General features: G+C 68.9%; 35 protein-coding genes and 1 pseudogene. 23 read left to right on the top strand and 13 right to left on the bottom strand.

Features of this window, described 5'->3' with window-relative positions:
- Window positions 1-1383: pseudogene (locus tag ABIS05_RS09490) on the bottom strand (hypothetical protein); the annotation flags it as partial.
- Window positions 1384-1606: 223 nt separating this feature from the next.
- On the opposite strand from ABIS05_RS09490, the gene ABIS05_RS09485 reads away from it, so the two are divergent.
- Together ABIS05_RS09485 and ABIS05_RS09480 are read left to right on the top strand one after the other, a co-directional pair.
- Window positions 1607-2221, top strand: a complete 615-nt coding sequence (locus ABIS05_RS09485; RefSeq protein WP_348009342.1) for an FMN-binding negative transcriptional regulator — start codon at window positions 1607-1609, stop codon at window positions 2219-2221.
- Between the two features lie 103 nt (window positions 2222-2324).
- A complete protein-coding gene (locus ABIS05_RS09480) occupies window positions 2325-5210 on the top strand; it encodes an insulinase family protein (RefSeq protein ID WP_348009341.1) in 2886 nt (961 codons plus the stop codon).
- Window positions 5211-5213: 3 nt separating this feature from the next.
- On the opposite strand, the gene ABIS05_RS09475 is transcribed toward ABIS05_RS09480, so the two are convergent.
- A complete protein-coding gene (locus ABIS05_RS09475; protein WP_348009340.1) occupies window positions 5214-6029 on the bottom strand; it encodes a DUF72 domain-containing protein in 816 nt (271 codons plus the stop codon).
- Window positions 6030-6095: 66 nt separating this feature from the next.
- Window positions 6096-7769 (bottom strand): electron transfer flavoprotein-ubiquinone oxidoreductase, encoded by a 1674-nt coding sequence (locus tag ABIS05_RS09470; RefSeq protein ID WP_348009339.1) that lies wholly within the window; start codon window positions 7767-7769, stop codon window positions 6096-6098.
- 127 nt (window positions 7770-7896) lie between these two features.
- Here ABIS05_RS09470 and ABIS05_RS09465 point away from each other — a divergent pair, with 127 nt between their 5' ends.
- The 6 genes from ABIS05_RS09465 to ABIS05_RS09440 all read left to right on the top strand — a co-directional run bounded on the left by ABIS05_RS09465 (window position 7897) and on the right by ABIS05_RS09440 (window position 13852).
- The gene (locus ABIS05_RS09465) at window positions 7897-8679 is read left to right on the top strand and encodes an SDR family oxidoreductase (RefSeq protein WP_348009338.1); all 783 of its coding nucleotides are present in this window, start codon (window positions 7897-7899) and stop codon (window positions 8677-8679) included.
- The gene (locus tag ABIS05_RS09460; RefSeq protein WP_348009337.1) at window positions 8676-9296 is read left to right on the top strand and encodes a YceH family protein; all 621 of its coding nucleotides are present in this window, start codon (window positions 8676-8678) and stop codon (window positions 9294-9296) included. The genes ABIS05_RS09465 and ABIS05_RS09460 overlap by 4 nt, the downstream gene beginning before the upstream one ends.
- 25 nt (window positions 9297-9321) lie before the next feature.
- Window positions 9322-12063, top strand: coding sequence for an NB-ARC domain-containing protein (locus ABIS05_RS09455; protein ID WP_348009336.1), 2742 nt, complete (start codon window positions 9322-9324; stop codon window positions 12061-12063).
- A gap of 173 nt (window positions 12064-12236) precedes the next feature.
- A complete protein-coding gene (locus ABIS05_RS09450; protein WP_348009335.1) occupies window positions 12237-12824 on the top strand; it encodes a pentapeptide repeat-containing protein in 588 nt (195 codons plus the stop codon).
- A gap of 29 nt (window positions 12825-12853) precedes the next feature.
- On the top strand, window positions 12854-13654 hold the full coding sequence (locus ABIS05_RS09445) for an ADYC domain-containing protein (RefSeq protein ID WP_348009334.1): 801 nt from the start codon (window positions 12854-12856) through the stop codon (window positions 13652-13654).
- A 6-nt stretch (window positions 13655-13660) separates the two neighbouring features.
- Complete coding sequence (locus ABIS05_RS09440) at window positions 13661-13852, top strand: hypothetical protein (protein WP_348009333.1); 192 nt, start codon at window positions 13661-13663, stop codon at window positions 13850-13852.
- A gap of 37 nt (window positions 13853-13889) precedes the next feature.
- Here the strand turns inward: ABIS05_RS09440 and fahA are convergent, their stop codons facing one another.
- From fahA to ABIS05_RS09395, 9 genes are all read right to left on the bottom strand, one after another.
- Window positions 13890-15191, bottom strand: a complete 1302-nt coding sequence (fahA, locus tag ABIS05_RS09435; protein ID WP_348009332.1) for a fumarylacetoacetase — start codon at window positions 15189-15191, stop codon at window positions 13890-13892.
- A 31-nt stretch (window positions 15192-15222) separates the two neighbouring features.
- Window positions 15223-16341 carry a porin gene (locus ABIS05_RS09430; protein ID WP_348009331.1) on the bottom strand — a complete coding sequence of 373 codons (1119 nt, stop codon included), beginning with the start codon at window positions 16339-16341 and terminating at the stop codon, window positions 15223-15225.
- A 126-nt stretch (window positions 16342-16467) separates the two neighbouring features.
- Window positions 16468-17277, bottom strand: coding sequence for a cyclase family protein (locus tag ABIS05_RS09425; RefSeq protein WP_348009330.1), 810 nt, complete (start codon window positions 17275-17277; stop codon window positions 16468-16470).
- A 30-nt stretch (window positions 17278-17307) separates the two neighbouring features.
- On the bottom strand, window positions 17308-18069 hold the full coding sequence (locus tag ABIS05_RS09420) for an ABC transporter permease (RefSeq protein WP_348009329.1): 762 nt from the start codon (window positions 18067-18069) through the stop codon (window positions 17308-17310).
- The gene (locus ABIS05_RS09415) at window positions 18066-18839 is read right to left on the bottom strand and encodes an ABC transporter permease subunit (RefSeq protein WP_348009328.1); all 774 of its coding nucleotides are present in this window, start codon (window positions 18837-18839) and stop codon (window positions 18066-18068) included. The genes ABIS05_RS09420 and ABIS05_RS09415 overlap by 4 nt, the downstream gene beginning before the upstream one ends.
- Window positions 18826-19650, bottom strand: coding sequence for an ABC transporter ATP-binding protein (locus tag ABIS05_RS09410; protein WP_348009327.1), 825 nt, complete (start codon window positions 19648-19650; stop codon window positions 18826-18828). The genes ABIS05_RS09415 and ABIS05_RS09410 overlap by 14 nt, the downstream gene beginning before the upstream one ends.
- Window positions 19651-19655: 5 nt before the next feature.
- Window positions 19656-20603 carry an ABC transporter substrate-binding protein gene (locus ABIS05_RS09405; protein ID WP_348009326.1) on the bottom strand — a complete coding sequence of 316 codons (948 nt, stop codon included), beginning with the start codon at window positions 20601-20603 and terminating at the stop codon, window positions 19656-19658.
- A gap of 165 nt (window positions 20604-20768) precedes the next feature.
- Window positions 20769-21602, bottom strand: a complete 834-nt coding sequence (locus ABIS05_RS09400; protein WP_348009325.1) for a TetR/AcrR family transcriptional regulator — start codon at window positions 21600-21602, stop codon at window positions 20769-20771.
- Between the two features lie 181 nt (window positions 21603-21783).
- Window positions 21784-24492 carry a TonB-dependent receptor gene (locus ABIS05_RS09395; protein WP_348009324.1) on the bottom strand — a complete coding sequence of 903 codons (2709 nt, stop codon included), beginning with the start codon at window positions 24490-24492 and terminating at the stop codon, window positions 21784-21786.
- A 175-nt stretch (window positions 24493-24667) separates the two neighbouring features.
- On the opposite strand from ABIS05_RS09395, the gene ABIS05_RS09390 reads away from it, so the two are divergent.
- From ABIS05_RS09390 to gtfA, 12 genes are all read left to right on the top strand, one after another.
- Window positions 24668-26128 carry a cyanophycinase gene (locus ABIS05_RS09390; protein ID WP_348009323.1) on the top strand — a complete coding sequence of 487 codons (1461 nt, stop codon included), beginning with the start codon at window positions 24668-24670 and terminating at the stop codon, window positions 26126-26128.
- A 145-nt stretch (window positions 26129-26273) separates the two neighbouring features.
- Window positions 26274-27479, top strand: a complete 1206-nt coding sequence (locus ABIS05_RS09385; protein WP_348009322.1) for a cyanophycinase — start codon at window positions 26274-26276, stop codon at window positions 27477-27479.
- Between the two features lie 33 nt (window positions 27480-27512).
- On the top strand, window positions 27513-27935 hold the full coding sequence (locus tag ABIS05_RS09380) for a hypothetical protein (RefSeq protein ID WP_348009321.1): 423 nt from the start codon (window positions 27513-27515) through the stop codon (window positions 27933-27935).
- A 32-nt stretch (window positions 27936-27967) separates the two neighbouring features.
- Window positions 27968-28480: a YbaK/EbsC family protein gene (locus ABIS05_RS09375; RefSeq protein ID WP_348009320.1), complete on the top strand. Its 513-nt coding sequence runs from the start codon at window positions 27968-27970 to the stop codon at window positions 28478-28480.
- Window positions 28477-28704, top strand: coding sequence for a DUF1289 domain-containing protein (locus ABIS05_RS09370; protein ID WP_348009319.1), 228 nt, complete (start codon window positions 28477-28479; stop codon window positions 28702-28704). Before ABIS05_RS09375 ends, ABIS05_RS09370 begins: the two co-directional genes overlap by 4 nt.
- A complete protein-coding gene (locus ABIS05_RS09365) occupies window positions 28701-29360 on the top strand; it encodes a DsbA family protein (RefSeq protein ID WP_348009318.1) in 660 nt (219 codons plus the stop codon). The genes ABIS05_RS09370 and ABIS05_RS09365 overlap by 4 nt, the downstream gene beginning before the upstream one ends.
- 187 nt (window positions 29361-29547) lie before the next feature.
- Window positions 29548-31227 (top strand): MFS transporter, encoded by a 1680-nt coding sequence (locus ABIS05_RS09360; protein ID WP_348009317.1) that lies wholly within the window; start codon window positions 29548-29550, stop codon window positions 31225-31227.
- A 127-nt stretch (window positions 31228-31354) separates the two neighbouring features.
- The gene (locus tag ABIS05_RS09355; RefSeq protein ID WP_348009316.1) at window positions 31355-32410 is read left to right on the top strand and encodes a LacI family DNA-binding transcriptional regulator; all 1056 of its coding nucleotides are present in this window, start codon (window positions 31355-31357) and stop codon (window positions 32408-32410) included.
- A gap of 251 nt (window positions 32411-32661) precedes the next feature.
- Complete coding sequence (locus ABIS05_RS09350; protein ID WP_348009315.1) at window positions 32662-34989, top strand: TonB-dependent receptor domain-containing protein; 2328 nt, start codon at window positions 32662-32664, stop codon at window positions 34987-34989.
- A complete protein-coding gene (locus tag ABIS05_RS09345) occupies window positions 34989-35870 on the top strand; it encodes a PfkB family carbohydrate kinase (RefSeq protein ID WP_348009314.1) in 882 nt (293 codons plus the stop codon). Before ABIS05_RS09350 ends, ABIS05_RS09345 begins: the two co-directional genes overlap by 1 nt.
- A 158-nt stretch (window positions 35871-36028) precedes the next feature.
- Window positions 36029-37324: an MFS transporter gene (locus ABIS05_RS09340; RefSeq protein WP_348009313.1), complete on the top strand. Its 1296-nt coding sequence runs from the start codon at window positions 36029-36031 to the stop codon at window positions 37322-37324.
- Entirely contained in the window at window positions 37321-38817 is a 1497-nt protein-coding gene (gtfA, locus tag ABIS05_RS09335; RefSeq protein WP_348009312.1) for a sucrose phosphorylase, read from the top strand. The genes ABIS05_RS09340 and gtfA overlap by 4 nt, the downstream gene beginning before the upstream one ends.
- An 87-nt stretch (window positions 38818-38904) precedes the next feature.
- On the opposite strand, the gene ABIS05_RS09330 is transcribed toward gtfA, so the two are convergent.
- Window positions 38905-40521, bottom strand: coding sequence for a HAMP domain-containing sensor histidine kinase (locus ABIS05_RS09330; RefSeq protein WP_348009311.1), 1617 nt, complete (start codon window positions 40519-40521; stop codon window positions 38905-38907).
- Between the two features lie 185 nt (window positions 40522-40706).
- Between ABIS05_RS09330 and ABIS05_RS09325 the strand changes: the two genes are divergently transcribed.
- The 3 genes from ABIS05_RS09325 to ABIS05_RS09315 all read left to right on the top strand — a co-directional run bounded on the left by ABIS05_RS09325 (window position 40707) and on the right by ABIS05_RS09315 (window position 45098).
- On the top strand, window positions 40707-41819 hold the full coding sequence (locus tag ABIS05_RS09325; RefSeq protein WP_348009310.1) for an ABC transporter substrate-binding protein: 1113 nt from the start codon (window positions 40707-40709) through the stop codon (window positions 41817-41819).
- Window positions 41820-41949: 130 nt separating this feature from the next.
- Window positions 41950-42738: an SDR family oxidoreductase gene (locus ABIS05_RS09320; RefSeq protein ID WP_348009309.1), complete on the top strand. Its 789-nt coding sequence runs from the start codon at window positions 41950-41952 to the stop codon at window positions 42736-42738.
- Window positions 42738-45098, top strand: coding sequence for a penicillin acylase family protein (locus tag ABIS05_RS09315; protein WP_348009308.1), 2361 nt, complete (start codon window positions 42738-42740; stop codon window positions 45096-45098). The genes ABIS05_RS09320 and ABIS05_RS09315 overlap by 1 nt, the downstream gene beginning before the upstream one ends.
- Window positions 45099-45414 lie beyond the last annotated feature (316 nt).

Here is a 45414-nt window from a genome sequence, read left to right as displayed (position 1 = left end):
GTCCCTCTGTGCGGCCAGCGCGCGCTGCAGGCGCACGTCCAGCGCCCACCAGCGGCAGTCGTTGGCGCGCTCGTAGAGGTTGCGGTCCATGATGTCGATGGCCAGCCGAGCCTGGAACAGCGCGCCGTCGAAGACGGCCGCGAGCGCGCTGCTCTGCAACTGATCGATGGCTTGCTCGAACACCTGGCGCAGTTGGCCGCCGGTGCGCTGCACCTCGTTGAGCAGCGTCGTGGCAAAGCCCCCTCCGCCCTGGGCGTGGCTGCGCAGCTTGCCGTTCCACAGCGTGCGCGACAGGTTGCGCTGGATGCGCCGGGCCTCCAGCGGAATGCCCTGCAGTTCGGCGTCGAAGAGCTGGCGCGTGTCGAGCGTGGCGCCCAGCCGGTGCAGCTCCTCGCTGGCACCGTGGTCCTCGGCGGCCTCGAAGGCCCATTCCAGTGGCGTCAGCACGCAGGCCTGCCAGCCGGGCGGGCCGACATAGCCCTCGTAGCCGCTGGCGCCGGCGCTGGCGCAGAGGAAGTCGCGGCCGGCGAAGAAGAGGCGTTCGCCCTTCAACGGCAGCTGCGCGCCGGGCGGGATCTGCCAGGCGTCGGAGCTCTGCAGCACGCGTTGCTGGGCATCCAGCAGGCAGATCACCGAGCGCTCGTCGTGGCCGGCCAGCAGCTGGCGGAACACGGCGGCCATCTCGTCTTCGAGCCGGAACGACAGGCACAGCAGGCCGATCACTTCCTTCGTGCCGGCCGGCGTGCGCAGCGCGCGAGCGTAGATCAGGCCCTGCCGGCCGCCCAGCAACGCGGTGGCGCCGTGGCGCTCGAAGTAGGGCGCGCCGGAGGCCAACGCCTCGGCGACCCAGGGCTCGCGGCATGCGTCCTGTGGGCCGCTCTCGTCGCGCCGCGCCAGCACCTCACCGTGGGGCGACAGCACGATGACGTCGTCGTAGACCGAGTACTTGGCGGTGTAGGCCGCGAAGCGGGCCTGGAGCGCGGCGCGGCTGGCGGCGTGATCGGGGTCCGACGGGTCCAGCGCCGCATGCGCGCACAGCGGGCCGTCCACGGCGAGGAAGCCCACGTCGGCGGTGCGCTCGAACAGGTTGCGCACGAGGATGTCGATGGCCACGCGGGCCTTGCCGTCCATGCGCTGCAGCGCGTGGCTGCGCAGGCGCCGGGCCAGGCTGTCCAGCAGCGTGGCGGTGAGGTTCTGGAAGGCGGTGCGGGTGTGCGCGATGTCGGTGGCCGTGCCGCTCATCTGGCCCAGCAGGGCCAGGCTGTCCCACACGCCCTGCAGGCGCAGCAGCGCCTCGCGGTGCTCGTCTACCAGCGGCATGCGGCGCAGATAGGGCAGCACCTCGGCGCTGAAAGGGAGACCCTTGTGCCAGACCTTGTTCATCGCGCGCAGCTCTTTCGAAATCGGTTGAGATGGAAGTCCAGGTCGCATGTGAGCGGGACGGTGCCAACCGTTGCACCGCGCGGCAGCATGCAGGAGAGTCGCAGGCTGGCGAGCACGCTAACGGCTCCACGCGCGCAAGTCGTCACATAAATGCGATCGGCCGCAGTGGCTCGTTTTTGGTGCGCGATGATGTTGCCATCTGTCGATCCACTCCTTGCTCGCCGTGTACCTGCCCCAGCACTTCGCTTCGCTCGACCTTGACCATGCGCTGCACCTCATCGCCGAGCAACCGCTGGCCCTGCTGGTGGGGCCCGATGCGGGCGGCGACAGCTTCGGCACGCATGTACCGCTCGTCGTGGTGCCGGGCGAGGGCCTGATGCTGGAAGGCCACATGGCCCGCGCCAACCCGCACTGGGGCTGGTTGTCGGCTCAGCAGCGCCTGCTCGCCGTGTTCAGCGGCCCAAGCGCCTATGTGAGCCCCAGCCACTACGAGTCGGTCAAGAACGTGCCGACCTGGAACTACGCGGCCCTGCATGCTTACGGCGAGATCGAACTGATCGACGGCGCTGCCGACAAGGACGGTCTGCTCAAGCGCCTGATCGCACGGTTCGACCCGGGCTACGCCGAGCAGTGGCGCGGCCTGCCGGAGGACTACCAGCACAAGCTGCTCGCCGCCATCGTCGGCTTTCGCATCCGCGTGACGCGCTGGGAACTGAAGCTGAAGATGAGCCAGAACCGCTCGGCGGTGGAGCGTGGCCGCATCCGCGAGGCGCTGGCGGCGTCGGAGCGCGGCGAGGAGCGGACGGCGGCGGAGTGGATGGCGCGGTTGGAAGGCTGAAGCACGACCAGGGCATATTTACCTCCCCCAGATTTCTTTCGGCCCGTGCGTTTGGATAGCGCTACCGTCCGGCCTCGCCGCTGTGGCAAGACGGACTTACTTCATGCACGAGACCATGCCGATCTTCCTCAAACCCAGCACGGCACTCGCCGCCGCCCTTCTGCTGGCACTGCCGGCGTTGCAAGCCCAGGCCCAGACGGCCGCCGCCTTACCCGCAGCCGCTGCCTCGCAAGCCGCCGCCGGCCCGCTGTGGGGCCACGAGCTGGCGCAGCGGGCACCCGACCCGGCGGTGCGTTTCGGCCGCCTGCCCAACGGGCTGCGCTATGCCATCCAGCACAACGAGACGCCCAAGGACGGCGTGTCCATGCGGCTGCGCATCGGCGCGGGTTCGCTGCAGGAGCGCGACGAGGAGCGCGGGCTTGCGCACTTCCTGGAGCACATGGTCTTTCGTGGCAGCGCCGACGTGGCGGACGGCGAGGTGGTGCGCATGCTTGAGCGCCAGGGCTTGGCCTTCGGGCCGGACACCAACGCCTTCACCGCACCCGACCAGACGGTCTACCACTTCAACTTCCCCAAGGCCGATGCCGCCGCGCTGGACACGGGGCTGATGCTGTTCCGCGAGATCGGCGACCGGCTCAAGCTGGACGCGAAGCTCGTCGAGCAGGAGAAGGGCGTGATCCTGGCCGAGGAGCGCACGCGCGACGTGCCGGGCCTGCGGGCCTACGTTGCGCAGCAGGAGTTAGCGCTGGCCGGCACGCGCGCGGCGGAGCGCATGCCCATCGGCCATGTGAAGACCATCCAGGCCGCCACTGCCGAGCGCCTGCGCCGCTACTACACCGCCAACTACCGGCCCGACAACGCGACCGTCATCGTCGTGGGCAACGTCGACGTGGACGCCGTGGAGCGCCAGATCCGCGAGCGCTTTTCAGACTGGAAGAGCGCGGGCACCGCCGACGCGCCGGACCTTCGCGCGCCCAGGCCCAAGCAGCGAGCCGCCGAGTTCGTGGCCGATGGCGCGCCCGACCAGCTCTCGCTGAGCTGGCTGCTGCCGCCCGACAACCGCCCTCCCACGCTGGCCGCCGCGCGCGAGCAATTCGTGCAGCAGCTGGCCGTGGGCGTGCTCAACATGCACCTGGCGGACCGGGGCCTGCAGCCGGGCAGCCCGTTCATCGGCGCGCAGGGCTCGTTGCAGCCGACGTTGTTCAAGGTGGCGGGCCAGGCCCGGCTCGACGTGCTGGCCCCGCCTGAGCGCTGGCCCGCAGCGCTGGACGCCGCCGTGGAGGTGCTGCGCCAGCTGCTGGCAGAAGGCGTGAAGCCGGCCGACCTGCAGCGCTTGCTGCCGCTGATGCGCAACCATTTCCAGGCTCTCGCGGCGCAAGCCACCACGCGCCAGCACGGGGCGATAGCCGACGGGATCCTGATGACGGTCAACAGTGAGGGCCTGCATCAAAGCGCGGCCCAGATGCTCGCCGAGGCCGAGCTGATTCTTGCGGCCGTCACGGCCGACGAGCTGACCGCCGCGATGCGCCGCAGCCACGGCGGCAGCGAGCCGCTGTTGTTCCGCAGCGCCAAGGCTGGCGTGGGCACTGCGGCGCTTGAGCAGCAGCTGGCGCAGTCGCTGTCGCGCCCGCTGGTGGCCCAGGTGGCAGCCAACACGGCCGACTGGCCGTACACCGACTTCGGCCCGGCCAGCGCCATCGTCAGCAAGACGACAGATGCCGAGCTGGGCACCACGGCCGTGGCGTTCGCCAACGGCACACGCCTGCTGGTCAAGCCCACCGCGCAGGAGAAGGACAAGGCCACCGTCCACGTGCGCCTGGGCCAGGGCCGCAGCGGCATGGCGCCGCAGCAGTTGCATGCTGCGTGGGCGGTGGAGATCCTGCCGCTGGGCGGCACGGGCAAGCGCTCGCTGGCCGAGCTGATGCAGTGGCGCCAGGCCAGCGGCAAGCAGGTCGACGCGAGCTTGATCGTCGACACCTGGAGCTTCGTGCTGCAGGGCCAGACGCGCCCGGTCGACCTCGCCGCCCAGCTGCAGGTGCTGGCGGCCTATGCGCGCGACCCGGGCTTTCGCCCCGAGATGGCAGAAAAGCTGGCCGGCCTGGCGCCCATGATGGCCAACCAGTTCGAAGCGCTGCCCGGCATGGTCTTCATGCGCGAGTTGCTCAGGGTGATGAGCCAGGGCGACGCGCGCCTGGGCAGCGTGCCGAGTGCGGCAGACATCGCCGCCACCCGCGCCGAGGACGTGGCCGCAGCGCTGCGCACGCCGCTGGCCGGCGCGGCCGACGTGGTCATCGTCGGCGATGTGGGCGTGGACGCCGCCATTGCCGCCGTGCAGGCCACCTTCGGCGCTGGTGCCGAGCGGCCGCGCCCGGCGCGCGCTGCGCTGAAGGCGGCGCCGCCAGCCGAGGGCAGCGCGCCGCACGTGGTGCACCACCGCGGCCGGCCCGACCAGGCCGTGATCGGTTGGCAATGGGCCATGCCTGACTATTGGGCCGACCCCGCGCTGTCGTACACCGGCAGCGTGGCGGCCGCCGTGTTCCAGGGCCGGCTGGTGGAGACCGTGCGCACGAGGCTGGGCATCGCCTATTCACCCAGCGTGGGTGGTGGCGGCTCGGTGGATGTGCCCGGGCAAGGCCATTTCACCGTGCAGATCGAAACGCCAGCCGAGAAGTTCGACACCTTCCGCGACCTGGCGCGCGCCCAGCTGCGCGAGCTGGCGGAGCGGCCGGTCAGCGCGGACGAGGTGCAGCGCGCGCGCCAGCCGCTGGTCGAGCGCAGCGTCCAGGCGCCGCAGGGCAATGGCCATTGGGTCTACTGGCTGCCACGCGTGCTGGCCGAGCCGCGCAACAAGGGCGCCATGCTCGGCGAGACGGCCGGGCTGCAGGCCGTCACCGCAGAGCAGGTGCAGGCCTTCTTCCGCGACCGCATCGGCAGCCGCAAGCCCGTCGAAGTGGTGGCGCGTGCCGCGGAGGCCACGCCGCCGAAGTGAGGCTCAGGGCCCGGCGGCCTCGCCCAGCGCACGCCGCAGCGCCATCGCGGCGTGCGGCGCGCGCTCCTTGGCGCCGCTGATGAAGTAGATGAAGACGTCGCGCGGCGCGGCGGCCGGGGCGGGCGCCGGTTCGATGCGCGGCAGGCCTTCGGGCTCACTGCCCTGGGACCAGGCCTGGGCGGCCGCGGCGAGCGCCGGGAAGACCTCGGCCTTGCAGCCCAGCGGCTCGTCGCTGTGCGTGCGCATGATGCGCGTGTAGACGAAGTCGCCCGTGGGCTCCGCGATGGCCGGGTAGTCGTCGGACTCGGTGAACACCGTCGCCGCCTTGTACTTGCGGGCCAGCGCCAGGTACTCCGGGCACTGGAAGCTGGCGTGGCGCACGTCCAGTGCGTGGCGCAGCTTGAGGCCGTCGACCTCGGCCGGCAGCAGCTCCAGGAAGGCCGTCAGGTCGGCCACATCGAACTTGTGCGACGGCGCCAGCTGCCAGACGATAGGCCCCAGCTTGTCGCCCAGCTCGGCAATGCCGCTGTCGACGAAGCGCTTGACGGAGTCGGCGCCATCGGCCAGCACGCGGCGCTGGGTCGCGTAGCGGATGGCCTTGAGCGAGAACATGAAACCGTCGGGCGCGGTGTCGCGCCACTTGGCAAAGGTGGCCGGCTTTTGCGCGCCGTAGTAGGTGCTGTTGATCTCGATGGCCGTCAGCCGCTGGCTCGCATACTCCAGCTCACGGGCCTGCGGCCAGCCCTTGGGGTAGAAGTTGTCGCGCCAGGGCTCGAAGTTCCAGCCGCCAATGCCTACACGGATCTTTGCTGCGCTCACGCTGACTCCAGAGGGGTGCCGAAGGGCCGCAATCTATCGGTCCCTCTGGTGCGAATGCAAGCGGACTTACATGCCCGCGTAATTCGGCCCGCCGCCGCCCTCCGGCGTGACCCAGACGATGTTCTGCGTCGGGTCCTTGATGTCGCAGGTCTTGCAGTGCACGCAGTTCTGCGCGTTGATCTGCAGGCGCTGGTTGCCGCCCTCGCCGGGCACGAACTCGTAGACGCCCGCCGGGCAGTAGCGGCTCTCGGGGCCGGCGTATTTGGCGAGGTTGATCTGCACCGGCACCGCGTCGCTCTTCAGCGTCAGGTGGGCCGGCTGGTTCTCTTCGTGGTTGGTGTTGGAGATGAACACCGAGGAGAGCTTGTCGAAGGTCAGCTTGCCGTCGGGCTTGGGGTAGGCGATGGGTTGGAACTCGGCGGCCGGGCGCAGCGCCTGGTGGTCGCCCTTGTGGTTGTGCAGCGTCCACGGCGGGCTGGCCACGCCCAGCTTGGGCAGCAGCCACTGCTCGATGCCGGTCATCAGCTGGCCGGTGGTCTTGCCCTTCTTGAACCAGAGCTTGAAGTTGCGCGTCTGCTGCAGCTCCTCGTTCAGCCAGCTTTTCTCGAAGGCCTCGGGGTAGGCCGTGAGTTCGTCCTGCGCGCGGCCGGCGTCCAGCGCGGGCGCCAGGGCCTCGGCGGCGAGCATGCCGCTCTTGATGGCTGCGTGGCTGCCCTTGATGCGGGCGGCATTCAGATAGCCGGCGTCGCAGCCCACCAGGCAGCCGCCCGGGAACACCGTCTTGGGCAGGGCTTGCGGCGTGCCGTTGTTGATGGCGCGGGCGCCGTAGCCGATGCGCTTGCCGCCTTCGATGTGGGCGCGGATGGCGGGGTGGGCCTTCCAGCGCTGCATCTCGTCGAAGGGGCTGAGATACGGGTTGTCGTAGTCCAGGCCGATGACGAAGCCGAGCGTGACCTTGTTGCCTTCGAGGTGGTACAGGAAGCCGCCGCCGAAGGTGTCGCCCTCCATCGGCCAGCCGGCCGTGTGCACCACCTTGCCGGGCTGGGCCTTGGTCGAAGGCACTTCCCACAGCTCCTTCACGCCGATGGCGTAGGTCTGCGTGTCCTTGCCCTCGGTCAACTTGTACTTGGCGAGCAATTGCTTGCCCAGGTGACCGCGCGCGCCCTCGGCAAACACGGTGTACTTGCCGAGCAATTCCATGCCCAGCTGGAAGTGGTCGGTCGGCTCGCCGTCCTTGCCAAGGCCCATGTTGCCGGTGGCCACGCCGCGCACACGGCCTTGCTCGTCGTAGAGCACCTCGGCGGCGGCGAAGCCCGGGAAGATCTCGATGCCCATGCCTTCAGCCTGCTGCGCCATCCACTTGACGACGTCGGACAGGCTGACGATGTAGCAGCCGTGGTTGTGGAAGTTGCGCGGCACCAGCCAGTCGGGTGTGCGCTTGGCGCCGGTCTCGCTCAGGAAGAGCACGTCGTCGTTGGCCACCGCCTGGTTCAGCGGCGCGCCGAGTTCCTTCCAGTTCGGCAACAGCTCGGTGATGGCGCGTGGGTCCATCACGGCGCCGGACAGGATGTGGGCGCCGGGCTCCGAGCCCTTTTCGAGCACGACGATGTTGGCGTCGGGCTTGATCTGTTTGAGCCGGATGGCCGTGGCCAGGCCGGCCGGGCCGCCGCCGACGACGACCACGTCGTACTCCATAGATTCGCGGGGGCCGAACTGGGCGAGGATTTCTTCGGATGTCATGCAGGCTCCGTCAGCTTTGAATTGCGCGCGATTCTAAAGAGGCTGAATTGCAAAAAGAACGGTCGTGCTTTTTAGTGCGCGGGCCTGGCCCGGTAGGATCGCCGCAACCCATTCAGAAAGCAGTCTCATGAGTTACGCCATCAACCTCGAAGGCCGCGTCGCCCTCATCACCGGCGCCTCCAGCGGCTTGGGCGCGCAGTTCGCCCGCACGCTGTCCCAAGCCGGCGCCTGCGTTGTGCTGGCGGGCCGGCGCATCGAGCGGCTGAAGGACCTGCGCGCCGAGATCGAAGGCAATGGCGGCGACGCCCACGTCGTGCAGTTGGACGTGACCGACGTGGCCAGCATCAAGAGTGCCGTGGCCCACGCCGAGACCGAAGTGGGCACGCTGGACATCCTGATCAACAACTCGGGTGTGAGCCGCACGCAGCGCCTCACCGACGTCACCGAGAACGACTACGACTCCGTGATGGACACCAACACGCGCGGCGCCTTCTTCGTCGCGCAGGAAGTGGGCAAACGCATGCTGGGCCGCGCGCGCGGCTCGGCGCCGGGTTCGTTCGTGGGCGGGCGCATCGTCAACATCGCCTCCATGGCCGGCCTGCGCGTGCTGGGCCAGATCGGCGTCTATTCGATGAGCAAGGCCGCCGTCATCCACATGACGCGCGCGATGGCGCTGGAGTGGGGCAAGTACGGCATCAACGTGAACGCCATCTGCCCGGGCTACATCGACACCGAGATCAACCACCACCACTGGGGCACCGAGCAGGGCAAGAAGCTCGTCGAGCTGCTGCCGCGCAAGCGCGTGGGCCAGCCCAAGGACCTGGACACGGCACTGCTGATGCTGTGCGCCAACGAGAGCCATTTCATCAATGGCGCGGTGATTCAAGCCGACGACGGATTTGGCGTGTGAAGCGTGACCTGACCCCGCTGGAGGCCCGCGTCCTCGCCGTCCTCGTCGAGAAGGAAAGCACCGTGCCGGACAGCTACCCGCTGTCTGCGAATGCCTTGACCTCGGGCTGCAACCAGAAGACGGCGCGCGACCCGGTGATGAACGTGAGCGAGTCGGAGGTGCTGACCACGGTGGAGGAACTGAAGGCGCTGCACCTCGTCACCACGGTCAGCGGCAACCGCGTCGTGCGCTACGAGCACAACTTTGCGCGCGGCATGGGCGTGCCCGGTGCCGCGATGGCATTGCTGGCTCAAATGATGCTGCGCGGCCCGCAAACGGCGGCCGAGCTGCGCCAGAACACCGAGCGGCTGCACCGCTTTGCGGATGTGTCGTCGGTTGAAGGCTTTCTGGAAGAGCTGGCCGAGCGCGAGCAGCCCTTTGCGATCAAGCTGGCCAGGGCGCCAGGTGCTCGTGAGGCCCGCTGGGCACACCTCCTGTGCGGCCCGGTGGCGTCGGTCGAGCATGCCATCGCGGCGGCGCTGCCGCGCGATGAGGAGGTGGCCCTGTTGCGCGCCGAGGTCGCCTCGCTGCGCCAGCTCGTCAACCGTATCGCCGCCGAGCTGGGCATCGCGCCGTGAAGTCAGGGACGGGGCTGGCTTGAGCATGCCGGCCGTTGCAGGCGCCGCCCGATGGACCCTGCGCCTGCTCGGTGCCTTCGAATTGAGCGACGGCACCCAGCGCCACGGCAAGCTTGGCACGCGTGCGGCCATGGCCTTGCTGGCGCGGCTGTGCCTGCGCCCGGGCAACGCTCACCCTCGCGAAGAGCTTGTCGAGCTGCTTTGGCCGGATGCTGAAGCCGCCGCTGGCCGCCAGCGATTGCGTCAAACCTTGTCCACGCTCAAGCAGGTGTTGGAGCCGCCGGAGCACGCCGGCTACCAAGTGATCGAGGCGGACCGCCTCAGCATCCGCCTGATGCCCGACCGAGTGCATTGCGACGCCGTCGCCTTCGAGGCTGCCTTCAAGCGCGGCGACCATGAAGTCGCCCACGCGCTGTACGCCGGCGAGCTGTTGCCCGGCTTTTTTGACGAGTGGATTGGCGACGAGCGGTTGCGCCTGGAAGGCCTGCACGACCGTCTGCGGCTGCCCAGCGCGCCGGTCGCGGCAACCTTGCCAGTTGCTGCGCCCGCTGCCGCCAGCGCAGACGCCGATGCCGGCCCCGCTCAGCATCGCCCAGCCTTGCCCGCCTACCTGACGCGCCTGATCGGCGTCGAGTCGCAGGCTGCGCTACTGCGCCTGGAGGTCGCCGAGCATCGCCTGGTCACGCTGATGGGCCCCGGCGGCACGGGCAAGACACGCCTGGCCGTGGAAGTGGCGCAGACGCTGTCGCAAAGCGCCGGCAGCGCCTTCGACATGATCGTTTTCGTACCCCTGGCGGCCTGCCGCACGCGCCAGCAGTTGCTGGACCAGATGCTGCTGTCGCTGCGCTTGACGGGCGGCAAAGGCGGGCCCCAGGCGACGCTGGCGCAGGCGCTGGACGGCCGCCGCGTGCTGCTGGTGTTGGACAACTTCGAGCAGTTGGTGGACGAAGGCGCGGAGGTCGTTGGCGAGCTGAGCGCGCAGTTGCCGCTGCTGCACCAGTTGGTCACGTCGCGCCGCGCGCTGGCGTTGCCGGGCGAGCGCGAGGTGGTTGCGCAGGCCCTGGCTTTGCCCGAGCTCGACGCGCCGCTGGCGGAGTTGGCGCTGAGCCCTGCAGTGGGCCTGTTCGTCGATCGGGCGCGGGCGTCGAAGTCCGACTTCCAGTTGCACGAGGGCAATCGCGCCGCCGTGGTGGACATGGTGCACCTGCTGGACGGCATGCCGCTGGCCATCGAGCTGGCAGCCGCGCGGGTGCGCAGCATGTCGCCGGCCGACATGGCCGCGTCGCTGCGCCTGGCGCGGGAAGGCAAAGCCAGTGCGCTGGACCTGCTGGCCCGAGCGCCGCAGCGCGGCCGGCGCGACACACGCCATCACTCGATGCAGGAGACCATCCACTGGAGTTGGGACCTGCTGGACGATGCACTGCGCCAGTTGCTCGCCGCGCTGACCGTTTTTCAGGGCGGCTTCACGGCCGCAGCGGCGGCCCGGGTGTGCGCAAGCGAGCCCGGCGCGGCGCGCGACATGCCGCTGATGCTCGACGAATTGATGTCGCATTCGCTGCTGCGGGCGCAGGCTGACGGCGACTCCGTGCGCCTGAGCTTGTACGAGCCGATCCGGGAGTTCGCCCAGCGCCGGCTGGATGGCCCGGCGGCGGCCCGCCTGCGCCAGGCGCATGGCCAATGGGCCACCAGTTGGGCGCAGGCGCTGCCGGTCATGCCGGACCTCTCAGCGGTGCAGACCGAGATGCCCAACCTGGTGGCGGCGATGAGCAACGCCGTGGCTGACGGCTTGCCCGGGGCGGCCATCGAACTGGCGCTGGCGCTGGCACCGACGGCCGAAGAGATCAGCCTGGCCGGTGCCGCTGTGGCGGCGCTGGAGGCCGCCGTCGCGGCTTGCGACGACACGCTCCAGAAGAGCCGCGGCCTGACCTTGCTGGGCCGGCTGCTGTTTCGCAGCGGGCGGGGCAACGAGACGCTGGCGTTGGCCCAACAGGGCCTGCTCTTGATGCCGGCCGGCCACCCGGCGCTGCGTGCCCACGCCTTGTTGATGGCCACGCAGGCGGCCGTCAACGCTGGCGAGCGCAGTCGGGCCTTGCTGGCTCAACTGGACGAAGCTCAGGCTATCAGCGAAGGCTTGGGCGACGTCGTGACGCAGGCGCGCATCGCAAGCTGCCGCGCCGACGTTGTGCGCGTCGACGACCTGGCGCAGGCCGAAGCCTTGCAACGCGGTGCGCTGGCCGTCTGGGAAGCCTACGGCGACCGCATCGGTGTGATGCGGGTGCGCTACAACCTGGCCATCCTGGCCTACCGGGCCAGGAACTACGAGGCCATGCGCGCCGAGATCGAGCCCGTCATCGACGAGGCCCGGCGGCTGCAGGCCTGGATGCGGCTGTCGGCGAGCCTGAACGTCCATGGCGGGGCGCTCATGGGCCTGCGCCGCTGGGCGGAAGCGGCAGCCGACACGGCCGCCAGCCTGCGCATGGCTTGGCAGCTCCTGGCGCCGCTGGAGATGGCAGCGGCAATGTCCAACCTGCCCTATCTGCTGCTGCGCAGCGGCAAGCCCGAGGAGGCGGTGCAGATGGCGGGCTTCTTCAGCGTCTACTGGCCTGCGCGTTTCGGGCCCCTGTGGGCGGAAGACGAAGCCGAACTGCGGCGGGTGCAGCGCATCGCCAGGCGGGTGTTGGGCGCCGCCCGCAGCCGCGCCTGCTTCGAGCAGGGCAAGAGCCTGACGCCGGCCCAGGGTGTGGCGCTGGCGTTGGCCGCAGCGTAGGCGCGGGTTGCGCGGAGGCCCCGGCGGGGCTGTGGCGGACGTTTGACGGACTTTTGACAGTTGTTTGACGGTCGGCTTCAACACTGCATTCCAGACGAGGCCGACGGCTCTGTCTCTGAGCCGATAAGTAGTCCTCCACCCCTCATCAGTTACCCATCTTCCAAGGAATCATCATGAACACCACCACCGTCCGCGCCCTGATCTCTGCCACCCTGACCGCCGCCGCCCTGGCCATCGCTCCTGCCGCCAACGCCGCCGCGCTCGCCAACGGCCTGTCGCTCAACGGCATTCAGCTCAATGGCCTCTCGCTCAACGGCCTTCAGTTGAACGGCCTTCAGTTGAACGGCATGAACCTGAACGGCGCCCAGCTCAACGGCGCGGTATTCAACGGGATGAATTTGAACGGCGCGATGCTCAACGGCATGAAAATGAATGGCCTGAACCTGAATGGCTTCAGCCTCAACGGCATGAACCTCAACGGGCTGCAGCTGAACGGCATGACCTTCAACGGCATGAAGCTGAATGGCATGAACCTGAATGGCTTCAGCCTCAACGGCATGACCTTCAACGGGCTGCAACTGAACGGCATGACCTTCAACGGCATGAAGCAAAACGGCATCAGCATCAATGGCTTCGTCGTCAACGGCCTTCGCGCCAACGGTTTCACCCTCAACGGAACTGGCGTGACCGGCAGCGAAAGTGGCTTGCCCGCCGTCGAAAGCATCGTGCTGCAAGACGGCCGCACGCTGGCGGTTCGCTAAAAAGCCACGCATTCACCGGAGCCACCGTCATGCGCTTGTTCGCCGCCTTCATGCTGGCCTTTGCAGCAGCCCTGGTTGCACCAGCTTCTGCCTCAGCCGCCGAGGCCTCGCCGCTGCGCGCGGAAGGCAGCGAATGGGTGCTGCAAACCGCCAGCGGCACGCTGCGTTCGGCAGACCTGGTGGGAGCGCAACTTCGGCTGGCCGGTGGCGCGGTCCTGCGCATCGACAGCGCCCGCCTCACCAATGACGGTGCGGGCCCTGGCTGGTGGGCTCATGAGCTGTCAGTGCAATCCGCTGAGGGCTGGCAACCGCTATGCGCCGCGCACAGCGATGGCACCCACTACGCCGTGGTGCTGCCCGGCCGAGAGCAGGCCGACGGCAGCCTGGCAGACGATCCGACGCGCTACGCCGTCAGCTGCACCAACGGCGCGCTGACCAAGTGCGTGCGCATGGGATACGCGCCGTGGTCCCCCAAAGCCGAAGGGGGCACCTTGCTGCCGATGTTCAACGCCTGTGTGCGCATGGTGCGTGGCGACTACGGTGGCGGTGGCGTCCCCTTCACTGAAAACGGCCAGAAGATCGACGTCTACGACGACGCTGGCCTGCAAATCGCCGACATGTCGCCCAGCCAAGTGTTCGAAGCCGGCTGGAACGAGCACGGCGCCGTCTGTGTGCACCACATGCGCGTGGCTGGCAAATTAGCTGCCGGCGAACTTGAGGCCCGTTTCCCGCAGCTGCGCGGCCGGGTCGGCGCTGTTTGCACAGAAGCCTTTGCCCGTGCCCACGGCGCGACCGTGTTCAATCGCTCTGCGGATACCACTCCGCGCTGAAGGCGGGTGCTGCGCCACTCGCCGGGCGCGCGCGAGGCACGCTGGGCGCATCTGCTGTGCGGCCTGGTGGCGTCGATCGAGCATGCGATGGCGGCAGCGTTGCCGCGCGATGAGGAGGTTGCCTTGTTGCGCGCCGAGGTCGCTTCACTGCACAGCCTCATCAATCGCATCGCTGCGGAGCTGGGCATTGAGCCATGAGGCGGCGGCGGTCGACGGTGAATCCCTGCTGCCGGGCTTAGCCGCCGGAGATGACGGTCCCGCGGCAGTCGCCGAAACCGATGCGGGCCGAACCGGAACGCTCGCACCAGGCGCGCAGGCAGACGGTATCGCCGTCCTCCAGGTAGAGACGCTGTTCGCCGTTCGCGAGCAGGACGGGGCGCTGGCCGCCCCGCGTCAGCTCCAGCAGGCAACCCAGTTCGCTGTCGCCGGGGCCGGACTGCGTGCCCGTGCCCAGCAGGTCGCCGGGGCGCAAGGCGCAGCCGCCCTCGGTGTGGTGGGCCACCATCTGCGCCACCGACCAGTAGCAATGCCCGAAGCTGCTGCGCGAGAGGGGGAACTCCTCGGCACCGCCCCGGGCGGTGAGCAGCGAGGCCTGGAGCTGGATGTCGAGCCCCTGCAGTTCCGCTGGCTGCGTCGACTGCAGGTGAGGCAGCGTGGGCGGGTCATCGGCGGTCCTGGGCAGCGGGCAACGGTAGGGCGCCAGCGCCTCCAAGGTGACGATCCATGGTGAGACCGAGGTCAGGAAGTTCTTCGCCAGGAAGGGGCCGAGCGGCATGGCCTCCCAGGCCTGGACGTCGCGGGCCGACCAATCGTTGAGGATGGAGAAGCCGAAGACATGCGCCTCGGCTTCATCCACGGCGATGCGCGAGCCGCGGGCATTGCCGGGCCCTATCCATGCGGCGAGTTCGAACTCGTAGTCCAGCCGCTGGGTCGGGCCGAACGATGGCGCGGAGTTGCCAGGCAGACGCGTCTGGCCGTGCGGTCTCCCCACCGGCGCGCCGCTGACGTCCACCGTCGACGACCGGCCGTGGTACGCAATGGGCAGCCAGCGGAAGTTGGGCAGGGGCGGCGCGTCGGGCTGGAAGATCCGCCCCGCGTTGAGCATGTGATGCCAGGACGTGAAGAAGTCGGTGTAGTCGCCGACCGACGCCGGCAGCGCGAACTCCGCATCAGCCTGCGCCACGAGGCACGAAGCCAGCTGCCCTTGTTCCGCCGCACCGGCGCGCAGGACCCGTGAGAGCTCGCCGCGCAGCTGGCGCCAGGCCGGCGGCCCCATGGCCATGAGGCCGTTCAATGTGGGCGCCTGCGCCGCCTGCATGACGGCGGCCAGGGCCGGGCTGAACGCGCCCGTCTCACTGGCCGCCGCGAGGTCGAGGATCTGGCTCCCGATGGCGACGCCGCCGCGGAAGCGCTCGTCCTGGCCGCGGCGCCTGAACACGCCATGGGGCAGGTTCTGGATCGGAAAGTCGCAGCCCGGGTTCTGCGCGGATTGAACCCAGCTCCGCAGTGCCGGATCGTGTGTGGCGTTCAACAACATGGCTGCTCCTGTCTCGATGCCGTGGCCGGTGTCAGAAGCGATGGCGGATGCCGACGCCGCAGCTGCTGCCGTTGGCGCTGACCGCCGAGAACGGGAAGGGCAGCGTGAGCGTCTGCGTCCTGTCGTTCATGGCGATGGCGTATACGTCCGTGCGCTTGGAGAAGTTGTAGTCGTAGCCGACGGTGAGCACGGCGCGCTTGATACTGCCGCCCGGGGCGGTGGCGGGCGACGGGGAGGGCGTGTCGCCGGTCTTGCGCTGCGCGTAGCCGGCCAGGAAGTTCCCCGAACGGAAGGGCACTTGAACGCTGACTTCGGTGATGCGATAGCCGACGTCCTGCGGTGCCGTTTCGACGCCGTTGTTCTGCAGCCGGCCCAGGTGCGCAAAGACCTTCGCCACCTGGAAGTCGTAGGAGCCGCCCAGCATCCAGGTCTTGACGTTGTTCCTGGAGGTGCCATCGGCGAACGTCGTCGGATCCTTCTTCACCGACTGCCAGGCGAGGGACGCCGCGAACGAGCCCTGGGCATAGGCGATGCGCGCGCCGGAGTTGGCGCCGCCCTGGCCTTCCGACATGGAGCGTGCCAGGTTGAACACGAAGCCCGCCATGTTCGGGCTGTCGTAGACCACGGAGTTGCTCCAGCCGGTGCCGCCGGCCTGGGGTGTGCCGATGTGGGTGACCAGGTTCAGGGGGCCGAAGACGGTCGAGTCGGCAAAGGCGTTGGACGTGATGTTGCTGAGGTAGAGCAGCGTCGTGATGTTGCCCAGGCGGACGCGGCCGAGGTCCTTGCTGGTGAGGCCGACCCAGCTGTAGCGCGACCAGAAGGGATCGGCGGCCACGCTGACGGGCGCGGGGACGGCGTCGGCACGGCCGGAGGCGCCGGTGTCGTTGCGCAGGAAGGTGGCGAAGTCGAAGCTGGCGCTCAGGCCGCCGCCGAGGTCCTCGGCCCCGCGCAGGCCGAGATAGCTCGTCGACAGGCCGCCGCCGTCGAGCTTCCAGATCGGCTTGTCGACGGCGTTGACGCCGGTGGCCGGGCCGGTCATGCGCCCGGCGAAGGCGTCGAGGCCGCCGTACACGGTCACGCTCGATTGCGCGGCGGCGGGCCCGCATGCCGAAATCAGCAGGGCGGCGTGAAGGATGCGCTTGGGGTTCATGGTCTGTCTCCGATTTGTTGGACTGAGGGGCGAGTCATGCCCTGCCCCCATGCCGGGCATGGAGGCAAAACAAGAAACCTGGGGAGGGAGCGCGCTCGCGCGCTGGGGGCCTGGAGCGCTAGGGCGCTACGGCGAGGAGGCCTGCAGGCACTCGTCGAAGATGGCGACGGCGCGGGTCCAGCCCGCTGAGGCGTTGCGGATCTTGTGGGGGAAGCAGGAGATGTAGAAGCCGTGGGGCGGCAGCGACTCGAGGTTGTGCAGCTTCTCGAGGTGGCAGTAGCCGATGTCGCGGCCGGCCTTGTGGCCTTCCCAGATCAGGGACGCGTCCTGGGTCTGGCCGTACTTCTTGGCGGTGTGGACGAAGGGGGCATCCCAGCTCCAGGCATCGGTGCCGGTCAGGCGGATGCCGCGGTCCAGCAGGTAGCGGGTCGCGTCGTAGCCCATGCCGCAGCCGGCGCTGACGAAGTCGCGCTCGCCGTAGCGCGAGCCGGCGCGCGTGTTGACGACGACGATCTCCAGCGGCTTGAGCTGGTGATCGATGCGCTTGAGCTCGGCCTCGACCTCATCGGCGGTGACGACATGGCCATCGGGCAGGTGGCGGAAGTCCAGCCTGACCCCGGGCTGGAAGCACCATTCCAGCGGCACGTCGTGGATGGCGATCGCCGACCGCTTCTCACCGAGCGCCGCGTCCATCGTGCTGTGGAAATGCCAGGGCGCGTCGAGGTGCGTGCCGTTGTGGGTGGACAGCTGGACCAGCTCGACCGCCCAGCCCTCGCCGTCGGGCAGGTCTTGCCTGCGCAGGCCGGGGAAGAACGGCGCGATCTGCTCGTAGGTGTGCTCGTGGGTGAAGTAGGTGATCTTCGGTTCGAGCCCGGGCGGGTCCGAGGCGATGTCGTTCTCGAGAAAGATGGACAGATCAACGAAGCGGCGTGACATGGAGGAACCTTGAGGGATGGGACGATGGCGTCAGGGACGCTGCCAGCGAAGGAGCCGCCGCTCTGCGACAGCCAGGATGACGTTGCTGGTGAAGCCGATGAGGCCCAGCAGGAGGGCGCCGGCGAAGAGCTCGCCGGACTGGAAGGACCGCGCCGCCAGCAGCACGGCCTGGCCGAGCCCGGGTTGCGAGGCCACCATCTCGCCGACCACCGAGACGATGAGCGACACGGTCATCGCCAGGCGCATGCCTGCCAGGATGTCGGGCATCGCGTTCGGCAAGCCGATCTTGAGCAGGTAGTCCATGCGGCTGAGCTGCAGGGCCGCAGTCACTTCCTTCAGCCGCACATGGACCGACGCGACGCCGTGGCTTGTCGCCAGCAGCACCGGCCACATCGCGCCGATCGCCACCACGGCCAGCACCATGCCGGCGGACAGGCCGAAGACGGCGATGGCCAGAGGGATCAATGCCGAAGCCGGCAAGGGGCGCAGGAACTCCAGCGTCGGCTCGATCCAGGCTCGCGCGACCGGCGAGCTGCCGATCCATGCGCCGAGCACGATGCCCAGCAACGAGGCCAGGAACCAGCCCATGGCCATCCGGCCCAGGGTCGCGAGGGTGAAGGCCAGCAGCTGGCCGTTGGCGAGGCCGTCCGCCAGGCTGTCGAATGCGATGGCCGGGGAGGGGAGGAACACCCGGCTGACCCAGCCGAACTTGGTGGCCAGCCACCAGGCGGCGCCCACGGCGGCCAGCATCGCCAGGGAACAGAGGGCGTCGACGACGTGGCTGCGCCTCATCGCTGCACCTCGCCCATCCGGCGCGCCACCGCTCGCTGGACACGCTCCGCGAGCGCATTGATGGCGAACCCGACCAGGCCGATCCACCCCAGCCAGGCCATCATCAGCGCGGGGGACAGGCTTTGCTGGGCAAGCATCAGCGCGTAGCCCATGCCGTCGGGATTGGCGGCGATCTCCACGGTCACGGCCACGATCAACGCAATCGCCACGCCCAGCCTGAATGCCACGAAGAGCCGGGGCAGCACCGCCGGCAGCACGATCTTCACGGCCCGCTGGGTCGGGGTCAGCTGGAGCGCGGCGCTGACTTCGATCAGGCGGGGCTCAAGCTGACGCACGGCGTTCTGGCAGAGGATCAGCATGGGCCAGAAGGTGGCGAAGGCGATGACGCTCACCTCCATCGAGACCCCGAAGCCGAAGGCCAGCATGGCAATCGGGATGAGCGCCACCGACGGCACCGGGCGGAGCATCTCGACGGTGAGAAAGCTCGTCGCCGCCGCGCGCCGCGACAGGCCCGTCAGCAGGCCGAACAACAGGCCCAGCGCCATGCCGATCAACAGCCCCAGCCCGGCGCAGCTCAGCGTGAAAGCGGTGGCCTGCAGCAGGGAGCCATCCTTCAGCGCCGAGAAGAACGAGACGACTGCGGCCGTCGGCGCGGCGAGGCTGTCGCTGTCCCGGCCCAGCGTCCTGGCGAACGCTTCCAGGCCGGCCAGCGCGGCAAGGGGCAATGCGAGGGGGCGAAGCAGCCCCATCAGGGGATCAGCCATGGCCATGCCCCAGGTAGCCGTAGAGCTCGCGCCGCAGGCGCAGGAACTCGGGATGCTCCTTGGTCGCCAGCTGATCCCTCGGCTTGGGGAGGTTCACGTCGATGACGCGGGCCAGGCTGGGCCGCCCCGGGCCCGGATAGGCGCGCAGGGCCACCACGCGGTCGCCGAGATAGATGGCCTCCTCGAGGTCATGGGTGACGAACAGCACCGTCAGGCCGGTCTCGCGCACCAGGCGGGCCAGCTCATCCTGGAGGCTCTCGCGGGTCATCGCGTCGAGGGCGCCGAAGGGCTCGTCCATCATCAGCAGGTCCGGCTTCTGCGCAAGGCAACGCGCGATCTGCACGCGCTGCTGCATGCCGCCGGACAACTGGGCAGGGAACTTCCCGGCGTGCGCCAGCAGGCCCACGGTGTCCAGCACGGCACGGGCCTGCGGGCCGCGCTGCGCGCGGGCGACGCCGGCGGCTTCCAGGGCCAGTTCCACATTGCCCTGGACGGTTCGCCACGGCAGCAGGGCACGGCCGTAGTCCTGGAACACGAAGGCCACCTCGCGGGAGGGGCGTTCGATCACCTGACCACGCCGTTGCACGGAACCCCCGCTGGGCTTGACGAAGCCCGCCGCGGCACGCAGCAGCGTCGTCTTGCCGCAGCCGGAGGGGCCGATGATGCTGATGAACTCGCCGCGCGCGACCTTGAAGTCGGTCGGGGAGAGGATCTCCTGGCCGCCAAAACTGATGGCGACGTTGACGAACTCCAGGATGTCTTCGCGCGGCGCTGCGGCGCCTCCGGTCCGGATGTCGAGCACGGGATGGGCAGCCATGATCGTCAGGCCTTGGCGATCAGGCTGGCGTAGTCCGGTTCGCTCTTGAGGTAGCCCTGCTCGCGCATCAACTGGCCCCAGTACTGGAGATGCTTCGCAGTCACCACCGGCGCCGGGGGCGAGATCTGCATGGCCTGGGCGACGGGCGCCGGCAGCTTCAGGTATTTGCCAAGCGCGGCGCGCACGGCGGCCTCATTGCCGGGCTTGGCGATGAACTGGGCGGCCTCGCCAATGGCGCTGCGGAAACCCTTCACCGCCGCCGGGTTCTTCAGTGCCCATTCCCGCGTGGCGATGTGCACGACCGTCGGCGGGCCGTCGGGCAGGAAGGTGGAGAAATAGGCCGCGACCTTGGCCTCCCCGCTGGCAAGCATGCGGGCCATGAAGGGGCCGGCGGTGACCACGGCGTCGACCGTGCCGGCACGCAGCAGGTCGGCGTGCTGCGGGAAGGGCGCCTCGACAAAGCTCACCTTGCTCTGGTCGACGTGGCTCATCTTCAGCCATTGGCGAAAGACGACGTGCAGCAGCGCACCCAGGCCCGGCACGGCGATCTTCCTGCCCGCGCAATCTGCCGCGCTGGTGATGCCGGCGCCGGGCTTGGTGACCAACCCGACCTCCGTGAAGGTCTTGGACAGGGCCCCGCCGCCGCCGACCACGACCTGATCCAGGCCACCGGAGACCGCCTGGAGGTAGGCCGTGGGCGTCGGCCCGCCCATCTGCAGCGAGCCGGACTGCACCGCCGGCAGGATGGTCGGGTTGAGCGGGATGAAGCGCAGGTCGACATCGAGCCCCTGCCTGGCGAACATGCCGTGCTCGGCGGCGACGAAGACCGTCGCGAAGTCGGTGACGGCCGAGTAGCCGTAGGCCAGCCGGGTGGGTTCCGCCGCCCGGGCCAGGGGCAGGGCGGTGCCGACGCCGGCCGCCACGAAGCTGCGCCGATTGAGGGTCGAGTCCATTGTGTTTGTCTCCTTCGTGAATGAGGCGGTGTCGTCTGTCGATCCGGCCGCAGCCGGGGGGCGATCCGATCACCCGTCGTTGAACAAGTGTGCAATACATTGAACGACCGTACAAACTAGGGGAAACGTGGACGACACCGATTGACCCCGAATCGCGTGGCAGGCCTAGTTCGACTTGGTCGACTTGGTCGACTTGGTCGGCTTCTTCGACGTTTTCGACGTTTTCGGCGAACCGGCCGGCTGCTTGCCCGGCGAAGCCCTGGCGACTCGCGGCGCGCCGCTGGGGGCGCCCGTGACGGCCTGGAATCCGTGGCTCAGGAAGGCCAGCAACGTGGCCTTGGCGTTGGGGTCGGCCGCACGGTTCTCGCCCCGGGACAGACGCTCGACACGCTTGTCCGCCAGGAAGTGCAGCAGCGCGCCCAGCATGAACTGGTAGCACCAGGCCACCTGGCCCCGGCTGACGCCTGGAGCGGTGGTCATCAGGGCGTCGATGAACGCGTTCGCCAGGGGGTCGAAGAACTCAAGGTTGGCCCGTTCCGCCTCGGGTGTCGGCGCGGCCAGGTCGCGTGCCGCCATCTGGGCGTAGTACTGGCCTTCGGGATGCTGGTGCAGCGCAATCAGGGGGCTGGCGAAGGAGTCCAGGATGCGCGCCAGCCTGAGGCCGACGTCCGGCTCCGCCACTGCGGCCCGGAGGGCTTCCAGGCGGCCTTCGATGGCCGAACTCCAGGACTGGAAGATCGCGTGATAGAGCTCATGCTTGGCGCCGTAGTAGTAGCCCACCAGCGCGAGGGGCACGCCCGCCTCAGCCGCGATGTCGCGGATCGACACGGCGTGGAAGCCGCGCAGAGCGAACAGCTTCTCGGCCGCGAGCAGGATGTTGGTGCGACGGTCGGGCTGCGCTTCACGCTGGCTGGCGCGACCTGTCGCCACGCGCCTCAGGGGCGGGCTGGCGGGGGCGTCCGGGTCCGATGCGAGCTTCGGCGTCTTGTTGGCGGGCATGGGCGAATCTTGGGAGGCGGTGGGCGCCGGGCATGTTAATCGTTGAACTGAACGACCGTACAAACCGGCGCATGCCGTTATTCCGACCTGCCTCGCGTCATCTACGCCGGGGACGGCGCGACAACGAGCGACGCCCAGGCCGACAAGGCCGTCGCCTTGCCGGAGTGGGCGCGCGCGCTCGTTACTTGAACGAGTACTTCGCGCTGACGTAGGCGAAGCGGCCGCGCGGGTCGGTGTAGCTCGGGTCGTAGCCGCTCAGGAAGAAGTAGGCCTGCTGCGAGAACGGCGGCGCCTTGTCGAACAGGTTCTGCACGCCGGCACGCAGGGTCAGCGCCTTCGTGGCCTCCCACGCCGCCGACAGGTTCCACAGCGAATAGGCATCCACCTTGCGGTCCGGCTTGCCGATGACGTGCTGGTCGTTGTAACGCGACAGATAGGTGTTGGACAGCGTGAACGAGAAGGGGCCAGTTTCGTAGTCGACGCTGGCCGTGTGGCGCCAGCGTTGCACGACGCCGTCGTTGATGAAGACGTTGAGGTTGCTGACGTAGGGGTCGCCGTCGCCGGTCTGCTGCTCGGACTTCAGCGTCAGCGTGCCGTTCAGGCGCAGGCCGAACTGGCCCACGCCGGTCTTGAGGTTGGTCAGCGCGATGCCGAAGTCCAGGCCGGAGATGCGCTGCTTGCCGCGGTTTGCCTTGATCAGGTCGATAGCGTCGATGTCGCCGTCCTCGTCGCGGTGGACGAGGTCCCCGTACTTGGTGAGGTTGCCGAGGATGACGTCCACGCCCAGCGTGCTGATCAGGTTGCGCTTCTCGATGTTCCAGTAGTCGACATTGAGGTTGACGCCCCGCTGCGGCTCGAAGACGACGCCGGCCGAGAACTGGCGCGACTTCTCCGGCTTGAGATTGGGGTTGCTGTAGTTCAGCGTGACCCAGATGTCGGAGCAGTCGGTCACGGTGTTCGTGGGGTCGGCGGCCAGGCAGACCGGGTCCACCAGCGTGGCCGACGAACCCTGAGTGAGCGGGCGGTACAGGTCCGACAGGCTGGGCGCGCGGAAGCCCTTGCCCACGGAGGCGCGCAGCAGCAGCTCGGGCGAGGGCACGTACTTCAGGCCCAGCTTCGGGCTGACCGCGCCGCCGCTGACCTGGTAGCGCTCGTAGCGAACCGCGGCCTGCAGTTCCAGCTGCTTGGTGACGGGTGCGCTGATCTCGGCAAAGGTCGCACCGACCCGGCGCGACTTGCCGAAGTCGGAGTCGGGGCCTTGCGAGGTCTCGCCGAGGATGAGGTCGTTCTTCAGCGCGTCGGACTGGTGGTAGTTCTGCTTCTCGCGGCGCAGTTCCCCGCCGAAGGCCAGGGCCAGGTCGCCGCCGGCCAGCCTGGCGAGGGCTTTGGAGGCCTTGAAGTCCAGGCTGTCCATCGTGCCAGTCGCTCGGCGCACCTCGCCGCGGATCTGTGCCTCCTCGTACAGCGCCAGGCCAGCGGCGCCGGACGCGCTGAACGCGTTCAGCGTGCCGGCGGCAAAGCCGTCCATGATCATTTGCTCGTTCAGGTAGCCCTGGTAGTCGCGATCCGACACCTTGCTGGTGCTGTGGTTCAGCGCCCATTCATAGTCCCAGCCCGCCAGGACGCCGTTGGTGCCGAGCACGAAGCGGTTGGTCGACGACACCAGCTCGCTGGTGCGCAGGCCAGCCTCCTGGAGCCGGGTGCGCACGACGAGGATGCGGCGCTCGTCGCCCGCTTCGAAGGCCGCCAGTCCGGTGTTCTTCAGCGCCGGCACCAGCGAGACGTCCATCTCGGCATCCACGCGGTTGGGCGTGCCGGTGTAGAGGGTGCGCGCCCGTGCCAGTGAGGCTTCGGCGAAGAACTGGTGGCCGCCGCCGAGGTTGAACACGCCGCGGGTGAACAGGCTGCTTTTCTTCGACTTCGGGTACAGCTCGATGTCGCGCATGTAGTCGTAGGTGCAGCCGTCGACGCCGCCGATGCCGTCGGGCAGGTAGAGCGTGGCCGGCGCGTTGCAGCCGGTGGCCGCCGCCGGGTTGATCGTGTAGCCGCTGATGACGTCCTTGCCGTTGGCCTTGTAGCCTTCTTCGATCAGCAGATCGCGTTGCTCGGAGCCCGGCAGGTTCTCGTCCAGCTTGATGTTGCCGGGGAAGCCGGCGCTGGACAGCAGGTCCGGCAGGCGGCCGGGGATGTCCAGATCCTTGATGAACTTGCGCTTGGACGCGTTCAGGCTCGTGGTCTTCTGCACGTCCAGCACGGCCATCACGTTGAAGCCGTCGCGGCCGTAGTCGCCGAAGCCGCCGGCCAGCGTGGCCGAGCGCTTGTTGGCGCCGCCGCCCTCGGTCGTGTTGCCAGCCAGCGCGCTGACCTCGACGCCGGTGAAGTCCTTGCGGGTGATGAAGTTGATGACGCCGCCGATGGCGTCCGAGCCGTACAGCGACGAGGCACCGTCCAGCAGGATCTCGACGCGCTGGATGGCCGCCGCCGGGATGCTGTTCAGGTCCACGCCGGCGGCATCGCCGGGCGACGCAAAGTTGGCGACGCGGCGGCCGTTCAGCAGCACCAGCGTGGACGACACGCCCAGGCCGCGCAGGTTGGCGGCATTGAGACCCATCTGGTCGCGAAAGCCACCGTAGCCCACGCTGCCGCCGTCCGTCAGGTTAGAGGCGCTGGCGCTGAGGCGCGCGATCAGTTCGGCGGCTGTCGTCACGCCGGCCTTGTCGATCTCGGCCCGTGTGATGACCTGCACCGGCAGCGCCGTCTCGCCCTCGATCCGCTTGATGGCCGAGCCGGTGATCTCAACGCGCTCAAGCGTGGACTGGGCCTGGGCGGCGCAGGTCATGGCCAGTAGCGCGGCGGCCAGGGCAATGCGGGACGGACAAGGGTTTTTCATCTGCGGGCTCCAATCGGCTGGGTGATTGGGCGCGAGTCTAGGCACCGTTGCGCTAGCGGTCGGTCTCCAGAGATGAGTTTCGTCTCGCGCGCGCCACGCCGTTTATCGTTCGTAGGAGGCAGGTCGTCACGAGCCGTCTGTCATCATGGCGCGTTGGAACAAGGAGATCTCGGGCATGAGGGCATGGATCTGGGCCGGTTTGGCCGTAGCGGCATTGACGGCGGGCGTGCAGGCGGCGCAGCCGGCTTCGCCTCCTGCGCCGGCAGCAAGTTCGGTGCAGGGCTTGAGGCTGTTGCGCCCGGCAGCAGCGCCGCACACGAATGCGCCCAAGCCGGCACCTGCCGCAGGCTTGTCTGCGGCGCCCGCGCCCGTTTTGATTCCCGTCGTCGAGGCCGAACCCAATATCCGCGGCTACGCCGTGCCCATCGGCGGCGCGCTCAAGGCCGACAACGAGGAGGTCTGGCAGCGCATCGTGCAGCTTGCCGGCGGCAAGGGGTCTCGCTTCGTCGTTTTCGGCACCGCGAGCGAGGATCCCGAAGCCAGCGCCAAGCAGGTCGTCGACCTGCTGCAGCGACGCGGCGCCGTGGCCGAGGCACTGCCGGTGGCGCCCAAGTTCCTGTGGGTGGACCTGAACAAGGTCGTGCGAGACCCGGCCCTCATCGCCAAGGTCAAGGCCGCCAAGGGCATCTTCTTCACGGGTGGCACGCAGGAGCGCATCGTCGACGTGCTGCAGCCGGGCGGCCAGAGCACACCCATGCTGGAGGCCATCTGGGACGTCTACCGTAAGGGCGGCGTCGTGGCCGGCACGTCGGCGGGCGCGGCGATCATGAGCACCATCATGTTCCGCGATGCGCCCAGCGTCATCAACATCCTCAAGGGCCGCTTCGCCGATGGCAAGCAGGTCGACCGCGGCCTGGGCTTCGTCGGGCCGCATCTGTTCGTCGACCAGCACTTCCTCAAGCGGGGGCGCTTCGGCCGAATGATCCCGCTGATGATGGCCAAGGGCTACAAGATCGGCCTGGGCGTGGACGAGAACACGGCGGCCATCATCCGCGGCGATGAGATCGAGGTCATCGGTGACCGCGGCGCCCTGATCGTCGACCTGACCGAGGCCAAGAGCGACTCCACGCTCGGCGCCTTCAACGTGCAGGGCGCACGGCTGTCGTATCTGGAGCACGGCGACCGCTATCACATGCGTGCCCGCTCGACGACGCCGTCGGCGCCCAAGCTGCGCGGCGAAACACACGACCCGGAGTCGCCGAACTTCAAGCCCTACTACACCGACGACGTCTTCCACCTCGACATGCTGGGCGACTCGACGATCTCCGGCGCGATGAGCCGCCTCATCGACAGCGTGCGCAGGGAGGTCAAGGGCCTGGCCTTCGACGTGCTGCCGCGCGCCAACGACCCGCTGGCCGAACTGGGCTTCCTGTTCCGCCTCTACAAGGGCTCGGACTCATTGGGCTGGAGCACCGAGGAGTTCGGCGGCGAGCAGTTCACCGTGACCAATCTCTACCTCGACATCAGCCCCGTGCGCCTGCCCATGCCGCTGTACGGCGGCTGGAACGGCGCGCCCAGTCCGGCTGCCGGGCCGGCTGCACCGGCGCCGCCCGCCTCCGCGCCCTCGGGCCAGTAGCCGAAGCCGCACAAGCAGCAGGCTGGTCACAAGCCTTACCTCTGCTAGGGCACGCCCCGTTGCCGGAGTCGGCGTGGGGCTGCGATCATCACGGGCTTGTGAAACCAGCCCGGCCGGCGCTCGTCGCCCCGGGGCCGTGCCCATCTTGCAGACCCCTTCCCAAGCCGGCACCGTCGTCGTCATCGGCGGTGCACTGAAAGCCGACAGCGATGCCGTCTGGCAGCGCATCGTCGATGAGGCCGGCGGCCCCGGCGCGCGCATCGCCGTCTTTCCGACGGCCGCCTACGAGCCCGAGCGCATCGCCGCCCAGATCGTCTCGGCCTTGACCCGCTGCGGCGCGGTTGCCGAGGTCATTCCCATTGCGCCTCATCTGCCCGGCGTCGACCTGCAGGCGCGGCTGCACGACCCGGCGCTGATCGCCCGCGTGGCCGCCAGCCGCGCGGTGTTCTTCTCGGGCGGGGCGCAGGAGTACATCGTCGACACGCTGCTGCCCGATGGCCGGCCCACGGCCATGTTGAACGCCATCCGCGCCGTCTTCGAGGCTGGCGGCGTCATCGCCGGCACCAGCGCCGGCGCGGCTGCCATGAGCCGTGTGATGTTCCGCGATGCCATGGACAACTTTGCCGTGCTGAAGGGGCTTTTGCGCGCGGGCCGCGAGTACGACCGCGGCCTGGGTTTCGTGCGCGACGGGCTGCTTATCGACCAGCACTTTCTCAAGCGTGGCCGCATCGGCCGCATGCTGCCGGCGCTGCAGACCCTGAGTTGCCGGCTGGGCCTGGGGGTGGACGAGAACGCCGCCGTCGTCATCAAGGGCAGCGAGCTGGAGGTCATCGGCGGCAGCGGGGCCTTGCTCGTCGACCTGTCCGAGGCCACGCACGACGCCATGCTGCCCGCCTTCAACCTGCGCGGCGCGCGGCTGTCCTATCTCGACGCGGGGGACCGCCATGATCTCGCCAGCGGTGTGACGACGCCGGCAGCGCGCAAATTGCGCGGGCGGCGCATCGAGCCGGGCGCGCCTGGCTTCAAGCCGGCAGACGCCACGGGCCGCTACTTCCTGGACATCCTCGGCGAGGGCTGTGTCCTCGCTGCGCTGACGCAGTTGCTCGACGGCCCCGAGCCCGAGGTGTTCGGCCTGGCCTACCGGGCCAGCCCCCAGCCGCAAGAGGCCCAGCCCGACCTTGGCTTCGAGTTCCGCCTGCACCGCGGGCCGGGCCTCGTTGGCTGGCGCGACCCGGCGCCAGGCAGCGATGGCTGCACCTTGCTCGACGCCCGGCTCGACGTGATCCCCGTGCGTGTGGCCATGCCGCTGTACACGCCGCTGGTGCCCGAGCCGCTGCACGTGGTCGAATGACCCGGTCGACGCATCGCGTCGAGGAGACTCACCATGAAGAAGATTGCCATTGCCCTGACGGCCACGTTGCTGGCCGCGGCCGCACACGCCACCGACGTCGGCGTGTCCGTGCAGATCGGCCAGCCCGGCTTCTACGGGCGCATCGACATCGGCAACGCCGCGCCGCCGCCCGTCATGCTGCGCGAGCCGGTGTGGGTGCAGCGCCGGCCGGTCCATGTCGAGCCCGTCTACATGCGCATTCCGCCGGGGCACCAGAAGAACTGGGCCAAGCATTGCGCGCGCTACAACGCCTGCGGTGTGCCGGTCTACTTCGTCCGCGAGGACTGGTATGAGGAGCGCTACAACCGCCGTGACGAGGGCGACCGGGGCCATGGCGAGGAGCCGGGGAAGGGCGAGGGCCACGGCAAGGGGCATGGCAAGGATCATGGCAAGGGGCACGGCAAGGGCCGCGACTGATCGGTCGGCCAGTGGCGCGACACAATCGCGCCATGGCTGAACTCGACACCCGACCCGAAGGCTTCCAGCGCGTGGCCGCCGCCCTGGCCGCGAACGCGCATCCGCACCGCCCGCTGTGGCTGGACGTCGCCGCCCGCACCGCCCAGGAAGCGGCCGACGCCCTCGGCGTGACGCTGGGCCAGATCGCCAAATCCGTTGTCTTCCGCGTCAAGGCCGACGGGGCTGCAGACGAGGCGGTGCTCGTCATCACCTCGGGCGACAAGCGCGTCGACGAGGCCAGGCTCAAGCCCCACACCGGCACGCTGGGCCGCGCGGATGCCGATTTCGTCAAGGCACGCACCGGTTTTTCCATCGGCGGCGTGTCGCCCGCCGGTTTCGCCCCTGCCGACGGCGCCGCGCCGCCCCGGCTGTTCATCGACCGCGAGCTGTTCCGCTTCGACATCATCTGGGCGGCGGCCGGGCACCCGAACGGCGTGTTCAAGCTGACACCGGCCGAGTTGGAGAAGCTGACGGGCGCGCCGGTCATCGACGTGGTTCAAGCATGAAACCTGCGGTCGCCTCGCCCTGCGTCGACGTCTGCGAGATGGACGCTGCCACCGGGTGGTGCTGCGGCTGCGCGCGCCGACTCGACGAGATCGCCGGCTGGGGCGGCGCGCCCGAAGCCGTGCAGCGCCACATCCTTGACCAACTGCCCGAGCGCCGCGTCGAGATGCACCGCCATGGCCTGTGGCTCGGCCCGTGGCCGCAGACCGAGGAACAGGACCGATGAAGCAGCTGACCTTCTATTTCGACCCCATCTCGCCCTATGCGGCACTGGGGTTTGAAGCCCTGCCCGAAGCGCTGGCGGGGCACAGCGTGGAGGTCATCTACAAGCCGATCCTGTTCGCAGCGCTGCTGCAGGCACTGGGCCAGAAAGGCCCGGCCGAGATCGCGGCCAAGCGGCGCTGGACCTTCCGCCAGGTGGCCTGGCTGGCGCACCGCCAAGGCATCGTGCTGGACCCGCCGGCCCAGCATCCCTTCAACCCGCTGCCGCTGCTGCGCCTGGCCTGGGCCAGCGCCGCGCCCGAGGGCCAGCCAGGCGACACGCCCAGCCGTTGGGTTGTCGAGCAGCTCTTCCATCACGTCTGGCGCGGCGGCGGGGCCGATGCCAACGATGCCGCCCGCCTGGCCGCGCTGGCCGAACGCCTCGCGCCCGCGCAGGAACCGTCCGGCGACGCCGTCAAGCAGCGTCTGCGCAGCGAGACCGAGGCCGCGCTGGCGCTTGGCGTGTTCGGCGTGCCCACGGTCGAGTTCGAGGGCCGCCTGTTCTGGGGTCAGGACGCGCTGCCGATGGTGCGCGCGGCGCTCGAAGGCGACCCCTGGTTTCGCAGCGGCGTGTGGGACTCGGCGGCCCAGCTGCGGCCCGGCATCGCGCGCCGCCACTGACACAGACAGTCTCGGGACTTACCCGCGACAGCGTTATTTTCCCGCATTGAGAAACGCTAACCAAGGGTTGCTGCGGAGTTTGTCAGCTTCGATTCAGACTCGCGTCAGAACACGGTCAGAGGCGCGCTGAATAGTCCACGCCAAGGGAAGCCTGTGGGGCGGCCCGACAACTGACGGAGACTTATCAATGGCAACTGCGACTTCAACGGCCGCCACGCCGATGACCAAAGAGGAGAAGAAGGTCATCTTCGCCTCCTCGCTGGGCACGGTGTTCGAGTGGTACGACTTCTACCTCTATGGCTCGCTCGCGGCCATCATCGCCAAGCAGTTCTTCGCAGGTCTTGACCCGCAGGCTGCCTTCATCGCATCGCTGATGGCCTTTGCCGCCGGCTTCATCGTGCGCCCCTTCGGTGCGCTGGTGTTCGGCCGCTTGGGCGACATGATCGGCCGCAAGTACACCTTCCTGGTCACCATCCTGATCATGGGCCTGTCGACGTTCATCGTGGGCGTGCTGCCCTCCTACGCGACCATCGGCGCTGCCGCTCCGGTCATCCTGATCGCTCTGCGCCTGCTGCAAGGTCTGGCGCTTGGCGGTGAGTACGGTGGTGCTGCCACCTACGTGGCCGAGCACGCACCGCATGGCAAGCGCGGCGCCTACACGTCTTGGATCCAGACGACCGCGACGCTGGGCCTGTTCCTGTCGCTGATGGTCATCCTGGGCACCCGCACGGCGCTGGGCGAGAAGGACTTCGCCGACTGGGGCTGGCGTGTGCCTTTCATCGTCTCCATCCTGCTGCTGGGCGTTTCGGTGTGGATTCGTTTGAGCATGAACGAGTCGCCCGCCTTCCAGAAGATGAAGGCCGAGGGCAAGACCTCCAAGGCGCCGCTGACCGAGTCCTTCGGCCAGTGGAAGAACCTGAAGATCGTCATCCTGGCGCTGTTCGGCCTCGTGGCCGGTCAGGGTGTGGTCTGGTACACGGGGCAGTTCTATGCGCTGTTCTTCCTGACCTCGGTGCTCAAGGTCGACCCTGCCTCCGCCAACATCTGGATCGCCATCTCGCTGATCCTGGGCACGCCCTTCTTCGTCATCTTCGGCACGCTGTCGGACAAGATCGGCCGCAAGCCCATCATCATGGCCGGCCTGCTGCTGGCTGCGCTGACGTACTTCCCGCTGTTCAAGGCGCTGACCGGTGCGGCCAACCCCGACCTGGCCCATGCCCAGGAGACCTCCAAGGTCACGCTGACCACCAACATGGCCAGCTGCTCCTTCCAGGGCAGCCCGACGGCGCGTGAGGTGGACTTCACGAGCGCCTGCGACATCGCCAAGCGCGCTCTGGCCCAGTCGTCGGCCAGCTCCGAGACCGTCGAAGCCGCCGCCGGTGCAGCCACCGTCGTTCGCATCGGTGACAAGGAGATCGCCGTGCCCACGGCCGTCAAGCTGACCGAGCACAAGTTCGATGAAGCCAGCACCAAGGCCGTCGGCGCCTTCAAGAAGGACCTGGCCGAAGCGATGAAGGCCGCCGGCTACCCCGCCAAGGCCGACATGAGCAAGGCGAACGTGCCTCTGGTCATCGGCATTCTGTTCATCCTGGTGCTGTATGTGACGATGGTCTACGGCCCGATCGCGGCCATGCTGGTCGAGATGTTCCCGACCCGCATCCGCTACACCTCGATGAGCCTGCCGTATCACATCGGCAACGGCTGGTTCGGCGGCATGCTGCCTTCCATCACCTTCGCGATGGTGGCGCAGAACGGCAACATCTATCACGGCCTGTGGTACCCCATCGTCATCGCCGTGATGACCTTCGTCATCGGCGTGCTGTTCGTCCGCGAGACGAAGGACGTGGATATCTACGCCAAGGACTGATGAACCGAGGGCAGTGCCTGCGCACTGCCCGACGTTGCACTGACCTCAAGGGCCGGCTCATGCCGGCCCTTTCTCGTGGCGCCGCTCCGCTTGTCGAGCACGACTCACCCTGCGACGATGCGCGCCCATGGCCAAATCCAAAGACCCGTCCGAGCCCAGTAGCGGCGAGCAGCGCCGCCTGCAGATGGCCGACATCGCGCGGCTGGCCGGCGTGTCGGTCTCCACCGTGTCGCGGGCGCTGAACGGCAGCGAGCTCGTCAACGCCGAGACCCGTCAGCGTGTGGCCGAGCTGGCACGCTCGCTGAACTACTCGATCAACTTCGGCGCGCGCAACCTGCGCCTGCAGGAGAACAAGACCATCGCCGTGGTGGTGCCCTACGACGCCAAGTCGCGCCAGCACATCTCCGACCCCTTCTTCCTGTCCATCGTCGGCTCCATCGCCGACGCGCTGACCGACCGCGGCTACGACATGCTGCTGTCGCGCGTCGACGCCGAGCACCTGGACCTGGCCTCGCACTGGTTCGATTCCGGCAAGGCCATCGGCGTCGTCGTCATCGGTCAGTGGCGCCACCACGACCAGCTCAACGACATGGCTGCGCGCAAGCTGCCGCTGGTCGTGTGGGGCGGCGAGATGCCGCAGCAGCTCTACTGCAGCGTCGGCGGCGACAACGCGCTCGGCGGCGCGCTGGCCACGCGCCATCTGCTCAAGCTCGGCCGGCGTCGCATCGCCTTCGTCGGTGACGCCAACTTGCCGGAGGTGTGGCTGCGCCGCCAGGGCTACGCCCAGGCCCTGCGCGAGGCCGGCCTGGCCGTGGACCCCACGCTGGAGCTGGCCGCGCCCTTCGAGCCCGGGGTTGCGACCGGCATCGTGCAGGCCTTCTGCGCCACGCGGCGCGACTTCGATGCCGTCGTCTGCTGCAGCGACGTGCTGGCTCTGCTGACCATGCAGGCCCTGCGCGCCGCCGGCCGCAGCGTGCCGGGCGATGTGGCGCTGGTTGGGTACGACGACATGCCCCTGGCCGCCTACTGCGACCCGCCGCTGACGACGGTGCACCAGCCGGTGGCCGAGGCCGGCGTCGAACTCGTCGAGGCGCTGCTTGGCCAACTGCGCGGAGAACGCGCGGGACCGCGCACGCTGCCGGTCTATCTGAAGCTGCGCGAGAGCGCGCCCGGCACGTCCTGACAGCCGCTTGCTGAGCGCCGCAGCGGCGCGGCGGGCTGGCTCCCGCCGCTTCGTTGGGCGATGAATATCGTTTGCAGTCTGTTCATACATGCATTGGTCATGTCTCTTGAATACGTGTTTCTACTAAACTGCAATCGATTGCAAAGCAATTGATGGCGACGCAGAATGACGGCACGGACGGCGCGCCGCACGACGCGCCGATCCGGCCCGCCCCGCAGAGGGCGCCCGAATCCCCACATCCCGGAGACACCATGCCCAGCCCCCGTCCGACCCGCGCCCGGTTCATTCCTTCCGCGTCACTGCAACCTCTGGCCGCCGCCGTGCTGCTTGCGCTGTTGAGTGCCACTGCCCAAGCTCAGCAAGCCCAGCAAGCTGCCGCCCCCGAGCCAGCTGACGGCCTCAAGCTCGATGCCGTCGTCGTCACCGGCACCTCGTCGGCCAAGTCCAAGATGCGTTCCAGCGTCGCCATCTCGACCATCGAGAGCGAAGGTGTTGCCGCCGTTACCGCTGCCAGTTCGGCCGACCTGTTGCGCGGCGTGCCCGGCATCCGCGCCGAGGCAAGCGGTGGCGAGTCCAATGCCAACGTCGCCGTGCGTGGCATTCCGGTCTCGGCCGGCGGCGCGCGCTACATCCAGTTCCAGGAAGACGGCCTGCCGGTGCTGCAGTTCGGCGACATCGCCTTTGCCACGCCCGACACCTGGATGCGCGCCGACGCCGGCTTCGAGCGTCTGGAGGTCGTGCGCGGCGGCTCGGCAGCGCTGCTGGCCACCGGCGCGCCGGGCGGCATCCTCAACTTCATCAGCAAGACCGGCCTGGAGCCCGGCGGCAGCCTGCAACTGACCAAGGGCCTGGACTACGACCACACCCGCCTCGACTTCGGCTACGGCGGCCGGCTGGCGCCCAAGACGCGCTTCTTCATCGGCGGCTTCTACCGCGCGGGCGACGGTGGCCGCAAGGGCGCGGACGGCACCGAGAACGGCGGCCAGGTGCGCGCCAACGTCACCTTCGAGCTGGAGGGCAAGAGCTTCGTGCGCTTCAGCCTCAAGCACCTGGATGACCACAGCCCCAGCTTCATGCCCACGCCGGTGAAGTACGTCAACGGCAACATCCAGGAGATCCCCGGCCTGGACCCGCGCCGCGCCGCCTTCTACGACGCCGCCTGGCCGCTGGACAACACGCTGACCGCCAACAACGGCCGCGCCACCAGCAATATCCGCGACGGCCTCAGCGCCAAGAGCGATGCCTTCGGCGCGGAGGTGGACCTGGACGCGGGCGGCGGCTTTCGCCTGCAGAACAAGTTCTCGTGGAGCAAGAACTCGGGCCGCTTCATCGGCATCTTCCCCGGCGACGATGTGAGCGCCGCGCCCGCCGGTACGACGCTCGCCACTGGCCCTGACGCCGGCGCGGCCTACACCGGCAACAAGTTCACCGCCGTCATCTTCAACACCCAGGTCGACAAAGCCGGCCTGATGGCCAACGACCTGAAGTTCTCACGCGAGTTCGACCTGGGCGGCGGCGGCAAGCTCAGCGCCGTGGCCGGCCTCTACACCTCGGTGCAGCAGCTCGACCTGACGTGGAACTTCAACCAGTACTCGTTGTCGGCCCAGCAGGACGGCGCCCGCGTGCTGAACGTGCCCGGCGTCGTCAACGGCGCGCCCGGCTTTGGCGGCTGCTGCAGCAACACGCAGGACAGCAAGTACACGACCAACGCGCCCTACGTCGTGCTCAACCTGGAGTCCGGCGCGCTGTCGGCCGACATCGGCCTGCGCCGCGACAACCAGAAGGCCAGCGGGGCCTACTACCAGTCCAACGCCGGCCTGGCCTATGACCTGACCCAACCCAACGCCATCGATTACGAGTTCGGCCGCACGTCCTATTCGCTGGGCGGCAACTACGCGCTGAGCAAGGATCTGTCCGTCTTCGCCCGCTACTCCGATGGCGCCGCCTACAACGCTGACCGCATCACCTTCTTCAACAACCCCGACCTGGTCAACGGCAAGAGCCCGACCATCCCGACCAACAAGGTCAAGCAGGCCGAAGTGGGCATCAAGATCCGCGGCGGTGGCATGAGCCTGTTCGCCACGCTCTTCCACGCCAAGACCGATGAGGTCAACGTCGACGTGACGACCGTCCCCATCGTTGCCCGCGAGAACAGCTACCGCAGCAATGGCCTGGAGCTGGAGGGTTCGGCGCGGTTGGGCGTCTTCAACGTCATCGGCGGCCTGACCTACACCAAGGCAAGCCAAGCCGACGGCCGCGCGCCCAAGCGCCAGGCCAAGGTCGTCTACCAGCTCACGCCCACGGCCAATATCGGCGACGCACTGACGGTCGGCGTCGGCATCGTCGGCACGACCAAGAGCCAGGACGATGGCCCGACCGGGCCGCTGACCATCACGCTGCCGGCCTACACCGTCGTCAACGCATTTGCCAGTTATGCGCTGAACGACCGCGTGACCCTCTCGCTGGCGGCCAACAACCTGCTCAACGAGCTGGCCTATACCGAGAGCAACGACGGTCGCGGCGCCGCGCGGGCTTACACGGGCCGCACGGTCAAGGCCTCGCTGCGGTACAGCTTCTGATGGTGCCCATCCTCGTGATGGGCGAGGCGCTGGTGGACGAGTTCCACGAAGGCGCGGTCGCCGGCGGCGCGCCCTTCAATGTGGCGCGCTCGCTGGCGGCGTTAGGTGCGCCGGTGCGCTTCATCAGTCGCATCGGCGCGGGCGACGCGGCCGGCCGGCTCGTGCTGGACAGTGCCCAGCGCTTCGGCCTCGCGGTCGACGCCGTGCAGCGCGATGTGACCCACGCCACGGGCCGCGTCAGCGTGCACGAGGATGGCAGCGGCGGCCACCGCTTCGAGATCCATGCCGATGCGGCCTGGGACCATCTCGAAGCGCCCGCGCCCTGCGACGCCGGCATCGTCTACTTCGGCAGCCTGGCCCAGCGCCACGCGGTGTCACGCGCGGCCATCCGCGCCACCGTCAAGCGTGCGTCGGCCTCGCGGCTGCTGGACCTCAACCTGCGCCCCGGCACCGACACGCCGGCGCTGGCCGCTGAAGTGCTGATGCTGGCCGACTGGGTCAAGCTGAACGAGGACGAACTGGCCCGCCTGCTCGCCTGGTTCGAGCCCACGCTGCCAGCGCTGATGGCGCGCTTCGCGCTGCAGCGCCTGGTGGTGACGCGCGGCGCCGCCGGCTACGCGCTGCATGGCGAGCAGGGCCAGATGTTGGCGATGGGGGAGGGCGTGGCCCAGCCCCACTTCGTCGACAGCGTCGGCGCGGGCGACGGCTTCACGGCCATGCTGCTGGCCGGCCTGTCACTGGGCCGCGACCTGGCTACCACCTTGGCCCTGGCCAACCGCTACGCCGCGATGATCTGCGGCGTGCGCGGCCCGCTGCCTGCTGATCCGACCTTGTTGGCCGCCTGGCGCGACGCGCTGCACGCGTTGCCGGCCGGTGAGTGAAATGAAGACCAAACAAAGCTACAGAGGCACAGAGGCACAGAGGCAGCGGGATGAAGGTCCCTCTGTGTCTCTGTGCCTCCGTGGCTGTGTTCTCTTGTCGGACGCTGCCTCGGTTTTCATGGGTCGCCGGTGCCGCAAACGCGCATTGGAAAGCTGACATGAACAAGCCCCATCTGTCCTTCTCCCAGATCGTGAACATGAATGTCGGCTTCCTCGGCATCCAGTTCAGCTTCGGCCTGCAGCAGGCCAACATGAGCCCGATCTACCAGATGCTCGGCGCCGACGGCAAGAGCCTGCCCTACCTCTGGCTGGCCGGCCCCATCACCGGCCTGCTGGTGCAGCCCCTCATCGGCGCCATGAGCGACCGCACGACCCACCGGCTGGGTCGGCGCACGCCTTACTTTCTGATTGGCGCGCTGCTGTGTTCACTGGGCCTGCTGGCCATGCCCTTCAGCCCCGCGCTGTGGTTCGCGGCCGGCCTGCTGTGGATCCTGGACGCGGCCAACAACGTGACCATGGAGCCCTACCGCGCCTACGTGTCGGATCGGCTGCCCGAGGAGCAGCACGCCAGCGGCTTCCTCATGCAGGCCTCGTTCACGGGCCTGGCGCAGACGCTGGCCTACCTGACGCCCAGCCTGCTCGTCTTCCTCGGCATGAACAAGGACGCGCTGGGCGCCAATGGCATCCCGGTGGTCACGACGCTGGCCTTCGTCATCGGCGCGCTGCTGTCGTTCACAACGGTCTGGTGGTCGGTGCGCAAGGTGCCTGAGCTGCCTTTGCCCGCCGAGGAGATCGCCCGGCTGCGCGCGCTGCCGCATGGCCTGGGCGCGACGCTGGCGGAGATCTGGGCCGCGCTGCGCGACATGCCCGCCACGATGCGCCGGCTGTGGTGGATGGCGCTGTTCCAGTGGTACGGAATGATGTGCTACTGGATCTACATCGTGCCCACGCTGGCGGCGACCATGTTCGGCACCGACGACCCGCACAGCGCCGGCTTTCGCGACGCGGCGCTGCTGAACGGTCAGGTCGGCGGCTTCTACAACGCCGTCGCCTTCGTCGCCGCCTTTGCCATGGTGCCCTTCACCAAGCGGTTAGGTGCGAAATGGGTTCACGCCTTTGCGCTCGCCTGCGCGGCAGCCGGCATGTGGGTGCTGCCTGGCATTCACGACAAGGCCTGGCTGTTCCTGCCCATGGTCGGCATCGGCCTGGCCTGGGGTTCCATCATGGGCAACCCCTATGTGCTGCTGGCCGGAAGCATCCCGCCCGAGCGCGCCGGCGTCTACATGGGCATCTTCAATATGTTCATCGTCATCCCCATGCTGATCCAGGCGGTAACCCTGCCGCTGTTCTACGACAGCCTGCTCGGTGGCCGCCCCGAAAACGTCATCCGTCTCGCCGGCGTGCTGCTGGCCCTGGCCGCCCTGTGCGTGCTGCGCGTCAAACCCCAATCATGAAAAACCAAGTCCAGCTCATCACCTACGTCGACCGCCTCGGCGGCCGGCGCGACGGCGCCGATCTTGCGCGGCTGAAGCGCCTGCTTGGCGAGGCCGGCTCGCCGCTGCAGGGCGTGTTCGGCGGCGTGCACCTGCTGCCCTTCTTCGATGCCATCGACGGCGCCGACGCCGGCTTCGACCCCATCGACCACAGGCAGGTCGACCCGCGCCTGGGCGGCTGGGCCGACATCAAGGCGCTGACCGACGACGTGGACGTGATGGCCGACGTCATCGTCAACCACATGTCTGCTGAATCGCCGCAGTTCCGCGACTACTCCGAGAAGGGCGAGGCCTCGGCCTATGCGGGCTTGTTCCTGACGCTGGACGCCGTCTTTCCTGACGGCGCAAATGAGCGGGACCTGCTGGCCGTCTACCGCCCACGCCCCGGCCTGCCGCTGACCTATGCCGCGCTGAAGAACGGCGAGCGCCGCATCCTGTGGACGACCTTCACCGCCGCGCAGGTCGACATCGCCGTGCGCCACCCCCAGGGCCGCGCCTACCTCGCCAGCATCCTGCAGACGCTGGCCGGCAACGGCATCCGCATGGTGCGGCTGGATGCTGTCGGCTACGCCATCAAGAAGGCCGGCGCCAGCTGCTTCATGATGGCCGAGACCTTCGACTTCATCGCCGAGTTCGCCGCCGAGGCACGGGCGCTGGGCATCGAAGTGCTGGTGGAGATCCATGCCTACTACCAGCGCCAGATCGAGATCGCGAAGCAGGTTGACTGGGTCTACGACTTCGCGCTGCCGCCGCTGGTGCTACACGCCTTCAACTTCCACACTGCAGCCGCGCTGAAGCGCTGGATCGCCGTGCGCCCGACCAACGCGCTGACCGTGCTCGACACGCATGACGGCATCGGCATCATCGACATCGGCGCCGACGCCAGCGACCGCGCGGCCCACCCCGGCCTGGTGCCGCCCGAGGAGCTGGACGCGCTGGTGGAACGCATCCACGCGGCCAGCGGCGGCCAGAGTCGCCAGGCCACCGGTGCTGCGGCCAGCAACCTCGACCTCTACCAGATCAACTGCACGTTCTTCGACGCCATGGGCCGCGACGAGACGGCCTACCTGCTGGCGCGCGCCATCCAGTTCTTCCTGCCCGGCGTGCCGCAGGTCTACTACGTCGGCCTGCTGGCCGGCCACAACGACATGGCGCTGCTGGCCCGCAGCCAGGTCGGCCGGGACATCAACCGCCATCACTACAGCGAGGACGAGATCGTCCGCGACTGCGAGCGCCCGGTCGTGCGCCGCCTCATCGAGTTGATCAAGCTGCGCAACCGCCACGCGGCCTTCGGTGGCGACTTCCGCGTCGAGCCCAGCGGCGACGACGAGCTGCATCTGCGCTGGCAGCGCGCCGGTGAATGGGCGGCCCTGCGCGTCAACTTCACCAGCCTCGCCTATGAGCTGAGCTTCAGTACGGCCGACGGCGGCCTGGACAGCCTCGTTTTCAGTTGAGCGTCGGCCTGGCGGCGGCTGTCGAAGCCGCTTCCATGCCGGCGTCCGCCCTCGCCCGCGTTCAGCGATGCGAGCTTGGTCGAGGAGTCATGAGTCAGCGCCAGCGCGCTGAGGTGCGCAGAGCGGCAGCCGCATCAGCATCTGTGTGCCCTGGCCGGGCGTGGACTTCACCTCGATCTGCCCGCCCAGCACATTGGTGACGATGCTGTGCACGATGTGCATGCCCAGGCCCGAGCCGCCGGTGCCGAGCTTGGTCGTGAAAAAGGGGTCGAAGATGCGCCGCCGCACCGACTCGTCCATGCCCCGGCCGTCGTCGCTGATGCTCAGTTCGGCCTCGGCCTCGTTGAGCGTCGCGCAGTGCACCGTCAAGCGGCCCTGCGCGAGGCCATCGAAGCCGTGCACCAGCGCGTTCATCAGCAGGTTGGTCAGCACCTGGCCCAGCGCGCCCGGATAGCTGTTCATCATCAGGCGCGGGCTGAGGTCGGTCTGGATGACAAAGGGCGTTTTCTTGAAGCTGGGCTCGACCATCACGAGCACGTCCTCCACCACCTTGCGCAGGTCGAAGTCGCGGCGCATGTCGTTGGTCTGGTCGACGGCCACCTGCTTGAAGTCGCGCACCAGGTCGGCGGCTTTCTGCACATTGCGCTGCAGGATGTCCTGGCCGCGCCGCGTGTCGCGGGCGAGTTCTTCCAGCGTGCTGCGGCGCAACTGCACGCCGCCCGAGAGCATGTTCTCCAGTTGCTTGTAGCGGTCGTCCAGCGCCGACACGACGGTCAGCGCATTGCCCAGCGGCGTGTTCAGCTCATGCGCCACGCCCGCCACCAGCCGGCCCAGTGACGCCAGCTTCTCGGACTCCACCAGTTCGCGCTGCGCCGTCTGCAGCGTCTCCAGTGCCTGGGACAGCTCGGCGTTGCTGGCCGTCAGCTCAGCCGTGCGTTGGGTCACCGTCTCTTCCAGATTGAGGTTGTGCTGGCGCAGTGCCTCGAAGGCCGACAGCAGCGCCTGGCGCATGCGGTCCATCGCCACGCCCACCCGCGCAATCTCGTCGGCGCCGCTGACGTGCAGCGGCTGCTCCAGCCGCCCGGCGGCCAGGGCCTCGGCCGCGCCGGTCAGCTCGGTCATCGGCCGCAACACGTAGCGCTGCAGCACCCACAGCATCAGCACCAGGGACAGGGTCAGCGTGAGGCCGCTGCGCCAGACAGTGCGCCAGACCTCGGCGCGCTTGGCCCGCAACAGCGGAGCGGCCGTCATGGTGATGGTGAGCCGGGCGATCTCGCGGCCATCGCGCAGGATGGCGCGCGTCTGGCTCAGCGTCAGTGCGGCGTCGTCGGCCTCCTGGCGGCGCTCGAAGGACAGGAAGGGCGCCGATGACGCCGGCTCCACCACCTTGACGGCGACGAAGCGCGAGTCATCCACCTGCGCCTTGACCATGGGCTCGGCGAGGTCGGGCGAGACCTGCCAGACCGGCTCGGCCAGCGACAACGACATGACCTTGCTGGTGCGTGCCAGGTCTCGCTTCAGGTCCTCCATCGCCGTCTCGCGGGCTGCCTGGACGTCGTAGAGCAGCACGGCGGTGGTGGGCAGCAACAGGCCCAGCAGCAGCGCCAGTACGACGGCGAAGGTCAGCGAGTTGCGCTGCCAGCCGAACATGTGAGGCGTTGGCGTGAGCGAGGGCATGGAGGGCGGTGCGGGGCGGTCCGGCATGTTGGGCTCGCGCGGGTGGGCACGGCAGGCCGGCGCAGTGTAGGTCGGTGGAAACCGGCCGGAATGCGCATGCGGCGTGCGCAAGGCCGGGTTTTTCCTGGGGGAACGGGGCTGCTGTGCACGGGGGGGCTGGCCCCACAATCCGCCGCCAGCGCACCGCAAAGGCGCAGCTCAGGAGAACAAAAGTGAAGCGTTGGGTTGGCTTGACGGTGGGGCTCGTGGCCTGCATCGGGATGGGAAGCGCCTTGGCGCAAAGCGCGCTGCGCATCGGCATGGTGGCGGGCTTTTCCGGCCCGGTCGCCGCCGTCGTGCAGGAGAGCGCCGAGGGCGCGCGCCTGTACTTCGATTCGGTCAATGCCCAGGGCGGCATCAAGGGCCAGAACATCGAGCTTGTCACGCTGGACGACAAGTACGACAACGCCACGGCTGCGGCTCAGGCCAAGTCCCTGGCCAGCCAGGGCGTGCTCGCGCTGATGCTCAGCCGCGGCACCGGGCCGACCGAGGCCATGCTGCCGGTGCTGAAGGAAAACAAGCTGGCCCTCGTCGCGCCCGCCACCGGCGCGATCAGCTTGCATGAGCCGGTGCAGCCCTACGTGTTCCACCTGCGCGCCAGCTACCAGCAGGAAGCCGAGCGCGCCGTCAAGCACCTGGCCGGCATCGGCGTCAAGCGCATCACCATCGTGCAGGTGAACGACCCCTTCGGCAACGACGCCGGCAAGGGGGCGATTAAGGGTCTTGACGACCTCAAGCTGCGCGCCCTGTCCAACCTGCGCTTCGACCGCAACAAGCCCGACCTCGCGCCGACCATGCAGGCCATCGCCAAGGCCGGCATCGAGGCGGTCGTGTTGATCGGTCCGTCCTATGCCGTCGTCGAGGGCGTGCAAGCGCTGCGCGCAGCCGGCTCGACGGCTCACGTTGCGACGCTGTCCAACAACGCCTCGGCCGACTTCGTGAAGGCGCTCGGCGAACATGGCCGCGGCGTCGTCGTGACCCAGCTCTTCCCCTACGAGCGCTCGACCGCCAACCTGATGGTGCGCGAGGCCCTGAGCCTGGCCAAGTCCTCCGGCCGCAACGAACTGACGCCGGCCCACATCGAAGGCTTTGCCGCCGCCAAGCTCGTTGTGGAAGCGCTCAGGCGCGCCGGCAAGGACACCACGCGCGACGGCTTCCTCAAGGCACTGGATGGCGCCCGCATCGACCTCGGCGGCCTGCAGGTGCACTACACCGAGAAGGAGCACAGCGGCCTGGAGTACACCGACGTGTCCATCGTTGGCGAGGACGGCAAGTTCAGGAGATAGCTCACCCCCTACGGCCTGACGGCCGCCCCCTTCGAGGGGGCACTGCCAGCGGCCCGGCAAAGCCGGTTCCGCGGCAGTCGCGCGATGATGCGGCGTGCTGCGCACGCCGCAGTCAAGTCGAGGAGTCGTTATGGATCTGGGATTGAACGGCCGCTGGGCGCTGGTCTGCGCGGCGAGCAAGGGCCTCGGCCGCGGCTGCGCCGAGGCGCTGGTGGGCGAGGGCGTCAACGTCGTCATCACGGCGCGCGGCGAAGCGGATCTGCTCGCTGCGGCCGAGGCGCTGAGGGCGCTCAACCCGGCCGTCGAGGTGCGCACCGTGGCCGGCGACATCGCCACGGCCGAGGGTCGCACCGCTGCACTCGCCGCCTGCCCGCAGGTCGACATCCTCATCAACAACGCCGGCGGCCCGCCACCTGGGGACTTCCGCGACTGGGGCCGCGAGCAATGGCTGGCCGCGCTGGAGGCCAACATGCTCACGCCCATCGACCTCATCAAGGCCACGGTGGACGCGATGGCAGCGCGCGGCTTCGGGCGCATCGTCAACATCACCTCCGGCGCCGTGAAGGCGCCCATCGACGTGCTGGGTCTTTCCAACGGCGCCCGCTCCGGCCTGACCGGCTTCGTTGCCGGCCTGGCCCGCCAGCCGCGCCTGGCTGGCGCCAACGTGACGATCAACAACCTGCTGCCCGGTGCCTTCGACACCGACCGGTTGAAGAAGACGATGGCGGCAGGCGCGGCCAAGACGGGCGCGAGCGTCGACGACTTTGCCGCCAAACGCCGTGCGGCCATCCCTGCACAGCGCTTCGGCACTGCCGCCGAGTTCGGTGCCCTCTGCGCCATGCTGTGCAGCGTCCATGCGAGCTATCTGACGGGTCAGAACATCCTGCTCGACGGCGGGAGCTATCCAGGAGCCTTCTGATGCGGTTGCTCAAGCGCGTCCTCCTCGGCCTGCTGCTGCTCGTGGGCTTGCTGGCCCTTGCGCTGTGGCTGGCGCTGCGCGCCAGCCTCGCTCAGCTCGACGGCGACCGCACGGTAGCGGCCTTCAGCGCGCCAGCCGAGGCGCAGCGCGATGCGCGGGGCTACGCCACCATCACCGCAGAGAACCGCCCGGACGTGGCGCGGGCCCTCGGCTTCGTGCATGCGCAGGAGCGCTTCTTCCAGATGGACCTGATGCGGCGCAACGCGGCCGGCGAGCTGTCGGCACTGGTGGGGCCCAAGGCCGTGCCGCTGGACAAGGCCCGCCGCCTGCACCGCTTCCGCCACCGCGCTGAAGTAGGCGTTGCTGCGATGCCGGCCGAGGAACGCGCGCTGCTGGACGCCTATGTGAGCGGCGTCAACGCCGGTCTCGACGCCCTCGGCGCCCGCCCGCCCGAGTACCTGCTGCTGCGCCAGGCGCCCAAGCCCTGGGTGGCTGCCGACACGCTGCTCGTCGCCTACGGCATGTACCTGAACCTGCAGGGCGCCCAGGGCCGCGACGACGTCGCCATGGGCCTGCTGCATGACGCCGTTCCGGCCGACTGGTATGCCTTCCTGACCCAGCACAGCGCTGACTGGCAGGCCGCCATAGACGACAGCCGCGTGGCCGCCGCGCCGCTGCCGCCCGGCCCGCTACCCGAGGCGCTGCGCACCGTGAAGACGGCCTGTAGCGACTGCAGCCTGCAGGACTCACGCGACCTCGGCAGCAACAACTTCGCCGTGGCCGCTGCGCACGGTGCCGACGGGCACGCCATCCTTGCCGACGACATGCACCTTGAGCTGCGTTCGCCCGGTACCTGGTTCAAGGCGCGCATGAAGTGGAAGGACGCCGCCGGCGCCCACGACATCGCCGGCGCCACGCTGCCCGGCACGCCCATGCTCATCGTCGGCAGCAATGGCCGCGTGGCCTGGGGTTTCACGAACACGACGTCGGACTGGGCCGATGTCGTCACGCTCAAGCTCAACACGGCCGGCACGCACTATCTGGCGGGCGGCGTCGAGAAGCCGTTGAAGCGCAGTACCGAGCGCATCGAGATCGCCGGCCAGCCGGCGGTCGACCAGGAAGTGCTGGAGAGCGAGTGGGGGCCGGTGATGCCGCTGCCAGCTGCCAAGGGCCATGCCTACGCGCTGCGCTGGGTCGCGCACGATGTGGCGGGCATGAACCTGCGCCTCATGCAGATGGAGGCGGCCGGCAGCGTCGACGACGCGCTGCGCGTTGCCGCCGGCACGGGCATGCCGCACCAAAACCTGCTGGTGGCTGACGCGACCGGCCGCATCGCCTGGACCGTCATCGGCGCGATCCCGAAGCGCGTGGGCGGTGAAGACATCGACCGCCCGCAGGACTGGAGCGATGGCCGCTCGCGCTGGCAGGGTTACCTGACGGCCGCCGAGCAGCCGAAACTTGTCGACCCGGCCGACGGGCGGCTCTGGACGGCCAACTCCCGCATGATCGGCGGCGAGGCGATGAAGATGCTCGGCAACGGCGGCTGGGACCTCGGCGCCCGCGGCCAGCAGATCCGCGACGACCTGCGCGCTAAAGCCACCTTCGACGAGGCCGGCCTGCAGGCCATCCAGCTCGACCATCGCGCGCTGTTCTTGCAACACTGGCGCCAGCTGCTGCTGGACAAGGTGCTGACGCCCGACTTCGTCGCCGCCAACGGCCTGGCCGACTACCGCGCCGAGGTCGACAAGAGTGCCGATGCGGCGCGGCCCGATGCGGTCGGCTATCTGCTCGTGCGCACCTTTCGCGAGCAGGCGCTGATGCAGGTCTTCGCGCCGCTGGCCGGGCTGATGGAGGCCCAGGGCATGAAGCTGCGCGACCTGAAGCTGGTGCCGGAGACGCCGGGCTGGGCGCTCATCCAGGCCGCGCGGCCCGACACCTTGCCGGGCGCCTACAAAAGCTGGCCCGAGCTGCTGCAGCGCGCCGTGCTGGACAGCCGCAAGGAACTCGTCGCCAAGCATGGCAGCCTCGCCGCTGCGACCTGGGGCGCCGACAACCCCACCAGCATTCGCCACCCGCTCAGCGCCGCCGTGCCGGCGCTGTCACGCTGGCTGGACCAGGCCTCGCAAGGCATGGCCGGCGACGCCCACATGCCGCGCGTGCACAACCACGGCCACGGCCAGAGCGAGCGCATGGTCGTCTCGCCCGGCCACGAGGAGAAGGGCCTGCTCGTCATCCCGGGTGGCCAGAGCGGCCATCCGATGTCACCCTTCTACCGCGCCGACCACACCACCTGGCTGGCCGGCGAGGCGCTGCCCTTCCTGCCCGGTGAGGCAGCGCATCGGCTGGTGCTGCGCCCCTGATCCAGGCGACACAGGCCCCTCTGGGCTGAGGATGATCGCGGGGGTGCCCTTAGGAGGCTGTCGGGCTTTGGGTCGGGTGCGCGTTGGGCCTGCAAGGGGGCTCAGCCTAGGCGCAAAGCGGAGCTGGGCCAGGTGCCCAGCGAGCATTTGCAACGACGGATCAGCCCCCTTGCAGGCCCAACCCGCAGGGCCGGGGAGATTTGCGAGGCGATTCGGCGTTGCCGACTCGTTGTGGGGGTAGATCCCACGCCTCGCCGGCGCCTTGCCTCGCCCCGCAACTCACCCCGGCGCGCACCCGACCCAAAGCCCGACAGCC

It is taken from the genome of Roseateles sp. (genome assembly GCF_039929605.1).
Classification (GTDB): Bacteria; Pseudomonadota; Gammaproteobacteria; order Burkholderiales; family Burkholderiaceae_C; genus Pelomonas.
The sequence above is the reverse complement of the archived record's forward strand: the minus strand, read 5'-3'. Positions and strand labels throughout refer to the sequence as shown.

Coding starts and splice junctions, on each gene's coding strand:
- ABIS05_RS09480 (WP_348009341.1), top strand. CDS start 2,325: ATGCACGAGACCATGCCGATCTTCCTCAAACCCAGCACGGCACTCGCC.
- ABIS05_RS09470 (WP_348009339.1), bottom strand. CDS start 7,769: ATGACATCCGAAGAAATCCTCGCCCAGTTCGGCCCCCGCGAATCTATG.
- ABIS05_RS09465 (WP_348009338.1), top strand. CDS start 7,897: ATGAGTTACGCCATCAACCTCGAAGGCCGCGTCGCCCTCATCACCGGC.
- ABIS05_RS09455 (WP_348009336.1), top strand. CDS start 9,322: ATGCCGGCCGTTGCAGGCGCCGCCCGATGGACCCTGCGCCTGCTCGGT.
- ABIS05_RS09450 (WP_348009335.1), top strand. CDS start 12,237: ATGAACACCACCACCGTCCGCGCCCTGATCTCTGCCACCCTGACCGCC.
- ABIS05_RS09445 (WP_348009334.1), top strand. CDS start 12,854: ATGCGCTTGTTCGCCGCCTTCATGCTGGCCTTTGCAGCAGCCCTGGTT.
- fahA (WP_348009332.1), bottom strand. CDS start 15,191: ATGTTGTTGAACGCCACACACGATCCGGCACTGCGGAGCTGGGTTCAA.
- ABIS05_RS09430 (WP_348009331.1), bottom strand. CDS start 16,341: ATGAACCCCAAGCGCATCCTTCACGCCGCCCTGCTGATTTCGGCATGC.
- ABIS05_RS09425 (WP_348009330.1), bottom strand. CDS start 17,277: ATGTCACGCCGCTTCGTTGATCTGTCCATCTTTCTCGAGAACGACATC.
- ABIS05_RS09420 (WP_348009329.1), bottom strand. CDS start 18,069: ATGAGGCGCAGCCACGTCGTCGACGCCCTCTGTTCCCTGGCGATGCTG.
- ABIS05_RS09415 (WP_348009328.1), bottom strand. CDS start 18,839: ATGGCCATGGCTGATCCCCTGATGGGGCTGCTTCGCCCCCTCGCATTG.
- ABIS05_RS09410 (WP_348009327.1), bottom strand. CDS start 19,650: ATGGCTGCCCATCCCGTGCTCGACATCCGGACCGGAGGCGCCGCAGCG.
- ABIS05_RS09405 (WP_348009326.1), bottom strand. CDS start 20,603: ATGGACTCGACCCTCAATCGGCGCAGCTTCGTGGCGGCCGGCGTCGGC.
- ABIS05_RS09400 (WP_348009325.1), bottom strand. CDS start 21,602: ATGCCCGCCAACAAGACGCCGAAGCTCGCATCGGACCCGGACGCCCCC.
- ABIS05_RS09395 (WP_348009324.1), bottom strand. CDS start 24,492: ATGAAAAACCCTTGTCCGTCCCGCATTGCCCTGGCCGCCGCGCTACTG.
- ABIS05_RS09390 (WP_348009323.1), top strand. CDS start 24,668: ATGAGGGCATGGATCTGGGCCGGTTTGGCCGTAGCGGCATTGACGGCG.
- ABIS05_RS09380 (WP_348009321.1), top strand. CDS start 27,513: ATGAAGAAGATTGCCATTGCCCTGACGGCCACGTTGCTGGCCGCGGCC.
- ABIS05_RS09375 (WP_348009320.1), top strand. CDS start 27,968: ATGGCTGAACTCGACACCCGACCCGAAGGCTTCCAGCGCGTGGCCGCC.
- ABIS05_RS09370 (WP_348009319.1), top strand. CDS start 28,477: ATGAAACCTGCGGTCGCCTCGCCCTGCGTCGACGTCTGCGAGATGGAC.
- ABIS05_RS09365 (WP_348009318.1), top strand. CDS start 28,701: ATGAAGCAGCTGACCTTCTATTTCGACCCCATCTCGCCCTATGCGGCA.
- ABIS05_RS09360 (WP_348009317.1), top strand. CDS start 29,548: ATGGCAACTGCGACTTCAACGGCCGCCACGCCGATGACCAAAGAGGAG.
- ABIS05_RS09355 (WP_348009316.1), top strand. CDS start 31,355: ATGGCCAAATCCAAAGACCCGTCCGAGCCCAGTAGCGGCGAGCAGCGC.
- ABIS05_RS09350 (WP_348009315.1), top strand. CDS start 32,662: ATGCCCAGCCCCCGTCCGACCCGCGCCCGGTTCATTCCTTCCGCGTCA.
- ABIS05_RS09345 (WP_348009314.1), top strand. CDS start 34,989: ATGGTGCCCATCCTCGTGATGGGCGAGGCGCTGGTGGACGAGTTCCAC.
- ABIS05_RS09340 (WP_348009313.1), top strand. CDS start 36,029: ATGAACAAGCCCCATCTGTCCTTCTCCCAGATCGTGAACATGAATGTC.
- gtfA (WP_348009312.1), top strand. CDS start 37,321: ATGAAAAACCAAGTCCAGCTCATCACCTACGTCGACCGCCTCGGCGGC.
- ABIS05_RS09330 (WP_348009311.1), bottom strand. CDS start 40,521: ATGCCGGACCGCCCCGCACCGCCCTCCATGCCCTCGCTCACGCCAACG.
- ABIS05_RS09320 (WP_348009309.1), top strand. CDS start 41,950: ATGGATCTGGGATTGAACGGCCGCTGGGCGCTGGTCTGCGCGGCGAGC.
- ABIS05_RS09315 (WP_348009308.1), top strand. CDS start 42,738: ATGCGGTTGCTCAAGCGCGTCCTCCTCGGCCTGCTGCTGCTCGTGGGC.